The sequence below is a fragment of the Serratia sp. NFX21 genome (genome assembly GCF_048517035.1).
Taxonomy (GTDB): Bacteria; Pseudomonadota; Gammaproteobacteria; order Enterobacterales; family Enterobacteriaceae; genus Serratia; species Serratia quinivorans.
This window is the reverse complement of sequence record NZ_CP183196.1, coordinates 4,234,424-4,291,026: the sequence shown is the minus strand read 5'-3', so window position 1 is coordinate 4,291,026 and position 56,603 is coordinate 4,234,424. Positions and strand designations below refer to the sequence as shown.

The window sequence follows — 56,603 nt, the reverse complement described above, 5'->3', positions numbered from 1 at the left end:
GGCGTTGGTGCACGTAACGACTTGACCATCCAGGCGGACAATCAGGTCAACCTTGGCCAGGCCGAATTGTCTGCCGGTAGAGAGCTATCGATAACGGCTATTAACAATATCGACGCTTGGCAAAGCCGGCTTCAGGGTACGCAGGTTAATTTAATCAGCCGCTCAGGAGATATCAAAAGCCATTCAGCAATAACCACTCGCTATTTTCATCCCGATGGCAACGTGGCATTTGCCAACATCACTGCCAATGACCTGATGGTGAACGCAGGAAAAAACATCTTACTGAATGACACCGAACTGCATGTTGGCTGGAACATCACTGGTATGGCAGGTAAAAGTTTCACGATCTTCAATAATGATCGTTTATTACCTCCGTCTGCTCTACTCAACAGTACGGAACGTGTCTCCGGTCAGCAGCATTTTAATCGGGCGTTTGCCGCATCTGGCAAGGCAGAGGTGAGAGAAAACATCACGATTATCGCCGGTGAAAATATTGACCTACCGGGAACCTATCTGAAAGCAACATTGGATATGGTGCTGAACGCAGGAAAAAGCGTTCTTCTCGGGCTAAGAACGGTTAATCCAAACTATAGCCATTATTTTAGTTCATCCCGAACGCCCGAATTGCGAGCTAGCGTCAACGGTATGCGCAGTCTGCAGATTTCTGCGGGGCAGGATGTCGCCGCACCGGGGGCTTATCTTTATTCGGACGGTAATGTCACCGCCTATGCCGGCCGCAATCTCTGGCTGGGTTCGCAGGGATATTCGTATCTTGATGCTACCAACGATAATAACAGGGACGATCGCCACCTAACCACTTTTGTGGGTGCAGGGAAAAACTTGACGTTGGCGTCGAATGGGGAGCTGTCGGCCAGTGGAGCCGCATTGTTGTCTGGTGCGGATATGGCATTGAGCACAGGCGGCAACATGCGTTTTGACGCGGTGCAAAATTACACCTATCGGGACGGTGGCAACGAGTATACGGAAAGCCTGGCTCAACAAGGCAGTGAACTCAGCGCGGGCGGTCTGATGACCGTTATTTCCAACGGCAGTATCTTGTTCCAGGCCACTAAATTGACGGCTAAAGGGGCGTTGGATGTGGCCGCTAAAGGCGGGTATCTCTATGCCCAGGCGATGGAGGAATCCAGCCACTACGAAAAGAAAGAGGTTAAGCGCAAGTGGTGGGGTAAAAAAACCGAGGTTAAGCAAACCCGTCACGACGTTGTCAATAAGGTCACCGAGTTTTCTGCCGGCGGTGATATCAACCTATTGAGCCGTGACGACAGCACCTATGAAGCCAGTAAAATTGCGGCTGGGCAAAATGCCCGATTGACCAGCACGCAGGGCAAAGTCAATTTCCGTGCAGTGAAAAATACCAGCTTTGAACAAACGGTTACGTCTTCTAAAGGATTTTATATTACTCAGTCCAACCGGGGATATGAGGAAAACAAGTGGGTATTGCCGAGCATTTATACTGGCGGCGGACTCACGGTTGATGCCGCCAAAGGCGTCAGCGCCGACGTGAAGGCAAAAAATGGCCAGGTGCTGCAAAGTGCAATTAACGCGATGGGCAACACAGCGGGTACTACATGGCTGAAAGATCTGAACAAGCGTGGTGATGTACAGTGGAACATGGTCAAGGATGCCTATGACAGTTGGGACTATAAAAGCCAGAGTCTGAACCCGGCAGTAGCGGCAGTGATTGCGATTGCTGCGGCGGCGGTAACTGCGGGCAGTTCATTGGCAGCAATGGCTGCCGCAAATGTTGGTGGTGGTATTGCCGGTGGTGCGGTGACTGCGGGTATGTCCTCGCTGGCATCCCAGGCGGCGGTCGCGATTGTCGAAAATAAAGGCAATATGTCAAAAGCGTTGCGCGCATTGGGGAATAGCGACACGGTAAAAGCGACGGCGACCTCCATGGCGATTGGTGGGGCGTTGAGCGGTTTCGATTCGGCAATGGGGTGGGATAAGGCGGCCAACGGAACGCCAAATAATCCGAACGATGTCAAACTGCCACAACTGAGTAATCAGGACTGGAGCAAGGTGGCGCAACGGGTGGCGGGGCAGTCGGTCATCAGTTCGAGCCTCAACACCACCATCAACGGCGGCAGCTTTAAAGACAATCTGACTAACGCCTTGTTGGCCAATATCGGTAGTCAGATTAATGCCGAAGGGGCGAAGCTGATTGGTGATAACGGGGAGGTATTGGGTGTCGTCGGTAAATCTGTCAGCCATGCAGTGGTTGCCGGCGTAGCGGCTGAAATCGGACGTGGTGACGGCAAGGGCGCGGCGGCCGGGGCGCTGGCGGCGGAGCTGGCTGGCGTTATTATGCAAAGCACGTTGTTCGAACCGGCCAACCTCAATGAAAAAGAACGTCAGCTGCTGCGTCTGCAGGAGGCGATGAATGGCAACGAGGTTAAAGAGCAAACGGCACGTGTTATCGGTGCGCTGACCGGTGCTTTGACTACCCATACGCCAGAAGGGGCTTACAGCGCTGCGGACAGTGCGCAATCTGTCTACCGTTACAACATGACGGAACATATGTTGCTGCAGTATGCGCTGGATAATCAGAAAGATATTTTGGCCGCTGATAAAGGCGATGTTGCTGCGGCAAAACGTGTTGTGGCTCGCCGAGAAGCTGCCGCAATAGTGGCGACCGTTGGTGGCGGCGGTCTGGTACTTACTGCGGGGGGGATGACGCTGGTGGGAGCTGCGCCAGAATTAGTTCTGGCGGCACGATTGGCGATTGCCGGTTGCAAAACCAACCCCGCGCTTTGCCTGAACCAGGCCGGAATTTTTGCCGCAGACATTGTGGCACCGGAGGCCATAATTGGAACGGGAGCCGTCACTACCGGCAGCACGCTGATCTTGGGGAAAACCGAGGATAGCGTGAAGAAGCTAACGCAGCAGTTGGTGAAGACTTCTGATGAGTTGTATAAAACAAAAACCTTCAATGCTCAACCGGTCGCAGATTTCATCAAGGGCGAAACGGCTGAGGGTGCCAATCTGTCGACCAAAACGGCGAATTACCTGCGGGATATTCAGAAAACCAACACAGATCAGTTGGTCAAGCTTTTCGATAAAACGGAGGTAGATGGCAAGGTAAATGTTTTTGGAAAATCAATACAGCAAGTTTTAGGTGATGGTGGGAGTAACAAAAAAGGAACAACAAAAGTTTTTGCGTCCGAGACGCTAACAGATAAGGAAATCTATGATTATGCTCAGTCACTTACTGGAGGTCTTCCCCTTAAAGAGGTAAGAAACTCGAAAGGGGTTGTTTACTTTGCTAAGTTTGATGGGAAAATAGTCAATTTAAGAAACTACTCTTCAAGTTCGCAAGAGTCGAAAGCTCGATGGACCATTGATATTATAGGAAATAAGAATATAAATACAATGTCTAAACTTTCTGATAATAAGTTTGAAATAAAATTTAGATAGGTGATTTCTATGCTGACAGAAGAACAATATAAAAATAGAAAAGAGACTCTTGAAGGCGCATCAATGGTGACTATATGGGAGAATATTCATCCAGATAGCATCTCTGGGGAAATAACTCTTTCTTTTAACGAAGAAAAAGAGTTGTTTTTATGGTTTATTGAACGTCTTATGCATGATGGGAAAGTAAAACTTGGCAGTGACGGCCTGTTTTTAACTGGAAGTATAAAAGAGCAAATAGATAGATTTCGTGTTAATTTCCCCAATACCCCTGAAGATATGGAGCATGGGGCTTTCAATGGTTATTGGTTCTTATCTGATGCTTGTTCTGCGGGTATTGTCTGGATCCATGATGATGGATATCAAGACTGGACCTGATTTTCTTTCGTCATATTAACGACAAGTAAGGGCCGATAAGTTCCTCATAAAAAACCCGCTTTCGCGGGTTTTTTGCTTACTTCACCAGAGGCTTATCGCTGGCAGCGGTTTTGAATTTTGCCATGTACTGCGGCTGGAAGATGCACATGCGCAGCACGGTGCGGTATTCGCCGTTAACGAAGAATTCGTCAATCAGCTCACCTTCTACCTCGAAGCCCAGCTTGCTGTAAATGTGGATCGCCTTCGGGTTCTCTTTGTCGACGATCAGGTACAGCTTGTACAGGTTCAGTACCGAGAAACCGTAATCCATCGCCAGCTTGGCGGCGATAGTGGCGTAACCTTTACCCTGATGAGTCGGATCAATAATGATCTGGAATTCCGCGCGGCGGTGGATGTGGTCGATCTCCACCAGTTCCACCAGCCCGACTTTGGCGCCCTGGTGTTCGATAATAAAGCGGCGTTCGCTCTGGTCGTGGATGTGCTTGTCGTACAGGTCGGAAAGCTCAACAAAGGCTTCGTAGGGTTCTTCGAACCAATAGCGCATCACGCTGGCGTTGTTGTCCATCTGGTGGACGAACGTCAAATCATCCCGTTCCAGTGGGCGTAGCTTGACGTTGGTAGGGCTGGACATGGGGATTCCTTATGTCGTGGAGGGTACCAATGATAATACTGCACAATACATTATGGTCAGGATGAAGGCCTGAGTCGCGTATTTTTTCGTAAACAAAGCCGTTATACTGCCTGAAATATAGACAACTCAGAGAGGACGTATTCCATGGCGATAAAACCTCCACTTTCTACCTTGCCGGTGCTGGGTTCGGCCGAACAAACAGAGAGCTACGATCGGTGGTATCGGGCCAAGGTTGAATCAGCCATTAACAGTGAGCAGCCAAGAATTCCGCACGAACAGGTGATGACTGAACTGCAAGCTCGTTTAGCAGCAAAGAAAAAATTGCGCAAAATGGGATGATCAATGCGGATAGAATGGAGCAGTGAAGCTCAGGAAGAGCTATGGAGCATTATTGATTATATTGATGACAGAAATCCGCGGGCTGCGCGAAAATTGCAGCACGAAATCGAAGCGGTAGTCCTTTCTCTGCCGTTAAACCCCTTAATGCATCGTTTGGGTAGGGTAGATAATACGCGTGAAATTGTCGTCCATCCCAACTACCTGATTGTTTATAGAATCATCGGGCATATAGAAGTTCTTAGTGTTATTCACGCCAAGCGGGAATATCCGTGAATAAAAAACCCCGGCTGAAAGCCAGGGTTTGAAGAAACTCAAGATGCATTTTAGTCCGCCGCATGCCCTTGTTCGGGCAGGCGCTTGCCATCGAGCCAGGCCGCGTTATCGCGCATCGCCAACCGACCTTCGACAAACCAGTTCACCACCAGCGGATAAATCAGGTGTTCCTGTGTTTGCACTCGTTCGACTACCTCATCCTCCTCGTCACCGGGGAAGATCGGCACCTTGGCTTGCAAAATGACCGGGCCGCCGTCGAGCTGTTCGGTCACGAAGTGCACCGAGGTGCCGTGTTCGCTGTCACCGTTGTCGATGGCTTGCCGGTGGGTGTGCAACCCAGGGTATTTTGGTAGCAGGGAAGGGTGAATGTTCAGCATGCGTCCAGCGAAGTGCTGCACGAACTGCGGGCTGAGAATGCGCATATAACCCGCCAGCACCACCAAATCCGGTTGATACTGGTCAATGGCTTCTGCCAGCGCGACGTCAAACGCCGCACGGTCGGCATAGGCCTTGGCATCCAGCGCATGGGCGGCAATGTCTGCCGCTTGCGCACGTTGCAGGCCATAAGCCTGCGCCCGGTTGCTGAATACCGCCACAATTTCGGCGGCAATCCGGCCCTGCTGGCAGGCATCAATCAGCGCCTGGAGATTACTCCCCTGGCCGGAGACCAACACCACGATCTTTTTCATCAGTTGATGACCACTTGTTGTTCGTCAGAAGAAGCGGTCAGTTTACCGATCTTCCACGCTTTTTCACCGGCTGCGGTCAACAATGCGATGGCGGATTCAACCGATTCTTCCGGCAGAGCGATCACCATGCCCACGCCACAGTTAAAGGTGCGGTACATTTCGTGACGGCTGACGTTACCGGTTTGCTGCAGCCAGTTGAAGACGGCCGGCCACTGCCAGCTGGATTCGTCGATCACCGCCTGCATGCCTTCCGGCAGTACGCGTGGGATGTTTTCCCAGAAGCCGCCGCCGGTCAGGTGAGCGATAGCATGCACGTCGATTTTCTCGATCAGCTCCAGTACGGATTTCACATAAATTTTGGTTGGTGCCAGCAGATGGTCAGCCAGTGGTTGGCCTTCCAGAACTGTAGTGGTTGGGTCGGTGTTGCTGACTTCCAGAATTTTGCGCACCAGCGAGTAACCGTTGGAGTGCGGGCCGGAAGCGCCGAGGGCGATCAGGGCATCGCCGGACTGCACCTTGCTGCCGTCGATGATTTCGGATTTCTCGACCACGCCGACGCAAAAGCCGGCCACGTCGTAATCTTCGCCATGATACATGCCTGGCATTTCGGCGGTTTCACCGCCCACCAGCGCACAACCGGACTGCTTACAGCCCTCGGCGATACCGGTGATCACGCTGGCCGCGGTGTCCACGTCCAGCTTGCCGGTCGCGAAGTAATCCAGGAAGAACAGCGGCTCAGCGCCCTGTACCACCAAATCGTTCACACACATTGCAACCAGATCGATGCCGATGGTGTCGTGTCGTTTCAGGTCCATCGCCAGACGCAGCTTGGTGCCTACGCCGTCGGTACCGGAAACCAGTATCGGCTCGCGGTATTTCTGCGGCAACGCACACAGGGCGCCAAAACCGCCCAGACCACCCATGACTTCAGGGCGGCGGGTCTGTTTAACTACACCTTTGATGCGGTCTACCAATGCATTGCCAGCATCGATATCGACACCTGCGTCTTTATAGCTGAGAGAGGTTTTGTCGGTCACTGCGCGATCCCCACGACGGTTTGCGGTTTGAAAACTGTGCATCCGGCATTGATTCCGGACTAAGGCGCGGCAATTCTAACAGCGCAGGCAAACGTTTGCGAGTGGCTTGTGAACCAGCTCCGATTTTTCGTCATCTATACTGTTATTCAATCTTTTGTTGATCCCGATCGGGCTATTGTGGGTGGCGCAGTCGGCAAAAGGAGGTATAATCCGGCGATTTTTTTGGCCGTCAACCACCTTAATAGGAGAAAAATGATGAAGATCGTTGAGGTGAAACACCCGCTGGTGAAACACAAGCTTGGTCTGATGCGTGAAAATGACATCAGCACCAAACGCTTCCGTGAGCTGGCTTCGGAAGTGGGTAGTTTGCTGACCTATGAAGCGACCGCCGATCTGGAAACGGAGAAAGTGACCATCGATGGCTGGTGTGGTCCGGTTGAAATTGACCAGATTAAAGGGAAAAAAATTACCGTCGTACCTATCCTGCGTGCCGGTCTGGGCATGATGGAAGGGGTATTGGAAAACGTTCCTAGCGCGCGCATCAGCGTGGTTGGCGTTTACCGTGACGAAGAAACCCTGGAGCCGGTACCTTATTTCCAAAAGCTGGTTTCCAACATCGAAGAGCGTCTGGCGCTGGTGGTTGACCCGATGCTGGCGACCGGTGGCTCGATGATCGCCACTATCGATCTGCTGAAGAAAGCCGGCTGCAACAGCATCAAGGTGCTGGTACTGGTCGCGGCACCGGAAGGTATCGCTGCGCTGGAGAAAGCGCACCCGGACGTCGAACTCTACACTGCTTCTATCGATCAATGCCTGAATGACAAGGGCTACATCGTGCCGGGCCTGGGTGATGCGGGCGATAAGATATTTGGTACCAAATAAAAATTGAAGCCGACGATGAGTCGGCTTTTTTTTGACCGGAAAATAATTAGAGGAAAAACCCCATGACACGTCGCGTCATCGGCGTCAGTGAACGCCCGCCGCTACTGCAGACCATTCCGCTCAGCTTCCAGCATCTGTTCGCCATGTTTGGTGCAACCGTGCTGGTGCCAATCCTGTTCAAGATCAACCCGGCGACGGTGTTGCTGTTTAACGGCATCGGCACGCTGCTGTATCTGTTTATCTGCAAGGGCAAGATCCCTGCCTATCTCGGTTCCAGCTTTGCCTTTATCTCCCCGGTACTGTTGCTGCTGCCATTGGGTTATGAAGTGGCGTTGGGCGGATTTATCATGTGTGGGGTGCTGTTTTGCCTGGTGGGGCTGCTGGTCAAAAAAGCCGGTACCGGCTGGCTGGACGTGATATTCCCGCCGGCGGCGATGGGGGCGATTGTCGCGGTTATAGGTCTGGAATTGGCGGGCGTGGCGGCCAATATGGCGGGCCTGCTGCCAGCCGACGGCGTCAGCGCGGACACCACGACCGTAACCATTTCGCTGGTGACGCTGGGCGTGACGATCCTCGGCTCAGTGCTGTTCCGCGGTTTTCTGGCAATTATCCCGATATTGATTGGTGTGCTGGTGGGTTATGCGCTGTCGTTCTTTATGGGCGTGGTGGATTTAACCCCGATCCGTGAAGCGCACTGGTTTGCACTGCCGACTTTCTACACGCCACGTTTTGAATGGTTTGCCATCTTTACCATCCTGCCCGCGGCGCTGGTGGTGATCGCCGAGCACGTCGGCCATCTGGTGGTGACAGCCAATATCGTGAAAAAAGATTTGCTGCGTGACCCTGGTTTGCACCGTTCCATGTTTGCCAACGGTATCTCGACGGTGATCTCCGGCTTCTTCGGCTCAACGCCAAATACTACCTACGGTGAGAATATCGGCGTGATGGCCATTACCAAGGTTTACAGCACCTGGGTGATTGGTGGTGCGGCGGTTCTGGCGATCCTGCTTTCCTGCGTTGGCAAGTTGGCGGCGGCCATTCAGGCGGTGCCGGTGCCGGTAATGGGCGGTGTATCTCTGCTGCTGTACGGGGTGATCGGCGCGTCCGGTATTCGCGTGCTGATTGAATCCAAGGTGGATTACAACAAGGCACAGAACCTGATCCTGACTTCGGTGATCCTGATTATCGGCGTCAGCGGGGCCAAGGTGCATATCGGAGCCGCCGAGCTGAAAGGTATGGCGTTGGCGACCATTGTTGGCATCGGTCTCAGCCTGCTGTTTAAGGTGATCAGCCTGTACCGCAAGGAAGAGGTTGTGCTCGAAGAGCCGGATGAAACCACCGAACAGAAAAAATGAATAAAAAACGGGCAGCCCATGAGCTGCCCGTTTTATTAATGTGCCAGGAATTAGCTGCGGATTTTACGGTAAACAAACAGCACCACGATGGCACCAATCACTGCCACCACGAAGCTGCCGAAGTTGAAACCGTCCACTCTGCCGTAGCCAAAGAAGGTGCTGATATAGCCCCCAACCACGGCGCCGACAATACCCAACACTATGGTCAGGATAAAACCACCACCGTCTTTGCCCGGCATGATCCACTTGGCTAAAATACCGGCGATCAGGCCGAAGATGATCCAGGAAATAATTCCCATTGACTGCTCCTTTCTTTGATATCAACTAATTATTGTTGTGTCGCCGGCTGAGTACTGTTTGCTCCTGCAGCATCGGCATCACTTTTTAATTCTTCTGCTTTATTCTCAGCGCTATTTTTAATCGCTTCGGTTTTCGCTTTCGCCTGTTCGGTCAGGCTGTTGGCACCATTAATGGCGTCGTTCTTAATGGCTTTGGCCTGATCGACCAACTGCTGGCTTTGTTTGCTGGCGTCGTCTTTGATGGCATCAGCCTTGGCTTTGGCATCATTGGTGATGGCATCCGCCTGCTTGCTGGCATCGTCTTTAATCGCCGAGGCCCTGTCTTTAAGCTGGTCCGCCTGAGTGGTAGCCTCTTTCTTGATGTCCTTGGCCACGGCAGCGGCTTTATCGGTCAGATCGTCCGCTTTTTTCTGGGCGGCGTCTTTCATTTGCTCTGCGCTGTCTTTGGCTTTTTCAAGATTGGCGTCGACCTTGGATGAGTCATCACAACCGGCAAGCACTAGCCCAATGAGTGAAGCCAAAAGCACTTTATTCCATACTTTCATCGTCTATATCCTTGTAGAAACCTTGTTTATGGTAACTGCGTTTCGCCTTTCTATACTAGGATAAGTCTTGGATAAAATACAAATTTTACCCATGCTGCCCTTGGGGAGCTTGGCTTTCTCAGGCGCCTTTGTTCACTATTACGGCATAAAATCCTGCCGGTTCAACAGAGCCCGCTTTCTGTGGTAGACTTACCGCGTTTTCCTGCCAGTTTTGGTTGAGGTGCTTTTCTGAATACGCCGGCACAGCTTTCACTGCCACTTTATCTTCCCGATGATGAAACTTTTGCCAGTTTTTATCCGGGGGAGAACCCATCCCTATTGAGCGCGATCCAGTCTGCCGTTCGTCAGGAACATGGCAGCTATATCTATTTCTGGTCACGCGAGGGTGGTGGGCGCAGCCACCTGTTGCATGCGTCCTGCGCGGAGCTTTCGCTGCGTGGCGAGGCCGTAGGCTATGTGCCACTGGATAAGCGAGCTTATTTCGTGCCTGAAGTATTGGATGGCATGGAGCAGCTGGCCCTGGTGTGTATCGATAATATCGAATGCATTGCCGGTGACGAAGAGTGGGAAATGGCCATCTTCAATCTCTACAACCGCATTCTGGAAACCGGCCGTACGCGACTGTTTATTACCGGCGATCGCCCGCCACGCCAATTGAATCTCCATTTGCCCGATCTGGCTTCACGCCTGGACTGGGGGCAAATCTACAAGTTACAACCACTGTCGGATGAAGAGAAACTGCTGGCGCTGCAACTACGCGGCAAACTGCGCGGCTTTGAATTGCCGGAAGACGTGGGCCGTTTCCTGTTGAAACGCCTGGATCGCGAAATGCGCACGCTGTTTATGACGCTGGATCAACTCGATCATGCCTCCATCACCGCCCAGCGCAAGCTGACCATCCCGTTTGTGAAAGAGATCCTGGGGTTATAACAGCTTCACTTCGAAAATTTTGGGCACCATAATCAGTGCCCACTATCACGTTTACAGAATCTCCAGCACCTGCTCCGGCGGCCGGCCGATACGCGCCTTGTTGCCGTTAACCACAATAGGGCGTTCGATCAGCTTCGGATTCGCCACCATGGCCGCTAACAACTGGGCTTCGCTCAGGCTTTCATCCGCCAGTTTCAATTCCTTGTACAGATCTTCTTTTTTGCGCATCAGCTCGCGTGCCGAGGTGAAACCCAGTTCCTTCAACAGTTTTTTCAACTGATCCACCGAGGGTGGCGTCTCCAGGTACAGCACCACTTCAGGGGTTACGCCATGCTGTTCCAGCAGCGCCAGGGTTTCGCGGCTCTTGGAGCAGCGCGGGTTGTGGTAAATAGTGACGTTTTTCAATTAACTCATCCTTTTCAAAATCAGCTGCGCTGGTACTGGCGGAAACGCTCCTGCAATTGGCGCAACTGGTCGATGCGCGCATCATAGCGCGCCTGTTTCAGACTGCCGAGTTTTTGCAATGAACTGGCATTGCTGAGCAGGCCTATGGCCTGATCGAGACGGCCGGTTAGCGCCAGGCTTTCAGCGCGGGCGGAAAGTTCTTCATCGCGCAACCCCTGCGCGGCGCTGGCCTGGGCCAGCAGATCCCAGGCATTGGGATCGTCAGGGTGGGCGAAGGTATAACGGTTAAGAATTTTGGATGCCTGAGCCGGCTGGTTGCCTTCAACATAGGCGTTAGCCAGGTTGAGCTGCAGCACCGGATTGTTGCTTTGGGCCGCATTGGCGGCCTGCAGACGAGCGATAGCCTGCGGCGCACGTTTCTGACCGAGGTCGATGTCGGTCATCAGGTCGAGCAGCCAGACGTTTTTTGGATCTTGCGTCAGAAGTGGCTGAATGATGTTACGGGCGTCGTCATATTTCTTCGCCTCATAGAACAAAATGGCGCGGCCATACTTGGCGGCGGCCTGCTCACGGATATTGCCTTTGCTGTAGGTATCGAGCAGTTCTTCGCGCAGCCCGTAACCTTCGGAGCTGTACATCCCCAGAGAACGCACTTTGGCCATCAGGTAATCCTGGGTGGACTGCACCAGATGCTTGGGCATCTGGTTGGCGCGGTTGCGTGCGTCAGACAGGCGGCTGTCAGGCAATGGGTGGGTCAGCAGCATTTCCGGTGGTTTAGACGCGTAGCGCGACTGGTCAGACAGTTTTTGCAAGAAGTCAGGCATGGCTTCCGGATCAAATCCGGCACGTTGCAATACCTGAATGCCGATGCGGTCGGCTTCCTGTTCGTTCGACTGGGTAAAACTGATCATGCCCTGTTGGGTACCGGCCAGGGTACCGCTGAGCGCCGCCATGCCCATGGTAGGGTTGGCCATCGCCAGCAGGATTGAACCGAGGGCACCGACCCAGGTCAGCGGGGCATTGCGTTGCTGGTCTTCCATCGCCCGCGCCAGGTGGCGTTGGGTCACGTGCGAGATTTCATGCGCCAGCACCGAAGCCAGCTGGCTTTCGTTGTCGGTTTCGCGGAACAGGGCGGAGTGCAGCACTACGTTGCCGCCGAAGAAGGCGAAGGCGTTGATTTCGTCGTTACGCACCAGATAGAAATGGAATGGCGTACGCACCGAATAGGCGCTTGCCACCAGCCGGTTGCCCAACTGGTTAATATATTGAGTCAGCAACGGGTCATTGATCAGCGGTGCGCTGGCACGAAGCTGACGCACGTAAAAATCCCCCATGGCCATTTCCTGGCCAATGCTTAGGGTACCGCCCGCAGAGGTGCCCATATCCGGCAGTTGATCCTGGGTTTCCGCCAGCACCGGCGCCGTGGCGTTGAGCGTGCCAAGCAACAGTACTGCAATCGCTGTTTTGGTCAACCGGGTGGTCATAGTCAGGCGTTTCCCTTAAATAGTCATTTCTAAGACGTCAGCATCACCTAAGAGTTCTTGTTCCCTGCCGGACTCGCCAAAACAATCAGTGCGAAAGCGTGTTAGCTCACAAAAATGCACGCGTTGTGGCGGCCGGTTGGCAGTTAACATCATAGTCAGCCGGATGCGACAATGAAACTTCTGTTCGGCAATATTCGACCAGAAATGCTTTATTTTTCATTTCTCAATATTGCCATTCGGGTCATTAGATTAAACGAAGACAAAGTTTGTCCGTGTTTTAATTGACAGGATAAACGTGGACTAATATAGTCTGTGTTATTGAATTCATAGGTGCACCTCAAATCCAATATGGCTTACATCACTACCAGCGTTGAATATGGCATTCACTGCCTGCTTTGGTTAGTCGGCGATAATCAGCGCGCGCTCAGCAGCCGTGAACTTGCCGAACTGCAGGGGATCTCACCGAGTTTTCTGGCCAAAATTTTCCCCAAGTTGGAGAAAGCGGGGATCGTCGCCGCGAGCGAAGGCGTACGCGGCGGCTATCGGCTGGCCCGTCCGGCCGATGAAATCACTTTCCTGGAGATCATCGATGCGATTGAAGGGCACAAGCCGTTGTTCGATTGCCAGGAAGTACGCGGCCGTTGCGCGGTGTTTGACGACAACCCACCCGACTGGGCGCTGTCCGGCAAGTGTGCGATCCATGCAGTGATGCTGCAGGCCGAAAAGGCCATGCGCGATGCACTGGCGGTACAAACTCTGGGGGCCGTCGCCACCCGCTTCGGGCGCAAGGCGCCAGAGGGTTTCTTTGGTGAGGTCAACATCTGGATGGATGAACGAATGAGCGAACGTACCACCCGCAGCGGCAAATCGGCCCGCACCAAGCCTAAATAACGTCTCAGCAGTTTCTCTGATTCTTTTTCCCGCCTGTGTACCACAGGCGGTAGCCCTTCTGCACCCTTTTAACAGGCAGCGGAACGGCGCCACTCGCCTGGAAAATAGTACGGGCATCTGATTAAACCTGTAGGAAGGAGTTATTCCATGACGCAAAAAATAGTGATCGCCGGTTCTGGTTTTGCTGGTTTTTGGGCTGCAGTTTCCGCCATGCGAGCGATAGTGCAGGCCGGTAAGGAAGAGGAGATCGAAGTCACGATGGTTTCGCCGACGCCGAATGTCACCATTCGTCCACGCTTGTATGAAGCGGTGCTGGAGAACATGAGCCCGGATATCTCGGCACAGCTCGCCGCTATTGGCGTTCGCCATTTGGCCGGTTTGGTTGAGCAGATAGACAGCGAAAACCAGACGCTGGTGGTGGAAAACGCAGAGGGGAAAAAGCTCCAGCTGGATTATGACCGTTTGGTTCTGGCGACCGGTAGCCAGCTTTCTGTTCCACCGGTTGCCGGTTTCGCCGAGCATGGGTTCAATGTGGATACGCTGCAAAGCGCACAACGACTGGATGCGCATTTGAAGGCATTGGCGGCACAACCGGAAACCCCGGCGCGTAACACCGTGGTGGTGGTGGGCGGTGGGCTAACCGGGTTGGAAAGCGCCGCCGAAATGCCAATGCGCCTGCGTGCCATTCTGGGCAGCGAAGCGAACATCCGCGTGGTGATTGTTGATACTGCGGCGGAAGTGGGGGCGGGTATGGGGGCCGAACCTGGCGTGGTGATCCGACAAGCATTGGAAGAATGCGGCGTTGAGCCACGGGCCGGGATGCGCGTGACGGCGATCGATGCTGACAGCGTCACGCTGTCGAGCGGTGAGCGTATTGCAGCCAACACGGTGATATTGGCCGCCGGTGTACGGGCACATCCTTTGGTCGCTCAAATTCCGGGTGAGCGCGACGGCTCTGGCCGCATTGTCGGCGATGCCTTCTTGCATGCGCCGGCGGCGGCTGGCGTTTTCGTTACCGGAGATACGGTCAAGGCAGCGACCGACGCGTTGGGCAACCATAATCTGATGACCTGCCAGCATGCGATGAGCCTGGGACGCGTCGCCGGGCACAATGCCGCAGCGGAACTGGTGGGATTGCCGCTGCACCCTTATAGCCAACCCAAGTATGTGACTTGCCTCGATCTCGGTGCCTGGGGTGCGCTTTACACCGAAGGCTGGGATCGTCAGGTGCTATTCACACGTGCAGAGGGCAAAAAGATCAAACAGGAAATCAACACCCAGTGGATTTACCCACCGGCAGCGGATCGCGATGCTTTGTTTGCCGTCGCCAATCCAGATTTTGTGATTGTGCCTTAAGGCTTGAGTCACTACTCACGGGAGCGGAAACGCTCCCGCCGTTATTTTCCCATCGGCAAGAAAGAGCGCTCCGGCACCACGGTTTTCATCACCAGCGTGGAGCTGAGGCGCTGAACGCCGGGCAGGGCAGAGAGCTTCTCGTCATACAGCTGCTGGAAAGCGGGCAGATCGCGGGAGATCACATGCAGCAGGTAGTCTGGGTCACCGAACAGCCTTTGCGCCTGAACCACCTGAGGAATATCGGTCATCGCATCCTCAAAGGCGGCTACGGCATGGCGATCGCCTTCTCTCATGGTGACGAAAACCAATGCGGAAAAGTTAAACCCCAGGCTGGTGGGTTCAAGCTGGGCGCGATAGCCCCTGATCACCCCTGATTCTTCCAGAGCCTTCACCCGACGATGGCAGGGCGAAACGCTAAGCCCGACACGTTCGGCCAGTTCGGTGACAGAAAGTCGCCCATCCGTTTGTAGTTCGGCAAGAATTTTGCGTTCTATCTTATCCATTTAGAAAAATTTCCCAAAATTTGTAGTTTTCAGGCAAGTCATTGGCAGCACATTTTAACGCCCTAAAGATATTCTTTCCAATAATTAAGCGGCCGGGGCCGATCGCACTTAACGCGGTTTGCAGGCCCTATGATGAGGAAAGTCAGGTGAAAATACGCATAACAGAACAATCTCGGCAGTGGGGCGATCTGTCATGACGCTGGCCATTTTTGCCGCCTTCTGGGCAGTTTCGATTCTGTTTGTCATCACGCCGGGCATGGATTGGGCATACGTGATATCGGCGGGTATACGCGGCAGGGTGGTAGTACCGGCAGTCGCCGGATTACTGTTTGGGCATCTGCTGGCGATTGTGGTAGTGGCGGCCGGTGTCGGCGTGTTGGTTGCCGGTAACCCGCTGATCCTGACGGGGCTTACCGTCGTGGGTGCAACCTACCTGCTGTGGATAGGTATCAATCTGTTGCTGAATCCTCCGGTCCCCAGTTCCGCCGAGAAACAGAGCTCAGATTCATGGATGCGCTGGGCAGGCAAAGGAATTTGCATCAGTGGCATGAATCCAAAGGTCTTTTTGTTATTTCTGGCCCTGTTGCCGCAATTCACCGATCCACATGCCCTGTGGTCGATTCCGATGCAGATCCTGGCACTCGGCCTGCTGCATCTGGTCAGTTGTGGGCTGGTTTATCTGCTGGTGGGTTATGGTTCGCAGTCAGTATTACAGACGCGCCCGCAGGCGGCCCGGGTTGTCAGCCGCATCTCCGGTATCGCGATGACCCTCATCGCCGTTGTCTTGTTAGCCGAGCAGGCGCTTAAATGAGGGCGAATATTTAGAATGATTCGACAGTGATAGCTGGATGGCAAATGGCCGGCATGGTACAACGATACGCTTGAACCCCGGTTAATACCGGGGGAGTAATAAGTTAAAAAATATCCCACCACAGGAACCGCAATGCCTGCCAGTCAAACCTCTAGGAGCACTCTCTGATGCTGGAGATGTTATTACAGTGGTACCGTCGTCGTTTTACCGATCCGCAGGCCATCGCGCTGTTGGTGATCCTGGTTGTCGGCTTCCTCATCCTCTATTTTCTGCATGGCATTCTGACCCCACTGTTGGTGGCGATAGTGCTGGCGTACCTGCTGGAGTGGCCGACCGCACGGCTGCAACGTATCGGTTGTTCGCGTAACTGGGCGGCGAGCATGGTGATGATTATGTTTGCCGGCATCGCAATGCTGCTGGTGTTTGTGGTGGCGCCGACCGCGTGGCAGCAGGGCATTAACCTGATGACCGATCTGCCGGGGATGCTCAATCAGTTCTATAACTTTGCTGCGACGCTGCCGAAGCGTTATCCGGCGCTGGTGGATGCCGGCATCATCGATATGATGGCGGAAAACCTGCGTGGACGTCTGTCGGGCATGGGTGAGTCGGTAGTGAAATTCTCACTGGCTTCTCTGGTCGGGCTGCTGACCCTGGCGATTTACCTGATCCTGGTGCCGATGATGATGTTCTTCCTGCTGAAGGACAAAGAGCAGATGCTCAACGCGGTACGCCGTGTGTTGCCGCGTAATCGCGGGCTGGCCGGACAGGTATGGATCGAGATGAATCAGCAGATCACCAACTATATTCGCGGCAAGGTGCTGGAGATGGTGATTGTCGGCGTCGCGACCTATCTGGTGTTCGTGGTGCTGGATATGCGCTATTCGCTGCTGCTGGCGGTGTTGGTCGGTTTCTCGGTGCTGATCCCCTATATCGGTGCGGTGCTGGTGACCATTCCGGTGGTGGTAGTGGCGATGTTCCAATGGGGTGTCGGTGCCGACTTCTGGACGCTGATCGTCGCCTATCTGGTGGTGCAGGGGCTGGATGGGAATTTGCTGGTGCCGATTCTGTTCTCTGAGGCGGTTAATCTGCATCCGCTGGTGATCATTTTGTCGGTGATTATTTTCGGCGGATTGTGGGGGTTCTGGGGCGTGTTCTTCGCTATCCCGTTGGCGACCCTGGTGAAGGCGGTGATCCACGCCTGGCCGGACGAACTGCGGGTGGAAACGGAAGCGGAATAAGCGGGAAAACCGAAGCGCAGCAGGATCAGGTTGCTGCGCTTCGGTTCAATTATTGCTGCAGATAGCTCAGAACGATGTCGTGATGATTGGTGGTCTTGAAATCATCAAACACTTTTTCAACCTTGCCTTTGCCGTCGAGCAGGAAGCTGATGCGGTGAATACCATCATAGGTTTTGCCCATAAAGGTTTTCTCACCCCAAACGCCGAACTGCTGCGCTACCTGATGATCCTCATCAGATAACAACGTGAAGTTTAACAACTCTTTCTCGGCAAAACGCGACAGCTTCTCTGGTTTATCCGTGCTGATGCCCAGAACTTCGACACCTGCTTTTTTCAGTTCATCCATGTTATCCCGCAAACCACAGGCCTGTACGGTACAGCCCGGCGTCATCGCCTTGGGATAAAAATAAACCAGTACTCGTTGTCCCTGGAAGTCGGCCAGATTAATTTCCTCACCGTCCTGGTCAGGCAAACTAAAGTTTGGCGCTGTGTCACCGGCTTTCAATGGGGTCATCACTACTCTCCATCTTTCTCATCATGCTGTGGATAGTTCACAACGCTAATACTGCCTTGTGCTTTCAATTCTGTACATAGGCGATGAAAGGCTTGCTCAATATTTGATGCATCGGCGTTGCCAGGGCTGTGTGCGGTGATCTGGATATGAAGCTGGGGCGGCAGGTCGCTTTCTGCCGGTTGGGTGCGCGACACCAGCTCGGCAATGTTCATCTGGCTGGAGTGGAACAGATCGGTAAAACGCTCAATGATGTGCGGGGAGTCCTTGACCTCAACCTGCACCCACACCGTAGCCGGCATCGGCGGCCTCTCGTGCGAGTTGGTGCGCTTCATCACAATCAGCAGTTCCAGCTCCGCCCCTTTTTGCGGCAGGGTAGATTCAATCAGGGTTATGGCGTTCCAGCTACCGGAAAGCAGCATGATGAACGTGAACTCCTCACCCAGCATGGCCAGACGGCTATCTTCGATATTGCATCCGCAACTGCTGACGTGGCGGGTGATGGCATTGACGATCCCGGGGCGGTCGGTACCGAGCGCGGTAATCACGAGATAGTGTTCATCTGGCTTAGGCAAAATGGGGCTTCCTGTCGTGCACAATGGGGTTACCATGGTAAACATAAAAAAAACCGCCTGCCAAGCGCTTACAACACCGTTGTTTGCTTGCTTTTGGATAGGCAGCAAAAGTACCATGAGTGACTTGTTTGTGGAGGGGACGGCCAATGTTTACGGGAAGTATAGTTGCACTGGTTACGCCGATGGACGACACAGGTGCTGTCGATCGCGCGAGCCTAAAAAAATTGATTGATTATCATGTAGCCAGTGGAACTGCGGCCATCGTTTCCGTAGGGACTACCGGCGAGTCTGCAACGCTTGCCCATGACGAGCACGTTGACGTGGTATTGCAGACGCTGGAACTGGCCGCAGGCCGTATTCCGGTGATCGCCGGTACCGGCGCCAACGCCACCGCCGAAGCCATTTCGCTGACCCAGCGCTTCGAAAATAGCGGCGTAGTGGGTTGCCTGACGGTCACGCCTTACTACAATAAACCGACTCAGGAAGGGCTGTATCAGCACTTCAAGGCCATTGCCGAAAGCACCGCACTGCCACAAATCCTCTATAACGTGCCTTCTCGCACCGGGTGTGACATGCTGCCGCCGACGATTGCGCGCCTGGCAAAAATCAAGAATATTGTTGCTGTTAAAGAGGCAACAGGGAACTTAAGTCGTGTAAGTCAGATCCAAGTGCTGGTTGATGATGAAGATTTCATTTTGCTGAGCGGCGATGACGCCAGCGGTCTGGATTTCATGCAACTGGGTGGCAAGGGCGTGATTTCCGTGACGGCCAACGTGGCCGCACGTGAAATGGCGCAACTTTGCGCGCTGGCAGCACAGGGCAACTTTGCTGAGGCACGCCGCTTAAATCAACGCTTGATGCCGTTGCATCAGGATTTGTTTGTAGAAGCAAACCCAATTCCGGTGAAATGGGCCTGTAAGGCATTGGGATTGATGGCAACCGATACGATGCGTCTGCCTATGACGCCGTTGACCGACGCTGCCCGTCCGGTAGTGGAACGCGCGTTGAAAAGCGCCGGTTTGCTGTAACTCTAAGGGAAATTTGATGGTTTATTCATTGCAAAAGTCGACGGTAGCAAAAGTCGTGGGTATTTCGCTGGTTATGATGCTGGTCGGTTGTACCACCGACCAACGCTACAAACGCCAGGTTAGCGGCGATGAGTCTTACCTCGACGCGTCGGTGCTCAAGCCACTGAACGCACCCGCAGGTATGATCCTGCCGGTGCAAAGCGGTAATTATGATGTTCCGGCCACCACGCTGAAAGGCGGCGTCGGCAAGCAACTGGATATTCGTCCGCCGGTACAGCCACTGGCATTGCTGAGCGGTTCACGCGCGCAATATGCCGGCGACAGCGGTACGTTGCTGCTTGAAAACAGCCCGCAGAACCAGAACCTGTGGTCACGCGTTACCAGCATGCTGCAAGCGAAAAACATTGCGATCGCCTCACGTCAGGACGCTACTCAGACCCTGACTACCGACTGGGTGAAGTGGAACCGTCTGGATGAAGACAACCAGTACGAAGGCCGCTACCAGATCAGCGTACAGCAGCAGGGTTACCAGCAGGCGCTGGTAGTGAAAACCGTCGGCCTGCAGCAGCAGGGTAAAACCGATCAGGTGACCGACCCGTCTGAAGTGCAGCGCTACAACGGCATGATGATGAACACCATCGTCGAAGGCCTGGACAAGCAGGACAACCTGGCGAGCAACCAGTCGGCTAACCGTTTCGGCGCGCTGGACGTGCAGAGCGGCGCGGATGATACCGGCCTGCCAATGTTGGTCGTGCGTGGTCCGTACACCGTAGTGTGGGATCGCCTGCCGGCGGCGTTGGAAAAACTGGGGATGAAAGTGGGTGACCGCAGCCGTCCGCAGGGTACCGTCGCCGTGACCTACAAATCCCTGAGCAGCAGCGACTGGGATGCGTTGGGCGTCAAGGATCCTGAACTGAAAGAAGGCGATTACAAACTGCAGGTCGGTGACTTGAACAACCGTTCCAGCCTGCAATTTATCGATCCTAAAGGGAAGCCATTAACCCAGTCGCAAAACGACGGCTTGGTTGCGGCCTTCCAGTCAGCATTCAGTAAAACCAGCGTCAAATAACGGAAAAGGGGCTACGGCCCCTTTTTTCTTTGTTCAATACGGTATCGTTTGCGTCACGGATTTGGCACAATAGACCCCATCATCCTTGCAGCGTTTTTAAATAATTCTTTTATTGGAGTAAGTCAGATGCAAAAGCTAGCTGAGCTGTATCGCGGAAAGGCAAAAACCGTCTACACCACTGAAAATCCTGATCTGCTGGTGTTGGAATTCCGCAACGATACGTCAGCACTGGATGGTCAGCGCATTGAGCAATTTGATCGCAAGGGTATGGTGAACAACAAGTTCAACCATTTCATCATGAGCAAACTGGAAGAAGCCGGCATCCCGACGCAAATGGAACGCCTGCTGTCAGACAACGAAGTTCTGGTGAAGAAGTTGGACATGGTGCCGGTAGAGTGCGTGATCCGCAACCGTGCTGCCGGTTCACTGGTGAAGCGTTTGGGCATTGAAGAAGGCCTGGTACTGAACCCACCGCTGTTTGACCTGTTCCTGAAAAACGATGAAATGCACGATCCCATGGTCAACGAATCCTACTGCGAAACCTTTGGTTGGGTGAACAAACAGCACCTGGCACGCATGCGTGAGCTGAGCTACCAGGCGAACGACGTGTTGAGCAAGCTGTTTGACGACGCAGGCCTGATCCTGGTCGACTTCAAGCTGGAGTTCGGCTTGTTCAACGGCGAAGTGGTACTGGGCGATGAATTCTCGCCGGATGGTAGCCGCCTGTGGGACAAAAACACCCTGGACAAGATGGACAAGGACCGCTTCCGTCAGAGCCTGGGTGGCCTGATCGAAGCCTACGAAGAAGTGGCTCGCCGCATCGGCGTCAAACTCGACTAAGCCCTTTTCCGCTATACGGGGCCGTTTGGCCCCGTCATTTCCCTGACTTTCCCCGCCGTCTGTTCCTTCTGTCTGCATTTCCAGAAAAATTCTACATTTCCTTTGCCGCTGAGCATTTATAATGATCTACGTAACATGACAAAAACCTAATCTGGAGTTTACTTATGCGTTGGCAAGGGCGTCGGGAAAGTGACAATGTTGAGGATCGTCGCGGGCAGTCTTCAGGTCTGGGTGGCGGCGGTGGCGGTTTCCGCGTGCCTCGCGGCAAGGGCGGTATCGCCATTCTGGTTGTGGTGTTGGTGGCCGGTTATTACGGCATCGATCTTTCACCGCTGTTGAACGGCGGGGACGTTAGCCCGCAAACACAGCAACAGAGCGCCAGCATCAGTCCAAAAGACGATGAGCTGGCCAAATTTACCTCGGTGGTGCTGGCCTCTACCGAAGATAACTGGAAAGAAGTTTTCCAGCGCATGGGTAAAACCTATCAGCCACCCAAATTGGTGATGTATCGCGGCGTAACGCGTACCAGCTGCGGCACCGGTCAGGCGGCGATGGGGCCTTTCTACTGCCCGGGCGACAAAACGGTGTATATCGACCTGTCGTTCTATCAGGATATGAAAACCAAACTGGGTGCCGGCGGTGACTTCGCCCAGGCCTATGTGGTGGCGCACGAGGTGGGCCACCATGTGCAGAACCTGTTGGGCATTGAGCCTAAAGTGCGTCAAATGCAGCAGGGTGCCAGCCAGGCAGAAGTGAATCGTCTGTCGGTGAAAATGGAACTGCAGGCGGACTGCTTTGCCGGCGTGTGGGGCAAATATGCCGAGAAGCAGCAAATGTTGGAAGAGGGCGACCTGCAGGCGGCATTGAACGCTGCGCAGGCGATCGGCGACGATCGCTTGCAGCAACAAGGGCAGGGACGCGTGGTGCCGGACAGCTTCACCCACGGGACCTCACAGCAGCGCTACACCTGGTTTAAACAGGGCTTCGACAGCGGTGACCCTAACACCTGCAATACCTTCGCATCCCGTTAACATGCATGCCGGAGCCTGACTCCGGCATTATGTTGTTGACAAAGTGGGGAAAAAGCGTGGTTTTTCCCCACTTTGTGGCTATCAGCCGAAAATCAATAAATTGATTTTCCTGGGTTTTTAGTTTGTGAATACTGACATTCCAACTTTCCGTTGGGGGTGTCAGCGGTCTGGGCACTTTTTTAGCTCTGGGTCTGGATACTGATGTTACAGGCAATGCAACAACTTATGCAGCAGCAGGGCATCAGACGCCTGCTGGTGCTCAGTGGCGAGCCGCAATGGTGTCGCCAGCAAGCGCACCGGCTGGCGACAACCCTGCCGGGTGACTGGCCGTGGGTGGGGGAAAACCCGCCCAGCGGCATGCAGTCGCTGGCCAGTGGTGCGGTACGGACATTGCTGGGGCAAGAACGATTACATGCCGTGTATGACGCGACCGATGGTTTGGATGTTGAAGCGCTGGCCGCGCTGGCCGGTACGCTGCGAGCCGGCAGTTGGTTGTTGCTGTTAACCCCACCCTGGCAGTCCTGGCACCAACAGCCGGATAGCGACAGCCTGCGCTGGAGCGATTGCCCACAGCCGATCACTACCCCAAACTTCATTCACCATCTGCAGCAACACTTGGCGGCGGACAGCGAAGTCACGCTCTGGCGACAGGATGAGCCGCTGACGTTGGCACCTTTGCCGGTCCGCCCGCAGTGGCTGGCACCGAATGGCCAACCGACTTTCGAGCAGCAAGCGTTGTTGACGCAATTACTCGGCGCCGAGCCAGGCGTTTGGGTGCTGACCGCCGCCCGTGGGCGCGGCAAGTCAACGCTGGCGGGGATGCTGGTGGCCAACACGCCGCTGACCTGCTGGCTCACCGGGCCCAGCCGAGCGGCTACCGAGGTTGCTGGTGAATGGGCGCAGGGCCGTGCGCAATTCTGGGCACCGGACGCGCTGTTGGCCCATTGTCGCGAACATGATGTCAGCGACGTGGGCTGGCTGTTGGTGGACGAGGCGGCGGCGATCCCCGGCCCGTTATTACAGCAGTGGGTTAACCATTTCCCCCGCATTCTGCTGACGACCACGGTACAGGGCTATGAAGGCACTGGCCGGGGTTTCTTGCTCAAGTTTTGCGCCGGGCTGCCTGAGTTTCAGCCGCTGGAGTTGCAGCAGCCCATGCGTTGGGCGCCGGGTGATGCGCTGGAGCGTGTCATCGATAACGCGCTGCTGTTCAACGAACTCCCGCCGTGGCCGGCGACGGATAAGCTCGTCAGTATCACTGGGGCCGAACAAAGGGCGCTGTGTGCCGATCCTCAACGATTAATGCGTTTTTACGCCCTGTTGAGCAGCGCCCATTACCGGACTTCACCGCTCGATTTACGGCGGTTGATGGATGCACCGGGTATGCATTTTGGCCTGGCGCAGGTTGAGGATGAGGTCGTCGGCGCGTTGTGGCTGGTAGAAGAAGGCGGGCTGAGTGCCGAACTGGCGCACGAAGTCTGGGCCGGCAGGCGGCGACCGCGTGGCAATCTGGTGGCCCAATCGCTGGCGGCGCACGGTGGCCAGTGGTGGGCACCGACGTTGCGTTCAAGACGCATTACCCGCATTGCGGTATTACCCGCTATGCGTCAGCAGGGCATCGCCCGCAGGCTGATCGAGCAGCAGCGTCAGCAGGCACAAGGGTTGGATTATCTTTCGGTCAGCTTTGGTTACACCGAGCCGCTGTGGCGCTTTTGGCAGTCCTGTGGCTTTGAGCTGGCGCGCATTGGCAGCAAGATCGAGGCCAGCAGCGGTTGCTACAGCGTCATGGCCATTCTGCCCTTGAGCGAGCAGGGTGAAGCGCTGCGTCATGCGGCACACAAGCATCTGGCGCGGGATTGGCGCTGGTTGCAGCCGCGCATCGATCTGCAACTGGAAGTCACCGGTGACGACGGCGACACCCGGCTGGGCGAGGACGACTGGCGTGAACTGGCCGGATTCGCCTTCGCCCATCGGCCGCTGGAGGCCAGTCTGGGGGCGTTACAGCGTTTATTGTTAGCCAGCGCTTTGCCGCTGCCCGCACTGCGGCTGCATCTGCAACAGCAAACGACATCGGCAGGTTGCGTGGAGCTACTTGGTTTCAGCGGCCAGAAAGCCTTGCTGCGTCGCTGGCGACAAGAGACGGGAATGGCGCTTGAACAGCTCGATGCGCAGCATTGCCTGCGCTGGCACGACTGGTCGCAGTCATTGCAATAAATTGAAGATGTTGCTCAATAAAACCCGATTTTCCTGAATTCTCAGCGGCGTATAGTAGCTGGCAGGAACCGGGGCATCTGGCGCCGGGCAGAATTTGATCAACACGAGGAGTCACCGATGAAACATGAGCATTTTGTTGTACAGAGCCCGGCAACCCCGGCTGCGCAGCTGATCCTGCTGTTTCACGGTGTTGGCGATACTCCGGTGGCGATGGGTGAGATTGGCAGCTATTTCGCCAAAGACTTCCCGCAGGCGCAGGTAGTCAGCATTGGTGGCCCTGTTGCCTTCGGTAACGGTGGCGGCCGCCAGTGGTTTTCGGTGCAGGGTGTGACCGAGGAAAACCGTGCCGAGCGCATTGCTGAAGTGATGCCGAAGTTTATCGAAACCGTGCGTTACTGGCAGCAACAAAGCGGCGTGAATGACGCCGGTACCGCGCTGGTCGGTTTTTCTCAGGGCTCAATCATGGCGCTGGAAGCCTTGAAGGTGGAACCCCGGCTGGCCGGTCGCATCGTGGCTTTCAGCGGGCGTTTTGCCGGTTTGCCTGATAAAGCGTTCGGTGACAGCGTGGTGCATTTGATCCACGGCGAACAGGATGCGGTAATTAGGGTGCAACATGCCAGGGCGGCGGCTGAGCGGCTGCAGGCTATCGGCGTCGATTTCACGCTGGACGTGGAAGAAGACGTGGGGCACGCCATCAATCAGGGCATGATGAATGATGCCCTGGAACGGTTGCATTACTACGTCCCGCAACGCTACTGGGACGAAGCGATGTTCGGCAAGCGCGGCGATTTGGTGGCCTTTAAATAAACTTCAGGGCGCTTATACCCGTCGCCTTTCAAGTTGCAGCGTTGTTACCTGCACTCGCTCACCCCAGTTACTTACTCGAGTAAGCGCCTGGGGATGAGCGAGCTGGGCGCCTAACTGCAACTTGAAATTCATAGGGTATAATGCGCCCTGATATCATTTTTTCTTCGGCCAGTCGTCGTCGTCATCCCACTCGGCGTTATTATCACGGTGCGGAGGCAACTCCGGCTTATCGGCCAGATAGCGTTTGACGTCAACGCGGCGTAGCTCTTTGATCCCACTGATAATCATCCCGACTAAAATCAGCAGGATAATCCACCAATAATCTGCTAACCATTCCATATTCACTCCTTTCCTTCAGGGCGTATAAAACGCGAAAATAGCGATGGCAAATGCTCTTCAAGCCATTGGGCACCGGCGACGTCCTTATTTTTCCAGGCCGCCAGCAGCAGCTCCGGCGTCAGCAGATGCTCGGCTTCAAGCGCCAGCGGACGGTAGCTTAGATGCCAGGGCTCTACCGCCACGCCGTCACCCTCTTCGGTGAACGGCCGGTAAAAGCCAAATTCGGCCATATGTTTCGTCATCCACTGATTGAGTGGATAAAAATAGCCGCCTTGTTGGTATTCCCAGGGCTCCAGCTGCAGTTTTTGCCCGGCAGGCAAGAGTGAAGGATCGTAGACATCCAGATCGCTGCCCCAGTGATGGCGACTGGCGCCCGGCAAGGCCGACCAGCGCAGGATCGCTTCGCAAAGTTCGCCGGTGGACAGCAGCGTGATGTCGATTGGCTGACTGTCCTTATCTAATACTGGGCGCTCGCCGCAGAATTTTCCATTCCAGATCGCCTGTTGCCGGCCAAAATCACGAAATGTGCTGGCGGGCTGCAGATCAAAACCGGCCTCCAGCGCCGCCTGTTGCATGGCGAGGAATGCAGCTACCGCGGCGGGCTGCAGCCGGTGGTTACCGCTCAGCGGTGCCAGATGCTCGGTTGAGCAGCCGGTCAACATTTCCGGTGTGATCATGCGACCAATTGCTCCATGATGCGCTGGTACATACGGCTCAGTAGTTGCAAATCGGCCGCGTGTACGCATTCGTTGACCTTATGGATAGTCGCGTTGACTGGCCCCAGCTCAACCACCTGCGCGCCCATCTGGGCGATAAAGCGGCCGTCTGAGGTGCCCCCGGTGGTCAGCAACTGCGGCGTCAGCTCAGAGTAGTGTTCGACGGCGTTAACCACCGCATCCACCAGCGCGCCACGTGCAGTCAGAAACGGCTGGCCCGACAGGCGCCATTCGATGCTGTAGTTCAACTGGTGGCGCTCAAGCAGTTCCTCTACGCGCTGTTTGATCGTCGCGTCGGTCGATTCGGTACTAAAGCGGAAGTTGAACTGAACGAACATCTCGCCCGGGATCACGTTGTTGCTGCCGGTACCGGCCTGCACGTTAGCAATCTGCATGCTGGTCGGCGGGAAGAATTCATTGCCGCGATCCCACTCGATCGCCACCAGCTCATTGAGGGCAGGCATGGCGCGGTGCACCGGGTTATCCGCCAGATGTGGGTAGGCAACGTGGCCCTGAATGCCGTGAATGTGCAGGTTGGCGGTGATTGAGCCGCGACGCCCGTTCTTCACCACGTCGCCGACGCGTTCGGTACTGGACGGCTCACCGACCAGGCAATAATCCAGGCGCTCATTGCGCGCCATCAGCGCTTCCACCACTTTCACCGTGCCGTGGGTCGCGCTGGCTTCTTCATCGGAGGTGATCAGGAATGCCAAACGGCCCTGATGATGCGGGTTGGCCGCGACGAAACGTTCGGCCGCCACGACCATTGCCGCCAGCGAGCCTTTCATGTCTGCCGCACCACGGCCATACAGCATGCCGTCGCGGATGGTCGGCTCAAACGGCGGGTTGTCCCAGCGTTTTTCGTCGCCGGTTGGCACGACGTCGGTGTGGCCGGCAAACGCCAGGGTTTGGCCTTCGCCACGCCAGGCCCAGAAATTCAGGGTATCACCGAAAGGCATTGGCTCAACGGTAAAACCAATGGCTTCCAGACGTTCAATCATCAGTGCCTGACAGCCTTCATCGTGCGGGCTGAACGACGGGCGCTTGATCAGCTGTTGAGCCAGTTCGATAACCGGGCAAGTCATGCTGCCACCTCGGAAATAAATTGCTGGTAGCCTTCGGCGCTGAAGCCGAGCAGGGCGTGCCCGTTGCCGTCGTCCAGCAGTGGGCGTTTGATGATCGCCGGCTGTGCCAGCATCAACGCGATGGCGGCATCGGCATTGTTGCAGGCGCTGCGCTGTGCTTCATCCAGCTTGCGCCAGGTGGTACCGCGGGTATTGAGCAGCGGTTCCCAACCGAGACGTTCGACAAAGCCGCGCAGTTGCTGTTCGTCCAGCCCGTCGGCGCGGTAGTCGTGAAATTGATAAGCCACACCCTGTTCTTCCAGCCAGCGGCGTGCTTTTTTGATGGTGTCACAATTTTTGATGCCGTACATGGTCAACGTCATGGAGTAAGAACCTTCTCTGCAACCTGACACCGGCGCATGGGGCCGGTGGTAAACCGCCGGTGGCGGTGAAATAAATGCCAGCGACCAGCATGCCGAAAAATGGCGGGGAGTTCCACCGTACAATGGTCTGAAAGACCGGGGAAAGCTGAAAAAATCCCGATCGCGTTTATTACGGTGCTTTTTTGCTAATCTCAATGTGCTACTCAGTTACCCTACATAGAAGAAGACCATGGAAAATTACCGAATTGAAGTTACCGAAAGCGGCATTGACGAAATAGAAGCGCTGATTGCAGAAGGGCTGAATCAATATAACGATGAAGTTACCGGCACCAACGATCGTCGCCCGTTGGCGGTGGTGGTGAGAGACCCGAACAGCGGCGAGGTGCTGGGCGGCATTAGCGGGCGTTCATCGTTGGGCATGCTGTTTGTCGATCTGTTTCATCTGCCAAAATCGCTACGTGGCTCAGGATTGGGCAGTGAGTTGCTGCGTCGTTTCGAATTGGAAGGGCGGCGCAGGGGCTGCGTTTCCGCGGTGTTGTACACCATCAGCTTTCAGGCACCAAAGTTTTATGAGTTGAACGGCTGGACGCGCTTTGGTGAGGTGCCCTGTCTGCCGGCAGGCACCAGCCGAGTCTTTATGATGAAGACGCTGTAGATGACTGGCCGGAAATTATTCTCCGGCCTTAAGTAATTTATAACTCAGGCTTTTTTTCACCATCGGCCATTCGTGGTCGATGATGGAAAAAACTACCGTATCTCGATAGCTGCCATCCGCATTTTTCTGGTGATTCCTCAGTACGCCGTCCTGCTTGGCCCCCAGGCGCGCGATAGCTGCTCTGGAAACGTGATTATGCCAATGGGTGCGAAACTCAACGGCAATCACCGCGAGAGATTCAAACAGATAACCGAGTAGCAACAGTTTGCATTCGGTGTTGACGGCGGTTTTCTGATGGCTTTTGGCATACCAGGTATAGCCAATTTCAACACGACGATTTTGCCCGTCAGCATGACAAACCCGGGTGGTTCCGATGATTTTTTGCGTGGCGTTGTGGACAACAGCGAACGGCAATGCCCGCCCGGCAAGCTGTTCACTTAAAGCCAGGTCGATATAGTCTTCCACGCTGTCTTCAGTGGGCACCGAAGTAAACCAAAGTTCCCAGAGGCTCCCGTCTGTAGCCGCTTCAATCAGCTGTGGCGCATGTTTTTTACGTAGCGGAATAAGGCTGATACTTTCGCTTTTCAGTTCGGTTTCTACCAGCCAGGATGAGTCAGACATATTTTGCAGGTTCCCTTGTTGGATTCACTTTTCGCCCTGAGCCTGGGACCAATGTTTCATTTCTTCGCTGATAAAATAATTGACCAGGTCGCGATACATTTTTTCTATCACCTCCGGACTTAAACCTTGCTCATCGGCCCAGACTCGTCTTTGCAACAGCATGGCCTCAAAGCGCTCTTTGGCGCGCACCGTATCGGGGCTGGTCTTGAATTTGGCTGCCGCCTGTACGTAGGCGAAGCGCCGGGCGATCAGCTTAATGATGTTTTCATCCATCATGTCTATTTCAGCGCGAATATCATTCATGTCCGCACAGTCCTGCGGAGACAGCCGATTTTTAATGTGCAATGGGGAATTCCTTTAAGGTTTTTTCAGCGGACATAACCATTGTGCTGCAGTCGCTCTAAAGCTGCGCTATCGGCATAGACCATGCCGGTGGTCAGCTCACGGAAGTGATACTTTTTGTAGAACTCCAGCTTGTCGGGTACCGAGTAGATAAACACTTTGCCGAGCGGGGCCAGATCCTGCATCACCCGATCCATCAATTGTCGTCCCAATCCCCGGCCCTGAAAATCCGGATGCAGGGCTACGTCGGCCAGATAGGCAACCGAAGTCATGTCGCTAATGGCATGGGCGGTGGCGATCAACTGGCCATCCAGGTAGCCCCAGTAGCAAAATTGGCTGTGCTGATAAACGCGCTGCAATACCTGCGGATCGCGCTGGCCCAATCCGGCGGTTTCCAGTAGCCCGGCCAACTGCAGCCAGTCGACGCCGTAGCGGTTCGGGTCAGTCACTATTTCCATATCAGCCTCACTTAGCCAATCCGATCCAGATCGGCGGCGTATTGACGGATCGCACGCTGGTAACTGCTGATGTCGCTATGCGAGGAAGTTTCCGCCAGCAGTAACAGCAGATCCGCTACCGCCTGTTTGGTTTCACCCAGGTTATACAGCGTCATGGCGCGGAACAGCGTGAGTTCTTTGGCCTGCGGGAACTCGCTCAACCCGTCGTCGAAGGCGGCCAGCGACTGCTGGTACAAGCCTAGCGCCCGGTAGGTACTGCCCAGGCCAAGCCAGGCTTCCTGCCGCTGCGTCGCCGGCAAATTGCGCGCCAGTGCCGCGAGGTAGCAGGGAATGGCCTGCTGCTCAAACCCCTGAACGTCGTACAGGCAAGCCAATTGGTAGTGCAGTCCGGCGGCTTCCGGTTGTTGCAGTAACTGTTGTTGCGCCAGTTCGGTCGCTTCCTGATAGCGGCCCAACTCTTTCAATTGTTCGATGGTCAGCGTAGGAGACATCATATGGCCTTGGGTGAGTAAGGTTTTTGTATCTTTTGCACGCTACTACGGAAGAATTCATCGCACAAGGGATAAGGCATTACAGAGGGAAGGTTGGCCCCGCGATCCGGGGCCAGTTTTACTGCGGATGATCAGAACTCGTGTTTGAGCGTAAGCATGAAGTTACGCGGTTCGCCATAGTTACGGGTACTGTAGAAATTAACCTGCGAGTAGTATTTCTGGTCGAAAACGTTGTTCAGGTTAAGTTGCACCGAGGTTTGCGGCGTTAGCCTGTAGCGTGCCATTGCATCGACCAGGACATAAGATCCTTGCTCGGCTTTGCGCTGCACCATTTCACCGTTATCGGCCCCGCTAACGTTGGCGTAAACCTTGCTCTGCCAGCGTGCGCCGCCGCCCAGCGTCAGGTCGCGCAAGGCACCCGTCAGTTGGTAGGTGGTGAACAGGTTGATGCGCGTGCGCGGCTGCTCGGTGTTGAGATCAACCTTATCCTTGTCCTTCAACGAGAAGTGCGTGATGCCAAACTGCGCGTTCCAGCCCTGGGCCAGCTCACCGTTCAGTTCGAACTCGATGCCCTTGCTGGTGGCACCCTGGCTCTCATGATAGGTCTGCTGCAGCCAGTCCAGATTGGCGGTGTCTTCGTCCAGCACGCCCAGGTTGTCCTGCGTGATGCGGAATGCCGACAGCGACAGGTTGAGCCGGTCATTGAGCAACGCGGCTTTGATACCCACCTCTTTGTTCACCCCTTCGATCGGTGCCAGATAGTGGCCGCTGCTGTCGAGCAGGTTCTGATCCTTGAAGATGTCGGTGTAGCTGGCATAGGCAGAGACCTGATCGGTCAACTTATAAACCGTGCCGACGAACGGCGTGACTTTGTTTGCGGTGGTAGTCGTGGTGTTTTTAAAGCTGTTGAAGCGGGCACCGAGCACCAGATCCAGACGGTCGGTTAGCGAAAAGTCAGCGCTGCTGTAGAAGCCGATTTGCCGCGTGCGGTAATCCATCTGTGGCATTTTGTCCGACCACTCGGGTTCACCCAGGCCACCGTTCCAGTCCAGTAAGCTGCCGCTAAACAGTTGTGAGGCGCTGGCACTACGATAGGTGCTGTAACTGTGCTGCCAGGCGGAAGAACTGCCCACCACAAATTTGTGGTTGCGGCCCAGCAGGCTGAAATCACCGTTCAGTTTCAGGTCGACCGCATGCTGATCGCGGTAACCCTCATAACGCCCGGCATAAGGGCTTGAAGGTTTCACCGCCCAGGTATCGGGATCGATCAGCCCACCAAGACTCATCGCCATTTTGGCATCGAAAGCCTGACGGCTATGGGTGTAGTTAGCCACGCCTTTCCAGTCGTTATCGAACTGGTGCTCCAGCGTCGCGAACTGGGTGCTGAGCGTGGTATCCCAGCTCGACCAGTCAGAGGCGCCACTGTAGTGGCGATCCCAATTGATCTCGCTGCCGTCGCTGAACCAACCGGTCGGCAGGGCACCGCCCCAGGTGGAGGCTTTAGGCCGGTTTTGCTGATAATCCGCCCCCAGCCGCAGCAACGTATCGCTGCTCAGATCGGCTTCCAGCGTGCCATAGATAGTGCCTTTACGTTCCTGATGCCTGTCCATAAACGAGTGACTGCGTTCGCCGGCGGCCGCGACGCGTACCCGGACGGTGCCTTCGTCGTTGAGCGGTGTGCCGACATCGACCGTGGTGCGGTAGTGATCCCAGGAACCGGCGGAGAGTTCGACGCGGGCAAAAGGCGAAAGGCTGGAGGCTTTCTTTCTGACCAGGTTGATGGCCGCCCCCGGATTACCGACGCCGTTCAGCAAACCGGCGGCACCCCGGACGATTTCGACATGATCGAGGGTGATCGAGTCAATTTCTGACTCACCGCCGGAATAGCCGGAATCAAAGAAGGTGGGCACGCCGTCGTATTGATAATTATCGACGCTAAAACCGCGGTAATTGAACGAGGAGCGTTCGCTATCGTAGTTACTCTCGCTGACGCCGGTGGACCAGCGCAGAATATCCTTCAGCGAATAAGCGTTGATATCGTCAATTTGCTGGCGGGTGATGACCGAAACCGACTGCGGCGTATCCTTGATGCTCAGCGGCAAGCCGGTCGCGGTGGTCATCTGGCTGGTGGTGTAGGAGCCGGTGTTCTCGGTGCTGCCGTCATCGCTGAACGGCGAAGCGACCACCTCCAGGGTTTCTTCTTTCTGTGGGCGGGGAGCCTGCTCGGCCCCCGTAGCCTGCGCCACCATCACCGGCAGGCACAGCAGTGCGCCACCGGAGAGGCGAATCATAAAACTCGTCATTACCTGCCTCATAGTTCGCCGAGATTAATCTTGAGCAGATAATCCTGCTTTTTCTCCATCTCTTCCTTGGACTGCTTGATGCTGGCAAAGAGGGTATTGCCGTCCGCAGAAAGGGCCAGGCTGTTAGGCAGTGCGGTGGTGAGGATGCTGTTTTTGACCTGGTAGCTATTGCTGTCCACGATGCTGATGCGTTTGGCCTCGCGGTGCGAGATGTAGATTTCGCTGCGTGCCGGGTTGAACAGCACGGCCAGAGAGTTGATCACCTCAATCTGGTGCAGGATTTTGCCGCTGTTGATATCGACAACCAGCACCTTCGGCAGGTCAGGATCGGTGAGGAAGACACGGCCGGTTTTGCTGTCCAGGCTGATATTCAAGAAGAAGTGTTTTTTAGTGGGTTCCACCACCAGACGCTTGAGGATTTTGTGGCTGGTGGCGTCCAGGGTAATCAGTTCACCGCCGCCGTTAACGCAGTAGATATGGCCACGTTCGGTGTCCAGAGCAAGACCGGTAGGGTATTCCCCAACGTCGCTGATGGTGGCAATTTTTTCCCGTTTGGCGGTATCGATCACCCACAGTACGCCTTTCTTCGAAGTACCAGAGACATACAAACGCTGATTTTTCTTATCGAGCACCATTTCACGCGTCGGGACGAATTGGTCTTCTTTCATGCTTTCACTGAGCTGGACGGTAGCGAGTTCTTTACCGCTCTGGGTATCGATCATCGTTACTGAACCATCCACGGTGTTGCCGATGTACAAGACATGGCGTTCTTCATCCAGCGCGGTGGCGAAGGCGCGGCGTTGGGTAACGATCTTCCCCTCGGTGGCCAGCGTGGCCGGATTGATGCGGTAGACAATGCCGCTGTTTTTATCTTTGGCGAATGAAGGGGTAGAAGCGGCAAACAGGCTGTTGTTTTGGCCATCAAATGCCAGCTCATACAGGCCGTATCCCACCGGTTTGGTTTGGAAATGGCTTTCTGGCAGCTCAGCCGCCAGCGTTGAGCAAGACAGCAGCAGCATGGCGGAAGTCAGGGTGCTGAAAGAGAAACCTTTGCCTGGGGTGAACAGGGATAATTTCATATACATTCCTTTACATCAGTTTACGATTCAAGGATGCTAATGATATTGATAATTAATATCAATATCATTTAATTAATCATATGGTGATAGTTGTGTTTGTATTTGAAATATAAGTAATTTATTCGTTAATCCTTATAAATTAGGCTTGTTAAGCGATCTTGTTTCTCGTTTGTTTAATGAGTGTAATGATTTTCATTTCGTTTTAATGCGGGAAAATATCCGCTATATTCGCCGCCAACTGTTAAGAACTGTAAATAAAAATACTATCAACAGGGGTTATCCGGTGATGTGCGCAGTGGGCAGGTATTGGCCACTCACTTCTTGTTACGCCGCCGTTTTTGGATGCTTTGCGGGCTACAACACCAATCGGAAACAGGTTTTATTAGGAATAGTTATGATTGATCAACACTTCATGGGAAAACGCAGCCAAATAGCCAGAGCGATGGCGCTGGTATTGATTATTGCCCCTCAGGCTTATGCGCAGGAAGGGGAGGCAGAGCAGAAAAATAACGCCTCGCAGGAAGACCAACTGGTGGTCACCGCTTCCGGATTCAAGCAGAACAAGAAATATGCCCCGGCCAGCATTTCGGTTATCGATCAAAAGACGCTCGAGAAGCAGAACAGCCACGATGTGGCCGAAGCGGTTCAGGATATTTCTGGCGTGTCGGTCAGCAATGGTGCCGGCACTGAGGTTTCCGGCGACGTTATGATCCGCGGTATGGACTCGAGTTACACCTCGTTCATGGTCAACAGCATCAAGCAGAATACCGGCGAATCCCGTCCCTATGGCCAGAATGTCGGCACTGAAGCCGGCTTTTTACCGCCGGTGGCGGCCATCGATCGTATTGAGGTGATCCGTGGCCCGATGTCATCGCTGTACGGCTCGGACTCCATCGGCGGCGTGGTCAACGTCATTACCAAAAAGCCGTTTGGCGTACGAGAATGGATGGGCTCGATCGCTGCAAACAGTTTCCTGCAACAACATCAGGAGTTCGGTAATACCCAACAGACCAACCTGTTCCTGATGGGCCCACTGGTACCCGATGTTCTGGGACTCAGCCTGTCGGCAGATTATCTCGATCGACGCGAGGACGAAAAACCCAACTCGTTCAGCAAGAACAACAAAAAGTCGATCGACATGACGCTCGGCTTTGCCGCCAATGAGACCAATTTGTTCGATCTGAACCTGGTTAAAGGGGAGAAAAAACGTAGCCGGACGGAAAAAGGTGGCGGTACGCCCTGGGGTTGGGATTTTGATCGTGACGCCCTGAGCCTGACCCACTCGGGTTGGTATGCGGAAGATAGCGTGGCCACCACCAGCTATTTCCAGTACGAAAAAGGTGAGTCGACCTTCCACACCAGCACGCTGGCGCCACAGCATATTCAGAGCGAGAATTATGTGCTGAACAGCCAGGCCAAGCTAAGCCTGGGTGAGCACAACCTGACCCTTGGCGCCAACTACAGCCGTGAAACGCTGAATGACGATTTCTATGCTGACAGCAAGCGGGCGCCAGGGATTGAGCCTGTCACCAAAATCTCGCGCGACGGCTGGGCGCTGTTCGCCGAAGGACAATGGAATATTGATGATTTTTCACTGACTACCTCGGCGCGTATGGATCGCGACAACTACTTTGGCACCCACATTAGCCCGAAACTCTATGGCAACTGGATCCTCGATTCAGCCTGGGCGCTGAAGGGCGGTGTTTCTTCCGGCTATAAAAAACCGTCGCTGCGGGAAAACTCCGATCAATTCATTACGCCGCGTGGCAGTAACCCGCCTTATCCCTATCTGTCGGTGGGCAACAGCGAGTTGAAACCGGAAACCAGCCTGAACACCGAACTGGGGCTGTACTGGAACAACAATCGCGATCTTTCTTTTGACGCAACGGTGTTTTATACCGACTTCAAGGACAAGATCGCGGAGGTGAATATCTGTGAAGCGAGCGCGAACCACCCCTGCGTGGTTAACGGGTATAGCGCAGAATCCATCGATAAGTATTTCAATATTGGCAAGGCCAACGTCTACGGTCTTGAGCTTAACGCAGACTGGCAGGCCACGGATCTTCTGAGTTTTAGCGCCAACTACACCTTCAACAAAAGCGAACAGAAAAACGGCGTTAATAAGGGTTATGCCCTGAATGACTTCCCGAAACACATGGCCAACTTATCCGCCAAGTGGGCAGCGACATCGGCGCTGGACGTCTGGTCCAAAGTCAATTATCGCAGCCGCAATGAGGAGACCGGCGACCATACCCGCTATGGCGCTTATGCTTTGCTCGATAGCGGGGTAATTTACCACTTCGACAAACACACTCAGGTGATGGCGGGCGTGTACAACATTTTCGATAGTGCGCCAAAACGCACCACCAGTTGGGGAGAATATCCGCAGTTGGAAGGCCGCCGTTATAACCTCGGCTTACGTGTCGATTTCTAACTTTTGCCGAGTAAATTACCCGGCCGCTTGCCAACTGCGGCCGGGTTAGATCTTTTCTGCCGCTGATTCGATGAGTTAATACCGGAAGGGAATAGTCGGGAATATCCATTGATCAGATAAATACGAAAATGTGCACTATCCCCGGTTTTCGTGGGTGGCATCGTTCCCGAAACTCTTCACTTGCTCAAAAAACAGGCGTAGAATTCGCTTCGTCTATTAATTGAGGTTGTAAATTATTATGGTTGATCGTGAGTTGGGAAACTGGAAAGACTTCATCGAAGAGATGTTAGGCAACTGACACTGCGTTGAGGTTGATAACAAGGTTGGTTTATTTGTTCGTGATTAAAGCACCCTGGGAACGAGACACTCGTTCGAGATAAAGCAGCATCGGTTTCCCGACGCTGCTTTTTTTGCCTGCTATTGCGCGACGTCTTGCGCTTTGGCGGTGGCTGCCGGCTTGCCTGGGAAGCGGCGGCGAACCAGCACAAAGAACAGCGGTACGAAGTAAATTGCCAGCATGGTGGCGGAAATCATACCGCCCATTACCCCGGTACCCACCGCATGCTGGCTGCCTGAGCCGGCCCCACTGCTGATGGTCATCGGCAGTACGCCGAAGATAAAGGCCAGCGAGGTCATCAGGATCGGCCGCAGGCGCATGCGTGAGGCTTCCAATGTGGCTGACATCAAATCCTGACCTTTCTGATTTAGCTCGTTGGCGAATTCGACGATCAAAATGGCGTTTTTCGCCGACAGCCCGATGATGGTCAGCATCCCCACCTGGAAGTAAACGTCATTCTCCAGTCCGCGCAGCCAGGTAGCGGCAACGGCACCAATCAGGCCCAGTGGCACCACCAGCATCACCGAGAACGGGATCGACCAGCTCTCATACAGCGCCGCCAGACACAGGAACACCACCAACAGCGAAATGGCATACAACGCCGGTGCCTGCGAGCCGGACAGGCGTTCCTGGTAGGACATGGCGGTCCATTCCAGACCGAAGCCGGTCGGTAACTGGCTGACAATCTTTTCCATTTCGGCCATTGCGGTACCACTGCTGACACCCTCTGCCGCTTCGCCCACAATTTCCAGCGCTGAGCTGCCGTTATAGCGTTCCAGACGTGGGGAGCCATATTCCCAGTGGGAGGTGGCAAAGGCGCTGAACGGCACCATGCCACCCGCGCTGTTGCGCACGAACCATTTATCGATGTCGCCAGGCAGCATGCGGAACGGTGCGGCGGCCTGCACATAGACTTTTTTCACCCGACCGCGGTCGACGAAGTCGTTAACGTAGGTGGAGCCCCAGGCGGTCGACAGCGTGTTGTTAATGTCATCAATTGAAACACCCAGCGCCTGGGCTTTGCGTTGGTCAATATCAATTTGCAGCTGCGGGCTGTCATCCAGGCCATTGTGGCGCACGCGGGACAGCAACGGGTTAGCGGCGGCCAGTTGCAGCAGTTGATTGCGTGCTGCCATCAGTTTGTCGTGACCCAGGCCGGCGTGGTCTTCGAGTTCCATATCGAAGCCGGAAGAATTGCCCAGACCGGTAATCGCCGGTGGACTGCTGGCAATCACCCGCGCCTCGATAATCTGGTTAAATTCCTTGGTGGCGCGATCGATGATATCGAATGAGCTGTTGGCACCGGAGGTACGCAAATCCCAGTCTTTCAAGCGAATAAACATGCGTGCCACGTTCTGCCCGTTCCCGCCGGGGCCGGCGCCAATGGTGGAGAACACTGACAGCACGTCCTGTTTTTCTTTGGTCAGGAAATAGTGTTCAACTTTTTCCACCACTTTGGTGGTCTGCTGCAGGGTTGAACCCGGCGGCAATTGCACCTGGACGGTGAATACGCCACGGTCTTCCTGCGGCAGGAAGGAGGTCGGCAACTTGATAAACAGTAACGCCATACCGCCGAGCAGTAACAGGTAAATCACTATATAACGCACACTGGAGTGCAGCACCCGCGCCACGCCGCGCTCGTAGCGGTCGGCGTTGCGGTTGAACATGCGGTTGAACCAGCCGAAGAAGCCGCGCTTGCCGTGATGGTGGCCTTTGGCAATGGGTTTGAGCAGGGTGGCGCACAGGGCAGGGGTGAGGATCATCGCCACCAGCACCGACAGTACCATGGCAGAAACAATGGTGATCGAGAACTGGCGGTAAATGGCGCCGGTGGTACCGCCGAAGAACGCCATTGGGATAAACACCGCCGACAACACCATGGCGATGCCGACCAGCGCACTCTGGATCTGCCCCATGGATTTGCGAGTGGCATCCCTGGGCGACAGGCCTTCTTCGCTCATCACGCGTTCGACGTTTTCCACCACCACGATGGCGTCATCCACCAATAGCCCGATGGCCAGCACCATGGCGAACATGGTCAGGGTGTTGATACTGAATCCGCAGGCCGAAAGAATGGCAAAGGTGCCCATCAACACTACCGGCACGGCGATGGTCGGGATCAGCGTGGCGCGGAAGTTCTGCAGGAACAGGTACATCACCAGGAACACCAGCACAATGGCTTCCAGCAGGGTTTTTACCACGTCTTTGATTGAGGCCTTCACGAACGGGGTGGTTTCATAGGCGACCTTCGCCTCCAGCCCATGCGGGAAATACTGCGACAGCTCGGCGATTTTATCCTTCACCAACTGATCGGTTTGCAACTCATTGGCACCGGAGGCCAGCTTGATGTTCATGCCGGCGGCCTGCATGCCGTTATAGCGGCTGAGATAGTCATAGTTTTCGCCACCCAGTTCGATGGTGGCAACATCGCCAAGCGTGACTAATGAACCGTCCTGGTTGACTCGCAGGGTAATTTTTTGGAATTGTTCAGGCGTTTGTAACTGAGACTGCGCATTGATGGTGGCGTTAAGCGCCTGTTTATCGACGGAGGGTGTACCGCCGAGCTGACCGACGGCGACCTGGGCGTTCTGCGATTGGATCGCGCTGACGACGTCCTGGGTGGTGAGCTGGTAACTGTTAAGTTTGTTGGGATCGAGCCAGATGCGCATGGCGTATTGCGAACCGTAAACGTCCATACTGCCCACGCCGTTGATGCGGCTGAGCGGATCCTGCAGATTGGAAACGATGTAATCGGCAATGTCCTGCTTGTCCATGCTGCCGTCGGTGGAAACGAAGGCCACCATCATCAGCGTGGTATCACCGGATTTCGATACCGTTACGCCCTGGGTCTGCACGGCCTGCGGCAGTCGTTTAATCGCCGCCTGCAGTTGGTTTTGTACCTGCTGCATCGCCTCGTTGGGGTCGGTACCGGCTTCAAAGGTCAGCGTTACCGTGGCTCGCCCGGTGTTGGTGCTCTGCGACGACATATACATCATGTTGTCCAGGCCCGTCATGTTCTGTTCGATAATCTGGGTGACGGTGTTTTCCAGCGTCTGTGCCGAAGCACCTGGGTAGGTGGCGCTAATGCGAACGTTCGGCGGCGCCAGATTCGGGTATTGTTCCACCGGTAAGGAAAAAATCGCCAAGGCGCCGGTCAGGCAAAGAATAATTGCCAGGACCCAGGCGAAAATCGGGCGATCAATAAAAAAATTGGCCATGCAGCGCGAACCTCGTTATGACTTGTTCTATCTTTAAGACGCATCGGAATTGCGTTTTCTCAGTGGCTGGGAAGGATTCCGGCACTTATGCACTTTACGCGTGAAGGGGGGGGAAAGCGTGGAGAAAAAAAGGAGATAATGTAAATAACGGTAGAAGAAACCCCTAATTACACCGTCATTACCGTTAACGGCGCGATTAAGACAATTTAATGACAATCAATGGCCTGAGTATTCGGGATTGTCAAAAAATAATCAGGACTCACTTTAATGCAGGAGCAAGGCATGGAAATTAACCCGGTATTTGCCCGTCGTCTTTATCTGTGCTGGCTGATCAGCCATAGCGAGCGGCCAAACGTCCCGCGTCTGATGGAGCTGACCGGCTGGCCGCGCCGGACCCTGCAAGACGTGTTGAAAGCCTTGCCCGGTCTGGGGGTAGAGCTGCAGTTTGTTCAGCAGGGCGTACGTAATAACGACGGTTTCTATCAGTTGGAAAACTGGGGACCGATCAACAAGGGCTGGGTTCACCAGCATCATCAGGCGCTGCTTGCCGCCATCGAATAAAGCCTCCCCGGCATGCCGGGGAGAGATTATTGACTCTTGTGCTCCAGGTACATCACCGTTGCCGCCACGCGTGAACGTACATCCAGTTTGCGCAGCATATTGCGAATATGTACTTTCACCGTCTCTTCAGAAATGTGCAACTGGGCTGCTACCTGCTTATTGGAAAGGCCACGCGCCACTTCCTGCAGCACGTCCAGCTCGCGTTCGGTCAGTTCGGCAAAGGGGTCGTGTTGTTCACTACGGGATGACAGATAGTCCGCCACCGCGTCGCTGATCACGTTCTTTCCTTCCGCCGCCGCACGAATGTGTTCCAGCAACTGTTCCGGTTCGCTGTCTTTCAGCAGGTAGCCGTCGGCACCGGCGTCGATCAACGCGTACACGTCGCTGCGTGAGTCTGACACCGTCAGCACGATAATACGGGCATCCACACCTTCATTACGCAGCGCTTTCAGCGTGTCCAGGCCGGACAAACCCTTCATATTCAGATCGAGCAGGATCACGTCCGGCGTGTGTTGCAGCGCGAGCGTAATGGCTTCGTTGCCGTTACTGGCTTCGGCCAGTACGGTAAACAGCGGATCCAGCCCCAGCAGTTGTTTAATGCCGCGGCGCATCAGCGGGTGGTCGTCGACGATCATCACTCGGTAATTCTTCATCACCATGAAATATGCTCCCTGTAGCGAGTAAAGCCACTCAAACGCGCCGTGCAGCACGCTTCACAGTGGGACAGACTCTTATAAAATAGTGGCGATTGGCGCCACGAACATCCTGAAATAGACCGTTAGACTCAGCTAAACCGTAACGAAGAGTGAACAGTCCTGATTTTATGGCGGGAATGTCAGGCGGACTTCCGTGCCGTCCGGCTCACCCCGCTGGATGCGCAGCGTTCCTCCCAGTCGCGCAGCGCGCTCGCTCATGATGGTCAGACCATAATGACCTTCAGGTTCATTCAGGCTGGCGATGCCGCAACCGTCGTCAGCGATGCTGATGCTGTTATCACCCTCGGCCGTCATTTCGCAGCGAATGACGATTTCCTGTGCTTGGGCATGTTTGATGGCGTTAAGCACCGCTTCACGCACAATCTGTAGCGCATGCACCTGCTGCTGGGCATTGAGCGCCTGGGAAGAAAGCCGACAGTGTAACTGAATCCGTGCGTCAGTAAGAACCTTTAATGGCGCCAGCAACTGGTGCAGCGCGGTGTTCAAATCGGCCTCCTGAATGTTCAGGCGGAAGGTGGTCAGCAGTTCGCGCAGTTGGCGATAGGCGTCGGCCAGCGCCTGGTCAAAATCGCTAATAATCTCTTGGGCTTCAGGGGCGCTGTCCGCCAGCGTGCGCCTGAGCAGGGTTAACTGAATACGCAAAAACGACAGCGCCTGTGCCAGAGAATCGTGCAGCTCGCGGGCGATGGTGGCACGTTCTTCCATCAGCAAGAATTGCATATGCTGTTTCTGCGCGCGGTTAAAATAAACCCCACGACTCAGCATATTGGCCACGCTCTGCATCAGGTGCGGATGTGGTGGCTGTTCCTTATGCTGCCAACTCAGTTCACCCAGCGGTTTGTCGCCCTGGATAATGGTCAGCGATTGCCAGGCCAGCGTCGGCGAAGGGCGGCCGCTGCGCAATTGCCATTCGCTGAGGCTGTCCGCCACGTTTAGCCGGATGCAGTGCAAATCTTCACTTTGGCGCACGATGTGCAGGATCTTCTCAAATGCCTGCTGGTCTATCTGCCGCACGTTAAGTGCTTGCGAGCAGTTGTACAGCACCTCCAACGTCTTGTTCGCCTGTTGCAGACGTTGGGTTTTCTCCTGCACTTTCTGCTCCAGCGACTCATACAACTTGGCCAGGTCGCCCGACATGGCGGTAAAGGCCTGCGACAAAACGCCCAGCTCATTCGGCAGGGCGGTATCCAGCGGTGGGTGGTTAAAGTCCCGCTGTTGCACGCGCTGGCTGGCATCCACCAGGTGCTTTAACGGTGCCACCACCTGACGGCGCATAAAACGGATGCAAAACAGCACCAGGCCGATGATGGCGATAAAACCCAGCACGCTGATGGCCGCCACAATAGTCAGTTTCAGCTCGGAATAACGCTGTAGCGCCAACACGAAATGGTCAATCTGGTTAACGTAGCCGGCGATATTGGCCTGATAGTCGGCCGACTGGCCGGCCTGGATCTGCTGCGCCAAGGGTTGCCAGGCATGCTGCAAAGACAGGTACCTTTCCCGCACTTCCGCAGGCACGTAAAAACGATCCAACTTCTGCAACGCCGGGGCCTGCAGGGATTGCCGATATTGTAATAGATGCTGTTCCAGCTCCGGAGCCGGGCCAGTGAGATCGTAGGCCAGCCGGTAGCTCTGCATGCGCAGCGAACCGGCAATGTTGACCGCTTCGGCGTCACGCAGGCTGTCAGCCACGGTGGTTAGCGCCAGCCCGGTAGAGAGCACGGACAAAATCACAATGCAAAACAGCGCCTTGGCCAGGCTGCTGGTCACTGAACGTTTAACAAGCAATCATGCATCCTTTTCTCGCGGGCGATGAGCATCACCGGGTTTCATTCGAAAGCAAAATTATAAGTTTTGCAACTAAAATGCGTAGCGTTTTGCATGAAATTGGCTGCCATCGTCACAAAAGGTGGCCGCTGTATAATCAACTAGATAGCGAGTAAGTGGAAATCGCAGGGCTAAAATTCCGCCCCCCATCGGTAATTGATTGATCTGGCGCAAACTACTCCTGCATTTACCCCTTTAGGGGGATTATATACCCCCCGAACTGATATTATCTTACCCCCGTATTTATCAAGGTTTATGCCTGCCGTTTTTAATGTCTTTAACGACAACTGGAAACTCCTTGGTAACGACTACAATAACAATACAAAAACAGGTTCTATACCCTATACCCTATAGCTTTCAAGCTGCAGCTAGGCGGCCAGCTCGCTCATCCCCAGGCGCTTACTTTAGTAAGTAACTGGGGTGAGCGAGTGCAGGTAACAACGCTGCAGCTTGAAAGATGACGGGTATATTTACGCGCGATGGCGTGTTTGCAATGTCGAGGATAACAGCATGACCGTATTGTCACGGCGTAACCTGCTCGGTGGACAATGGCGTCAGCCAGCCGCAGCGATCCGCCCCCCGTGGTCGCTGCGAGAATCCCTTTTTATTACCGGTTGCACTCGCTGCCAGGCCTGCGTTCGCGCCTGCGAAACCGGGGTGCTGATTAGCGGCAGCGGCGGTTTTCCCGAAATTGATTTTCAACGAGCAGAATGTACCTTCTGCGGACGCTGCGTGCAGGCCTGCGAAGAACCGCTATTTCGCCCGTTGGCAGAAACACCCTGGCAACAACATGCGGTATTCGGTAGTGGTTGTCTGGCGCAGCGGGGCGTGGAATGCCGCAGTTGTCAGGATAGCTGTGAGACCCAGGCGATCCGCTTTCGGCCCCGTCTGGGCGAAATGGCTCAACCCGTGCTGGAAGTCACGGCCTGCACTGGCTGTGGCGCCTGTGTCGCCGGTTGTCCGGCCGGTGCCGTTACCCTAACCCAGAGCGAAAATAATGATGAATAACGAATGGCACGTCAGCGGGCTGGTGGTGCAGGCACGGCCGGAAAAAATTCCAAGGCTGGTCGCTGACTTGCTGGCGATCGCAGACACGGAAATTCCGGCCCAGGACCAGCAGCACGGCAAGCTGGTGGTGGTGATGCAGGCAGCTTGTTCCCATCAGCTGCTGGAAAAAATTGAGTCGGTACGCAATTTGGATGGCGTGCTGGCGGTATCGCTGGTTTATCACCAGCAGGACACTCAAGGTGAGGTAACGCCATGAAACTCAGTCGTCGAGACTTCATGAAAGCAAACGCCGCGGTCGCCGCTGCGGCAGCCGCCGGGCTGACTATTCCTACGGTGGTGCAGGCGGCGGCAGGCAGCGCCGACTCTATAAAATGGGACAAAGCGCCCTGTCGTTTCTGCGGCACCGGTTGTGGCGTGCTGGTCGGTACCCAGAACGGCCGCATTGTGGCCTCACAGGGCGATCCGGAAGCGGCGGTCAACCGTGGGTTGAGCTGCATCAAAGGCTATTTCCTGCCAAAGATCATGTACGGCAAAGATCGTCTGACTCAACCACTGCTGCGCATGAAAGACGGCCAGTACCACAAGGAAGGCGAGTTCACGCCGGTCAGTTGGCAGCAGGCTTTCGACATCATGGCCGAAAAGTTCAAGCAGGCCCTGAAAGAGAAAGGCCCAGAGGCCGTTGGCATGTTCGGTTCCGGTCAGTGGACGGTGTGGGAAGGCTATGCCGCCGCCAAACTGCTCAAAGCCGGGCTACGCTCCAATAACCTGGATCCGAATGCCCGTCACTGTATGGCGTCAGCGGTAGTGGGCTTTATGCGCACCTTCGGCATGGACGAGCCGATGGGCTGCTATGACGATATCGAGCAGGCCGATGCCTTTGTGCTGTGGGGCTCCAACATGGCGGAGATGCACCCGATCCTGTGGTCGCGCATCACTGACCGCCGCCTGAGCAATGAGAAGGTCAACGTATCGGTCCTGTCGACTTTTGAGCATCGCAGCTTCGAACTGGCGGACAACGGCATGGTGTTCACGCCGCAGACCGATCTGGCGATCATGAACTACATCGCCAATTACATCATTCAAAATAACGCGGTAGATCAGGACTTCCTTAATCGGCACGTCAACTTCCGCCGTGGCGCGACGGATATCGGTTACGGCCTGCGCCCAACCGACCCATTGGAAAAAGCGGCGAAAAACCCCGGTAGCGACGCTTCGGACCCGATGAGCTTCGAAGAATACAAAGCCTTTGTCGCGGACTACACGCTGGAAAAAACGGCCAAAATGAGCGGCGTGCCGGAAGACCAACTGGAAGCGCTGGCAAAACTGTATGCCGATCCGAACATCAAGGTGGTGTCGTACTGGACCATGGGCTTTAACCAGCATACGCGCGGCGTATGGGCCAACAACCTGTGCTACAACCTGCATCTGTTGACCGGCAAAATCTCCAAACCGGGCTGTGGGCCATTCTCACTGACCGGCCAGCCTTCCGCCTGCGGCACCGCCCGTGAAGTGGGCACCTTTGCCCACCGTCTGCCGGCCGACATGGTGGTCACCAACGAAAAACATCGGCAGACCGCCGAGCAGAAGTGGCAACTGCCGGCCGGTACCATTCCAGCCAAAGTCGGGTTGCATGCGGTAGCGCAGGATCGCGCGCTGAAAGACGGCACGCTGAACGCTTACTGGGTGATGTGCAACAACAACATGCAGGCCGGGCCGAATATCAATGAAGACCGGATGCCGGGCTGGCGCGATGCGCGCAATTTTGTGGTGGTGTCGGATCCTTACCCGACCGTCAGCGCCCTGGCAGCCGACCTGATCCTGCCGACCGCCATGTGGGTGGAGAAAGAGGGGGCCTACGGTAATGCGGAGCGCCGTACTCAGTTCTGGCGCCAGCAGGTGAAAGCGCCGGGCGAGGCCAAATCCGATCTGTGGCAACTGGTGGAGTTCTCCAAACGCTTTACGGTGGAAGAAGTGTGGCCGGCCGAACTGCTGGCGCAGAAACCGGAATATCGCGGCAAAACGCTGTACGACGTGCTGTTCGCCAACGGTGAGGTCAATAAATACCCGCTGACGGAGATCCCGGCGGATCAGCTTAACGATGAAGCTCGCGACTTCGGCTTCTATCTGCAAAAAGGGCTGTTTGAAGAATATGCCGGTTTTGGTCGCGGTCATGGGCACGATCTGGCGCCGTTCGATAGCTATCATCAGGCTCGCGGTCTGCGCTGGCCGGTGGTGGAGGGCAAAGAGACGCTGTGGCGCTACCGCGAAGGGACTGACCCCTACGTTAAAGCCGGAGAAGAAGTGCGTTTCTACGGCAAGCCGGACGGCAAGGCGGTGATCTTCGCGCTGCCATTCGAACCGGCGGCGGAAAGTCCGGATAAAGAATATGACCTTTGGTTATCCACCGGTCGGGTGCTGGAACATTGGCATACCGGTTCGATGACGCGCCGGGTACCCGAGCTGCACCGTGCCTTCCCGCAGGCGGTGGTGTTTATCCATCCGCTGGACGCCAAAAGCCGCAACCTGCGCCGTGGCGAGAAGGTCAGGGTGCTGTCGCGCCGTGGCGAATTGATCAGCACGGTCGAAACTCGCGGCCGCAACCGTCCGCCAAGAGGGCTGGTGTATATGCCGTTCTTTGATGCGGCGCAGCTGGTCAATAACCTGACGCTGGACGCCACCGATCCGCTTTCCAAAGAGGTCGATTTCAAGAAATGCGCGGTGAAGTTGGAGAAGGTGTGAGGCTGACGAATTGCGCGATGAACACCTTATTTAATGACCCGGGAGCCAAATAAAAATGAAAAGCCCTGTTGTGAAAAAGACGTTTGCCCTGTGGGTGACCCTGTTGTCGCTGGCCTTTGCCGGCCTGGCGTTTGCTGCCAGTGATGTCGATCTCAGTAAGTCTCCGGAAGTGTCCTCGACTGCCAGCGGGCCGATCTCGATGCCAAAGCAGCAGGAACGGATGGCGCTGAACTACGTCAATCAGCCGCCGATGATCCCGCATAGCGTGGATGGCTATCAGATCAGCAAGAACACCAACCGCTGCCTGCAGTGCCACGGCGTGGAACATTACCGCACCACCGGTGCGCCGCGTATCAGCCCGACGCATTTTATGGACCGGGACGGCAAGGTGCTGAGCGAAGTCGCGCCACGTCGCTATTTCTGTCTGCAGTGCCACGTACCGCAAACCGATGCGGCGCCGATTGTCGGCAATGATTTCCAGCCCATGCCGGGCTTTGGGCATTAAGCGGGGGAGCTATGAGCGAAGACAAACACACCACCACTGAGAAAAAGCCCGGCCGCCTGTTGCGGATCTGGCGCTGGTGGCGCAGGCCAAGCCGCCTGGCGCTGGGTACGCTGCTGTTGCTCGGCTTTGGCGCCGGCATCATCTTCTGGGGCGGTTTTAATACCGGCATGGAAGCAGCGAATACCGAACAGTTCTGTATCGGCTGTCATGAAATGCGCGAAAACGTCTATGAGGAATACATGGGCACGGTGCATTACAACAACCGCAGTGGCGTGCGTGCCACCTGTCCGGATTGCCACGTGCCGCATGAGTGGGGGCCGAAAATGCTGCGTAAGATTAAGGCCAGCAAGGAGTTGTACGCCAAAGCGTTCGGGCTGATCGATACGCCACAGAAGTTTGACCAGCATCGGTTAGCGATGGCGAGCAATGAATGGGCACGAATGAAGGCCAATGACTCGCAAGAGTGCCGCAACTGCCATAATTTTGAATATATGGACTTTACCGCGCAAAAAACCGTGGCGGCGAAGATGCACGACAAGGCGATAACCGAAGGCAAAACCTGTATCGATTGCCACAAGGGGATCGCCCATAAGCTGCCGGATATGCGCGACGTACCCAACGGCTTCTAAATACTTTTGAGGGTAAAAACCCCGTGGTTCTGTATGAGCTACGGGGTTTTTTGTTGCAAATCCGTTGTCACTTCGAAGCTTAATCGCGGTATCATTTTTGCGTTTCAGCTAACGGAAAAGAAGAAGGGTTCATGTCGGCGAAAATTGAGAATGTGAAAAAAGAGCTGTTGTCGGATAACTGGTATGTACTGCACAAATATACTTTTGATCTCAAGCGCAAGGATGGCGGTTCCGTTCAGCAGATGCGCGAAGTCTACGATCGTGGTAACGGTGCGACCATTTTGCTGTATAACCGCGCCAAGGGCACGGTGGTACTGACCAATCAATTCCGCATGCCGACCTATGTTAACGGCAATGAGAGTGGCATGCTGCTGGAGGCCTGTGCGGGCCTGCTGGATGCGGATTCACCGGAACAGTGCGCGCGACGTGAAGCGGTGGAAGAAACCGGTTTTCAGGTCGGTGAGGTGAAGAAGGTTTTCGAAGCCTATATGTCGCCGGGTGGCGTGACTGAAATTATTCATTTCTTTATCGCCGAATACCATGACGACGAGCGTCATGCGGCTGGCGGCGGTATCGAAGACGAAGATATTGAAGTGGTGGAACTGCCCTTCACCGAGGCGGTGGCGATGATCGCCGACGGGCGCATGAAAGACGGCAAGACCATTATGCTGCTGCAGTACCTGCAAATTCATCGGATTATGGACTGAGACAGACTATTCATCTCGCCGGCGAACGGCGAGATGAATCCAACGTGCGTTAGTTAGGCTTGTGGGCGTTAGCCTGGATTGTCGAGGGTTTTTGTACCATCGTCGGCATGTACAATGAGTAACAGAGCCGGTTATTGTTTAATTGCTTGCTTCTCCTCAGCTCGCCTGGCGTGGTTTTTAACTGTTTTTTGAATGTCCGAGTAAAAACCTGTTGAGAGTCAAAGCCATAATCCAGTGCGATATCCATGATTTTTCTGTCGGTAAATCTCAGTGCGATCGCCGCCTCAGTGACGCGACGCATTCTGATATATTGGGCAAGCGTTAGCCCTGCATGCAACTTGAAAAGCCGTTGAATGTGGAATCTGCTGTAGCCGGATTTTTTTGCAATGGTCTTTATATTCAGCTCGGCTCCCAAATTGCCCTCTATCCATTTAAGCATCTCATTAATAAAAATCTTCATATTAATTGCCATGGAAAACTCCTTTTATCGCATAGACTTTTGGGGCGTTCATGTTTTGTCGTTTGGGTGAATGACCTCTGATTTATAAAAAGAATGCTGGCGGTGTATGGGGGGAGAGACCCTGACGTCATACATGGCGATAGGGAAAGATACCGTCGAATAGGAGATCAATTTCATTAGGGGTTAACAGCGATGAAATATCGGTGCCGTTGACATACCAATAGGACAGCGAGTGGAAACTGTTCTCTTTGAACATGGCGTCTAACGTGCTGGTGGCGATAGTGATCGGGACATAAACCAGATTATTCTTTATCATGGCGTGCAGTTTATGTTGTCCTAAAATCAAACCCAGTTTGAATGCATAGTGAATGATGGCATCTGAATTGGTGGAGAGCAGGCGTTGCAGGTTAATCACCATAATGTCATGTGAGATAACCTTCACGATAACGGCGATTTCGGTCTCTTCATCCCAGATTAAAATGTCCCCATCCGCCAGCCTGCTGTTGGGTGGCATAAATATGGCCAGTTTCAGCCCATCATGGGTAGAGTGTTGATGACATTCTTTTTCCAACTGTGCCGAATCCAGGATGAGGTAGTCTGGAGAGGTTCCACGGATCTTGTCTTGCCACTCTTTGTTCTTATTTATGTTTCCAAGTATTTCACTGATAATAATCATGGCGCTTCCTTTATGTTGAGTGTAACTATCCATGTGTAATTGTTCTTGGTGATTCCAAATGCGGAAGGATACATTTTCTTTTTGTTTTTTTATTTTGATATTTCTGGGTTTTAAAATAGGAATGAAAATTACACGCTATATTCGTATCGTTCAATCTATTAATTTCTTTCTTTTGATCGATTAAATCTATCGGTGTCATCGATCAAAAAGTAAGTTTCGATAGCCATTGGCTATTGTATTTTGATTCTTTTATTTGTAGCGATATGATTATATTAAATATTTTGTTTTTTCTATTTAAATGTGTCCGACTTGAACGAAGGATCACAGTCTCATTGGTTATATGAGGTATTTATTAATGTGCCGTTTTGCAATAAAAATAATGGCATTAAAAATCAATAAACGGCACCGCAACTGATTTCTTAATAAACTATCGCGGGAGTTATTTTATTTTAATTATATCTTTATGATTGCTGTGACGTCAGTTTTAATAAAACAAAGGTATAAGATACCTGATTATGATTAACTCAATTGGGGGTAAGGGCGAATATGAGATATAAAAAGAGCTTCAGCCAGAACGAAAAAGCCCGGCAATGTGCCGGGCTGATGGCTTCATCCTCTCCAGGGGGAGAGGGAACTATTTCAGCAGTGCCAGCGCCTTGGCCACCACGTTGTCCACGGTGAAGCCAAACTCTTTGAACAGCTGCTCTGCCGGGGCAGACTCGCCGAAGCTGGTCATGCCCACGATGGCGCCGTTCAGGCCCACATACTTGTACCAGTAGTCCGCGATACCCGCTTCTACCGCCACGCGTGCGCTAACCGCCGCCGGCAGCACGGATTCACGGTAGGCCGCATCCTGCTTGTCGAACGCATCGGTAGACGGCATGGAGACCACGCGCACCTTGCGGCCCGCCGCAGTCAGCTGGTCTGCCGCTTCCACGGTGATACCCACTTCCGAACCGGTGGCAATCAGAATGACGTCCGGCGTCCCGGCGCAGTCCTTCAGGACATAACCACCACGGTAAACGTTGGCCAGTTGCTCTGCGGTACGCGGCTGCTGGGTCAGGTTCTGACGTGAGAAAATCAGCGTGGTCGGGCCGTCGTTGCGCTCGATGCCGTACTGCCAGGCTACCGCCGACTCCACCTGGTCACACGGACGCCAGGTGCTCATGTTCGGGGTCACGCGCAGGCTGGCCATCTGCTCAACCGGCTGGTGCGTCGGGCCGTCTTCGCCCAGACCGATGGAGTCATGGGTGTAGACGAACACGTTGCGGATTTTCATCAGCGCCGCCATACGCACCGCATTACGGGCGTATTCCACGAACATCAGGAAGGTCGCCGAGTACGGCAGGAAGCCGCCGTGCAGCGCGATGCCGTTGGTGATGGCGGTCATGCCGAACTCGCGCACGCCGTAGTGGATGTAGTTACCCGCCAGGTCTTCGTTGAGTGGTTTGGAGCCGGACCACATGGTCAGGTTGCTTGGTGCCAGGTCAGCGGAGCCGCCGAGGAATTCCGGCAGCACCTTGCCGAAGGTTTCCAGCGCGTTCTGCGAGGCCTTGCGGCTGGCGATATTGGCCGGGTTGGCCTGCAGTTTTTCCACGAAGGCTTTGGCTTCGGCTTTCCAGTTGGCCGGCAGTTCACCGTTCACACGGCGTTTGAACTCGGCAGCCAGTTCAGGGAAGGCTTTCGCGTAGGCGGCGAACTTGTCGTTCCAGGCCGCTTCTTTGGCCTTGCCGGCTTCTTTGGCATCCCACTGGGCATAGATGTCCTGCGGGATTTCGAAGGCGGCGTATTTCCAGCCCAGCGCTTCGCGGGTGGCGGCCACTTCGGCGGCGCCCAGTGCAGCACCGTGCACGTCGTGGGTGCCGGCCTTGTTCGGGGAACCGAAACCAATCACGGTTTTGCACATCAGCAGCGACGGCTTGTCGGTGACCTTGCGGGCTTCTTCAATGGCGGCCTTGATGGCGTCCGGGTTGTGGCCGTCAACGTGACGCACCACGTGCCAGCCGTAGGCTTCAAAGCGCTCGGCGGTGTTGTCGGTGAACCAGCCTTCGACGTGACCGTCGATGGAGATGCCGTTGTCATCGTAGAACGCGGTCAGTTTGCCGAGCTTGAGGGTACCGGCCAGCGAACAGACTTCGTGGGAGATGCCTTCCATCATGCAGCCGTCGCCCATAAAGGCGTAGGTGTGGTGGTCGACGATGTCATGACCCGGGCGGTTGAACTGCGCGCCCAGGGTGCGTTCGGCAATGGCGAAACCGACGGCGTTGGCGATGCCCTGACCCAGTGGGCCGGTGGTGGTTTCCACGCCCGGGGTGTAGCCGTATTCCGGGTGGCCCGGGGTTTTGGAGTGCAGCTGGCGGAAGTTTTCCAGCTCGCTCATCGGCAGGTCGTAGCCGGTGAGGTGCAACAGGCTGTAAATCAGCATGGAGCCATGGCCGTTGGAGAGGACGAAGCGGTCACGGTCAGCCCAGTGCGGGTTGGTCGGGTTGTGGTTCAGGTAGTCACGCCACAGGACTTCGGCGATGTCCGCCATGCCCATAGGTGCACCCGGGTGGCCGGAATTTGCTTTTTGTACGGCGTCCATGCTGAGTGCGCGGATGGCGTTGGCAAGCTCTTTACGAGAGGACATGTTTTACTCCAGTGTGATTACAGTTCAGCGGCCAGCATATCTTCCAGCTTTTGCTGGTCAACGGCGAACAGGCGGATACCTTCGGCCAGTTTTTCAACCGCCATGGCGTCCTGATTGTGCTGCCAACGGAAGTCAGCTTCGGCCAGTGGGGCAGGCTGATGGAAACCTTCGGTGGATGGCGTCAATTTACGCTCGACCGGTTGCTCGCTGTGCTTGAGTTGTTCCAGCAGGTTTGGTGCGATGGTCAGGCGATCGCAGCCGGCCAGGGCCAGAATTTGCTCTACCTTGCGGAAGCTGGCGCCCATGATCACCGTCTGATAACGGTGCTGTTTGTAGTATTCATAAATGTTGCGCACTGATTTTACGCCAGGATCCTGCTCTGCGTCGTAGTCAGCCGCAGGCTGTTTAGCCTGATACCAGTCATAGATACGGCCAACGAAAGGTGAAATCAGGAACACGCCGGCTTCGGCGCAGGCGCGGGCCTGGGCGAAAGAGAACAGCAGCGTCAGATTGGTATTGATGCCTTCTTTTTCCAGCTCCTCGGCGGCTTTGATGCCTTCCCAGGTAGAAGCCAGTTTGATCAGAATACGTGACTTATCGATGCCCTGTTGCTGATACAGCGCCATCAGTTTACGTGCCTTGGCCACACACATACCGCGGTCGAAGGACAGGCGGGCATCCACTTCGGTGGAAATGCGGCCCGGTACGCTTTTCAGGATTTCGACGCCGATATTGACCGCCAGTTTGTCGCAGGCATTAATCAATTGGGTTTCTTTGCTGCCACCTTGCTGGCGGGCATAGCTCAGGGCTTCGAGGATCAGTGGCTTATACTGAGGCAGTGCAGCGGCCTTCAGGATCAGTGAAGGGTTGGTGGTGGCGTCTTGCGGTTCGAACTGGCGGATCGATTCGATATCGCCGCTGTCGGCTACCACCGTGGTTAGCTGCTTGAGTGCATCCAGTTGATTCATTTATAAGCTCCTTGACCAAACGTCAATGTAGGGAAATGAGAACGTTTTCCATCGTAGGCTGCACACACTGCATCAGAAGCCCGCCGATTAAAATGCGCTTTTTCTGATTGTTGCAATGGATAAGAACTATGGATCCCCGAAAACCAGGCTTATAGCGGAGACAGACAATAAAAAAGGGTTCAGCACCCGGCTGAACCCTGCGGTATTCCCCCTCCTTATTATTTAGTCAAATTAACGTCAATTGCCTGATAGAAGGCATTGGCCGTATCTGCCACATCCCACACGGCGAGGATCACGTGCGAACCACTACGGTCTGCCGGTATGTTGCAGTGGTGGGTGACCTGCGCAGCAGGGATCGCGCCGCCGTCGTTCTGTTGACAGAACGGCGTCAGGTCAAACGATGCACGGGTCAGCGGCTGGGAGGCATCCCAGTTTGGTTTGGTAATGAAATAACGCCAGCTGGTGGTGCTATGGCGAGCAGTGAGCGTCCAGGTGAAGGAGTTGGCACCGGTGTGCAGGTTGATCTTGTTCCAGCGGGTCGGCGTTTGCTGATCCAGCTCGAAGAAGGTGGATTTGTCGGCGCTGGCGATATGCCCATCTGCCGGACCGGCCTGTGGGAAGCCTTTCAACCCTTCAACACTCTGCGGTTCGTATTGCACGCTGCCGCACTGGGTATTGAGTTGTAGCTTGCACTGGTAGGAACGACTGGCCGGGGTTTCGACATAGCCGTGGGCGGCAGCCTGTTGTGATACGCCAAACAGTGCGGCGCTCAACAGGCCAAGGGACATAAGGGTACGAGAAGTATTGTTCATAAGTCACTCCTGACTGAAGTTGTATTGTAAGTCGGGTTTATTTCACCGGTGAAATGAGAGGTTATTAACGAAATTAAAAACATCATTCTTGGCGGCTTGTTTTATTTTTACTCTTAGTCTCGGCTGTCAGGATGGAATGTTTTATAGGCTATTAACTAAAATTATTATGATGATTGCCTTTCGTTTCTTGGTTGAATTTATTTAAATACTGCTGTCTAAAAAAACGGCGTCATGATGAATTTTATTTAAAGGTTCGATGAATAGTCTTTCAGATGACGCTCTCCGATATGGAGTATATTGCTTGTGGTTTGACTTACTCTTGTGTGACTTGAACGACTTTTACGCGCCAACCACTTGGGAATTTAGTGTCAATTTTTTCTTATTTTATTTCAAAGAGGAATTTGTATGACTAGATTATCCCTGGATGCGATTAAAATAATCAGCACCATAAAAAGTACCGGCTCTTTCTCAATGGCGGCGGAGGCACTGCATAAAACGCCGTCGGCGATATCCTATAGGGTTTCCAATATTGAAAGTAAACTCTGCGTGAAACTTTTTCATCGTAATGGCCCGATGATTACCCTGACAGATGAAGGGGAATTCCTGTTGCAAGAGGGCAGCTGGATTTTAAATGCGGTGCAGGATCTTGAGAGTAGGGTAAGAAACATCCCGAAATTCGATAATAATATCCGCATCGTCGTCGATAATTTCTTTCCACTGGAAACTATCACCCAGGATATCCGTGACTATATCCAGCACAGTCCAAATGCCAACATTTCCGTACAGCGTGAAGCACTGAATGGTACCTGGGACGCCCTGAAGAACAACCGGGCGGATTTGATTATCGCCATCGGCCAGATCCCGGACAGCGTGCAGGCCAAAACGCTGATGCTCGGCAAACTGAATTTTGTGCTCTGTGTTTCACCTTCGCATCCCTTTGCGGCGCAGAAAAAGCCGGTGGATAAAAACCAGCGGCTGAACGATATCGTGGTGGTGATTGCCGACAGCAGCCACGAACTGCCCAAGCGTAACCACGGCACCATGCCGTTACAGCGTCAACTGGTGGTGTGCGACGTCGAAAGTAAGCTGTCGCTGTTGAAGCGCGGCATTGGTCACGGCTTCCTGCCACCGGCGCTGATAGAAAAAGAGTTGGCGAGCGGTGAGCTGGTGACGGTGCCGGTCGATATGCAAAAGGGGGACGAAATGATTTGGCTGGCCTGGCACCCGGCCAGCAAGGGCGCCGGATTTAGCTGGTGGCATGAGCGACTGACGCGTAAAAGCGACGTCTTTAGCCTGATGGGACGCGAAGTGATACGTGACGGGGGTTACCCTTGGTGTAACAACTGAGGGAATTGACCACGAAGGGATGCGAAAATTAAACGTTTAATGCAATAAAAACCCCGTTGCCATCGGCCCCGGGGTTTTTTAATGCGGCAACCTGCCGTTATGCCACGCGGCCCACTTTCAGCCAGGCGCTGTCCGAACCGGGTACGGAAGTGATGAAGCCCCACTTGGTCTGCCAGACATAGCCAAGATAAGACACCAGCGCCCCCTGGTTATAGGTGGTACCGGCAACGTAAGCCGGGGCGCTCATGATCGGTAAATTACCCGGACCAACGCCGGTATAACGCAGGCCGGTGCCCATATCCAGTTGACTGTCATCGTAGTCCGTCGCGTTGAAATAGCGGTCCAGCGACGCCAGCAGGTCACCGTTACGGTTATCCTGGCCCAGATGCCAGAACATCACGCCGCCCAGTTGCTGCTGCTTGATGTATTTCGCCTTGTACTTGAAACTTTCGACGTCGTCGTAGGTAACAAACAGGCCATTGGCCGCGTGATACAGGTACGGCGTTTTGGTCTTGTCGTTCCACAGGCGCTGATAGCCGTAGTTGCCCAATAGCATTTGTTCCAGTTGGCGGTAGGAGGCGATGCGCGGATCCTTATCGCGCACACACTCTTCACAGCCCACCAACCAATAGTCGGTGCCCGGGAACGGATCTTCCCCCGGGGTGCTGTGGCTGCTGTACTGGCCGCCGTTGCTGCTGCTGACGCCCTTGAACGCGCGACCGTAGAACGGCACACCCATGACGATTTTGTTGCTTGGCACGCCTTCCAGCATCAGATGCTGTTGTACCGCCGCATCTACCGTCAGGCTGAACGGGCTGGGGAAGGCGCGGGTCAGTTCTTCCCAGCTCCAGCCCAGGTTGGCTTCACGCAGCGCGTTATAGAAGGTTGGCCCGGCGCTGTCGCCGAACAGTCCCGCCTGGTGGTTGGTGATTTTCTCCCACGGGCCGGCCAGATCGTAGGTCATCAGGTTGATGTAATCGAGTGAGGCGACGATCTGCGGCAGCTTGCTGTAGTAACGCGACA

At 54.6% G+C, this 56,603-nt stretch carries 57 protein-coding genes (2 of these 57 running past the window's edge); 28 read left to right on the top strand and 29 right to left on the bottom strand.

Annotated features, from left to right (window positions below):
• Together ACNT1W_RS20105 and ACNT1W_RS20100 are read left to right on the top strand one after the other, a co-directional pair.
• Positions 1-3,438: the 3' portion of a DUF637 domain-containing protein gene (locus tag ACNT1W_RS20105; protein WP_419246056.1), read on the top strand. 1,899 nt of this gene lie to the left of the window's left edge; only the last 3,438 of its 5,337 coding nucleotides appear in the window; the start codon falls outside the window, past its left edge; its stop codon occupies positions 3,436-3,438.
• Between the two features lie 9 nt (positions 3,439-3,447).
• Positions 3,448-3,813, top strand: coding sequence for a DUF596 domain-containing protein (locus ACNT1W_RS20100; RefSeq protein WP_112362989.1), 366 nt, complete (start codon positions 3,448-3,450; stop codon positions 3,811-3,813).
• 76 nt (positions 3,814-3,889) lie between these two features.
• On the opposite strand, the gene speG is transcribed toward ACNT1W_RS20100, so the two are convergent.
• Positions 3,890-4,444 (bottom strand): spermidine N1-acetyltransferase, encoded by a 555-nt coding sequence (speG, locus tag ACNT1W_RS20095; RefSeq protein ID WP_012146239.1) that lies wholly within the window; start codon positions 4,442-4,444, stop codon positions 3,890-3,892.
• A 144-nt stretch (positions 4,445-4,588) separates the two neighbouring features.
• Here speG and ACNT1W_RS20090 point away from each other — a divergent pair, with 144 nt between their 5' ends.
• Together ACNT1W_RS20090 and ACNT1W_RS20085 are read left to right on the top strand one after the other, a co-directional pair.
• Entirely contained in the window at positions 4,589-4,783 is a 195-nt protein-coding gene (locus tag ACNT1W_RS20090) for a hypothetical protein (RefSeq protein WP_012146238.1), read from the top strand.
• Positions 4,784-4,786: 3 nt separating this feature from the next.
• On the top strand, positions 4,787-5,056 hold the full coding sequence (locus ACNT1W_RS20085) for a type II toxin-antitoxin system RelE/ParE family toxin (RefSeq protein WP_112362990.1): 270 nt from the start codon (positions 4,787-4,789) through the stop codon (positions 5,054-5,056).
• A gap of 50 nt (positions 5,057-5,106) precedes the next feature.
• Here the strand turns inward: ACNT1W_RS20085 and purN are convergent, their stop codons facing one another.
• Entirely contained in the window at positions 5,107-5,745 is a 639-nt protein-coding gene (purN, locus tag ACNT1W_RS20080; protein WP_012146236.1) for a phosphoribosylglycinamide formyltransferase, read from the bottom strand.
• Positions 5,745-6,782, bottom strand: coding sequence for a phosphoribosylformylglycinamidine cyclo-ligase (gene purM, locus ACNT1W_RS20075; RefSeq protein ID WP_115184932.1), 1,038 nt, complete (start codon positions 6,780-6,782; stop codon positions 5,745-5,747). Before purM ends, purN begins: the two co-directional genes overlap by 1 nt.
• Before the next feature lie 255 nt (positions 6,783-7,037).
• Between purM and upp the strand changes: the two genes are divergently transcribed.
• Positions 7,038-7,664, top strand: coding sequence for a uracil phosphoribosyltransferase (upp, locus tag ACNT1W_RS20070; RefSeq protein ID WP_017893631.1), 627 nt, complete (start codon positions 7,038-7,040; stop codon positions 7,662-7,664).
• Between the two features lie 62 nt (positions 7,665-7,726).
• Positions 7,727-9,019: a uracil permease gene (uraA, locus tag ACNT1W_RS20065; RefSeq protein WP_112362991.1), complete on the top strand. Its 1,293-nt coding sequence runs from the start codon at positions 7,727-7,729 to the stop codon at positions 9,017-9,019.
• A gap of 50 nt (positions 9,020-9,069) precedes the next feature.
• Here the strand turns inward: uraA and ACNT1W_RS20060 are convergent, their stop codons facing one another.
• Together ACNT1W_RS20060 and ACNT1W_RS20055 are read right to left on the bottom strand one after the other, a co-directional pair.
• Positions 9,070-9,318 carry a GlsB/YeaQ/YmgE family stress response membrane protein gene (locus tag ACNT1W_RS20060; protein WP_006316897.1) on the bottom strand — a complete coding sequence of 83 codons (249 nt, stop codon included), beginning with the start codon at positions 9,316-9,318 and terminating at the stop codon, positions 9,070-9,072.
• 29 nt (positions 9,319-9,347) lie between these two features.
• On the bottom strand, positions 9,348-9,863 hold the full coding sequence (locus ACNT1W_RS20055) for an E3 ubiquitin--protein ligase (protein ID WP_419246055.1): 516 nt from the start codon (positions 9,861-9,863) through the stop codon (positions 9,348-9,350).
• A 228-nt stretch (positions 9,864-10,091) separates the two neighbouring features.
• Here ACNT1W_RS20055 and hda point away from each other — a divergent pair, with 228 nt between their 5' ends.
• The gene (gene hda, locus ACNT1W_RS20050) at positions 10,092-10,793 is read left to right on the top strand and encodes a DnaA inactivator Hda (protein WP_026142482.1); all 702 of its coding nucleotides are present in this window, start codon (positions 10,092-10,094) and stop codon (positions 10,791-10,793) included.
• Between the two features lie 51 nt (positions 10,794-10,844).
• On the opposite strand, the gene arsC is transcribed toward hda, so the two are convergent.
• Positions 10,845-11,198, bottom strand: coding sequence for an arsenate reductase (glutaredoxin) (arsC, locus tag ACNT1W_RS20045; RefSeq protein ID WP_012146230.1), 354 nt, complete (start codon positions 11,196-11,198; stop codon positions 10,845-10,847).
• 20 nt (positions 11,199-11,218) lie between these two features.
• A complete protein-coding gene (locus ACNT1W_RS20040) occupies positions 11,219-12,682 on the bottom strand; it encodes a tetratricopeptide repeat protein (protein WP_012146229.1) in 1,464 nt (487 codons plus the stop codon).
• A 348-nt stretch (positions 12,683-13,030) separates the two neighbouring features.
• Between ACNT1W_RS20040 and ACNT1W_RS20035 the strand changes: the two genes are divergently transcribed.
• Both ACNT1W_RS20035 and ACNT1W_RS20030 read left to right on the top strand, forming a co-directional pair.
• Positions 13,031-13,573, top strand: a complete 543-nt coding sequence (locus ACNT1W_RS20035) for an RrF2 family transcriptional regulator (protein ID WP_115184054.1) — start codon at positions 13,031-13,033, stop codon at positions 13,571-13,573.
• Between the two features lie 147 nt (positions 13,574-13,720).
• On the top strand, positions 13,721-14,929 hold the full coding sequence (locus ACNT1W_RS20030; RefSeq protein ID WP_368459666.1) for an NAD(P)/FAD-dependent oxidoreductase: 1,209 nt from the start codon (positions 13,721-13,723) through the stop codon (positions 14,927-14,929).
• Positions 14,930-14,970: 41 nt separating this feature from the next.
• On the opposite strand, the gene ACNT1W_RS20025 is transcribed toward ACNT1W_RS20030, so the two are convergent.
• A complete protein-coding gene (locus ACNT1W_RS20025; protein ID WP_419246054.1) occupies positions 14,971-15,432 on the bottom strand; it encodes an Lrp/AsnC family transcriptional regulator in 462 nt (153 codons plus the stop codon).
• 193 nt (positions 15,433-15,625) lie between these two features.
• Here ACNT1W_RS20025 and ACNT1W_RS20020 point away from each other — a divergent pair, with 193 nt between their 5' ends.
• Together ACNT1W_RS20020 and ACNT1W_RS20015 are read left to right on the top strand one after the other, a co-directional pair.
• Positions 15,626-16,243 carry a LysE family translocator gene (locus tag ACNT1W_RS20020; protein ID WP_012146225.1) on the top strand — a complete coding sequence of 206 codons (618 nt, stop codon included), beginning with the start codon at positions 15,626-15,628 and terminating at the stop codon, positions 16,241-16,243.
• A 167-nt stretch (positions 16,244-16,410) separates the two neighbouring features.
• Positions 16,411-17,481 carry an AI-2E family transporter gene (locus ACNT1W_RS20015; protein ID WP_017893624.1) on the top strand — a complete coding sequence of 357 codons (1,071 nt, stop codon included), beginning with the start codon at positions 16,411-16,413 and terminating at the stop codon, positions 17,479-17,481.
• 49 nt (positions 17,482-17,530) lie between these two features.
• Here ACNT1W_RS20015 and bcp read toward each other — a convergent pair whose 3' ends face one another.
• Positions 17,531-17,995 carry a thioredoxin-dependent thiol peroxidase gene (bcp, locus tag ACNT1W_RS20010; RefSeq protein WP_012146223.1) on the bottom strand — a complete coding sequence of 155 codons (465 nt, stop codon included), beginning with the start codon at positions 17,993-17,995 and terminating at the stop codon, positions 17,531-17,533.
• A gap of 2 nt (positions 17,996-17,997) precedes the next feature.
• Positions 17,998-18,603: a glycine cleavage system transcriptional repressor gene (locus ACNT1W_RS20005; protein ID WP_197724626.1), complete on the bottom strand. Its 606-nt coding sequence runs from the start codon at positions 18,601-18,603 to the stop codon at positions 17,998-18,000.
• 110 nt (positions 18,604-18,713) lie between these two features.
• On the opposite strand from ACNT1W_RS20005, the gene dapA reads away from it, so the two are divergent.
• The 6 genes from dapA (at position 18,714) to ypfH (ending at position 25,556) form a co-directional block, all read left to right on the top strand.
• Positions 18,714-19,595: a 4-hydroxy-tetrahydrodipicolinate synthase gene (dapA, locus tag ACNT1W_RS20000; protein WP_012146221.1), complete on the top strand. Its 882-nt coding sequence runs from the start codon at positions 18,714-18,716 to the stop codon at positions 19,593-19,595.
• 16 nt (positions 19,596-19,611) lie between these two features.
• Entirely contained in the window at positions 19,612-20,664 is a 1,053-nt protein-coding gene (gene bamC, locus ACNT1W_RS19995) for an outer membrane protein assembly factor BamC (RefSeq protein WP_012146220.1), read from the top strand.
• Positions 20,665-20,790: 126 nt separating this feature from the next.
• Positions 20,791-21,504, top strand: coding sequence for a phosphoribosylaminoimidazolesuccinocarboxamide synthase (purC, locus tag ACNT1W_RS19990; protein ID WP_012146219.1), 714 nt, complete (start codon positions 20,791-20,793; stop codon positions 21,502-21,504).
• A 164-nt stretch (positions 21,505-21,668) separates the two neighbouring features.
• A complete protein-coding gene (locus tag ACNT1W_RS19985; RefSeq protein ID WP_012146218.1) occupies positions 21,669-22,535 on the top strand; it encodes a neutral zinc metallopeptidase in 867 nt (288 codons plus the stop codon).
• Positions 22,536-22,736: 201 nt separating this feature from the next.
• The gene (locus ACNT1W_RS19980) at positions 22,737-24,749 is read left to right on the top strand and encodes a tRNA(Met) cytidine acetyltransferase TmcA (RefSeq protein ID WP_419246053.1); all 2,013 of its coding nucleotides are present in this window, start codon (positions 22,737-22,739) and stop codon (positions 24,747-24,749) included.
• Between the two features lie 117 nt (positions 24,750-24,866).
• A complete protein-coding gene (gene ypfH, locus ACNT1W_RS19975; protein ID WP_218217458.1) occupies positions 24,867-25,556 on the top strand; it encodes an esterase in 690 nt (229 codons plus the stop codon).
• A 153-nt stretch (positions 25,557-25,709) separates the two neighbouring features.
• Here ypfH and ACNT1W_RS19970 read toward each other — a convergent pair whose 3' ends face one another.
• From ACNT1W_RS19970 to ACNT1W_RS19955, 4 genes are read right to left on the bottom strand one after another with little or no spacing between them, the layout of a single operon-like run.
• Entirely contained in the window at positions 25,710-25,895 is a 186-nt protein-coding gene (locus ACNT1W_RS19970; protein ID WP_012146215.1) for a YpfN family protein, read from the bottom strand.
• Positions 25,896-25,897: 2 nt separating this feature from the next.
• Complete coding sequence (locus tag ACNT1W_RS19965; protein ID WP_012146214.1) at positions 25,898-26,572, bottom strand: M15 family metallopeptidase; 675 nt, start codon at positions 26,570-26,572, stop codon at positions 25,898-25,900.
• The gene (dapE, locus tag ACNT1W_RS19960; RefSeq protein WP_419246052.1) at positions 26,569-27,696 is read right to left on the bottom strand and encodes a succinyl-diaminopimelate desuccinylase; all 1,128 of its coding nucleotides are present in this window, start codon (positions 27,694-27,696) and stop codon (positions 26,569-26,571) included. Before dapE ends, ACNT1W_RS19965 begins: the two co-directional genes overlap by 4 nt.
• Positions 27,693-28,058 carry an ArsC family reductase gene (locus tag ACNT1W_RS19955; RefSeq protein WP_012146212.1) on the bottom strand — a complete coding sequence of 122 codons (366 nt, stop codon included), beginning with the start codon at positions 28,056-28,058 and terminating at the stop codon, positions 27,693-27,695. The genes dapE and ACNT1W_RS19955 overlap by 4 nt, the downstream gene beginning before the upstream one ends.
• 229 nt (positions 28,059-28,287) lie before the next feature.
• Here ACNT1W_RS19955 and ACNT1W_RS19950 point away from each other — a divergent pair, with 229 nt between their 5' ends.
• Complete coding sequence (locus ACNT1W_RS19950) at positions 28,288-28,713, top strand: GNAT family N-acetyltransferase (RefSeq protein WP_012146211.1); 426 nt, start codon at positions 28,288-28,290, stop codon at positions 28,711-28,713.
• A gap of 15 nt (positions 28,714-28,728) precedes the next feature.
• On the opposite strand, the gene ACNT1W_RS19945 is transcribed toward ACNT1W_RS19950, so the two are convergent.
• From ACNT1W_RS19945 to ACNT1W_RS19920, 6 genes are all read right to left on the bottom strand, one after another.
• Positions 28,729-29,334, bottom strand: coding sequence for a GNAT family N-acetyltransferase (locus ACNT1W_RS19945; protein WP_419246051.1), 606 nt, complete (start codon positions 29,332-29,334; stop codon positions 28,729-28,731).
• 24 nt (positions 29,335-29,358) lie between these two features.
• Positions 29,359-29,679, bottom strand: a complete 321-nt coding sequence (locus tag ACNT1W_RS19940) for an isochorismate lyase (RefSeq protein ID WP_115184062.1) — start codon at positions 29,677-29,679, stop codon at positions 29,359-29,361.
• Between the two features lie 23 nt (positions 29,680-29,702).
• The gene (locus ACNT1W_RS19935; protein ID WP_129936921.1) at positions 29,703-30,134 is read right to left on the bottom strand and encodes a GNAT family N-acetyltransferase; all 432 of its coding nucleotides are present in this window, start codon (positions 30,132-30,134) and stop codon (positions 29,703-29,705) included.
• Positions 30,135-30,145: 11 nt separating this feature from the next.
• Positions 30,146-30,625 carry a tetratricopeptide repeat protein gene (locus tag ACNT1W_RS19930; RefSeq protein WP_017893615.1) on the bottom strand — a complete coding sequence of 160 codons (480 nt, stop codon included), beginning with the start codon at positions 30,623-30,625 and terminating at the stop codon, positions 30,146-30,148.
• Positions 30,626-30,756: 131 nt separating this feature from the next.
• A complete protein-coding gene (locus ACNT1W_RS19925; RefSeq protein ID WP_259191019.1) occupies positions 30,757-32,928 on the bottom strand; it encodes a TonB-dependent siderophore receptor in 2,172 nt (723 codons plus the stop codon).
• 8 nt (positions 32,929-32,936) lie between these two features.
• The gene (locus ACNT1W_RS19920; protein ID WP_115184065.1) at positions 32,937-34,007 is read right to left on the bottom strand and encodes a YncE family protein; all 1,071 of its coding nucleotides are present in this window, start codon (positions 34,005-34,007) and stop codon (positions 32,937-32,939) included.
• A gap of 394 nt (positions 34,008-34,401) precedes the next feature.
• Here ACNT1W_RS19920 and ACNT1W_RS19915 point away from each other — a divergent pair, with 394 nt between their 5' ends.
• Both ACNT1W_RS19915 and ypfM read left to right on the top strand, forming a co-directional pair.
• Positions 34,402-36,441 (top strand): TonB-dependent receptor domain-containing protein, encoded by a 2,040-nt coding sequence (locus tag ACNT1W_RS19915; protein ID WP_049767923.1) that lies wholly within the window; start codon positions 34,402-34,404, stop codon positions 36,439-36,441.
• 238 nt (positions 36,442-36,679) lie between these two features.
• Positions 36,680-36,739: a protein YpfM gene (gene ypfM, locus ACNT1W_RS19910; protein WP_112349006.1), complete on the top strand. Its 60-nt coding sequence runs from the start codon at positions 36,680-36,682 to the stop codon at positions 36,737-36,739.
• Between the two features lie 119 nt (positions 36,740-36,858).
• Here ypfM and acrD read toward each other — a convergent pair whose 3' ends face one another.
• On the bottom strand, positions 36,859-39,996 hold the full coding sequence (acrD, locus tag ACNT1W_RS19905; protein WP_419246050.1) for a multidrug efflux RND transporter permease AcrD: 3,138 nt from the start codon (positions 39,994-39,996) through the stop codon (positions 36,859-36,861).
• Between the two features lie 282 nt (positions 39,997-40,278).
• Between acrD and ACNT1W_RS19900 the strand changes: the two genes are divergently transcribed.
• Positions 40,279-40,557 carry a winged helix-turn-helix domain-containing protein gene (locus ACNT1W_RS19900; protein ID WP_017893610.1) on the top strand — a complete coding sequence of 93 codons (279 nt, stop codon included), beginning with the start codon at positions 40,279-40,281 and terminating at the stop codon, positions 40,555-40,557.
• Between the two features lie 26 nt (positions 40,558-40,583).
• Here ACNT1W_RS19900 and narL read toward each other — a convergent pair whose 3' ends face one another.
• Together narL and narQ are read right to left on the bottom strand one after the other, a co-directional pair.
• Positions 40,584-41,216, bottom strand: a complete 633-nt coding sequence (gene narL, locus ACNT1W_RS19895) for a two-component system response regulator NarL (protein ID WP_017893609.1) — start codon at positions 41,214-41,216, stop codon at positions 40,584-40,586.
• 162 nt (positions 41,217-41,378) lie between these two features.
• Positions 41,379-43,061: a nitrate/nitrite two-component system sensor histidine kinase NarQ gene (gene narQ, locus ACNT1W_RS19890; protein WP_419246049.1), complete on the bottom strand. Its 1,683-nt coding sequence runs from the start codon at positions 43,059-43,061 to the stop codon at positions 41,379-41,381.
• A 549-nt stretch (positions 43,062-43,610) separates the two neighbouring features.
• On the opposite strand from narQ, the gene napF reads away from it, so the two are divergent.
• From napF to nudK, 6 genes are all read left to right on the top strand, one after another.
• Entirely contained in the window at positions 43,611-44,108 is a 498-nt protein-coding gene (gene napF / locus ACNT1W_RS19885; RefSeq protein ID WP_261131499.1) for a ferredoxin-type protein NapF, read from the top strand.
• On the top strand, positions 44,098-44,364 hold the full coding sequence (gene napD / locus ACNT1W_RS19880; RefSeq protein WP_012146199.1) for a chaperone NapD: 267 nt from the start codon (positions 44,098-44,100) through the stop codon (positions 44,362-44,364). The genes napF and napD overlap by 11 nt, the downstream gene beginning before the upstream one ends.
• A complete protein-coding gene (gene napA, locus ACNT1W_RS19875; protein ID WP_261097760.1) occupies positions 44,361-46,847 on the top strand; it encodes a nitrate reductase catalytic subunit NapA in 2,487 nt (828 codons plus the stop codon). Before napD ends, napA begins: the two co-directional genes overlap by 4 nt.
• A gap of 55 nt (positions 46,848-46,902) precedes the next feature.
• Positions 46,903-47,352 (top strand): nitrate reductase cytochrome c-type subunit, encoded by a 450-nt coding sequence (napB, locus tag ACNT1W_RS19870; RefSeq protein ID WP_012146197.1) that lies wholly within the window; start codon positions 46,903-46,905, stop codon positions 47,350-47,352.
• A gap of 11 nt (positions 47,353-47,363) precedes the next feature.
• On the top strand, positions 47,364-47,981 hold the full coding sequence (napC, locus tag ACNT1W_RS19865; protein ID WP_012146196.1) for a cytochrome c-type protein NapC: 618 nt from the start codon (positions 47,364-47,366) through the stop codon (positions 47,979-47,981).
• 131 nt (positions 47,982-48,112) lie between these two features.
• Positions 48,113-48,688: a GDP-mannose pyrophosphatase NudK gene (gene nudK, locus ACNT1W_RS19860; RefSeq protein ID WP_012146195.1), complete on the top strand. Its 576-nt coding sequence runs from the start codon at positions 48,113-48,115 to the stop codon at positions 48,686-48,688.
• A 49-nt stretch (positions 48,689-48,737) separates the two neighbouring features.
• Here the strand turns inward: nudK and ACNT1W_RS19855 are convergent, their stop codons facing one another.
• From ACNT1W_RS19855 to ACNT1W_RS19835, 5 genes are all read right to left on the bottom strand, one after another.
• On the bottom strand, positions 48,738-49,160 hold the full coding sequence (locus tag ACNT1W_RS19855) for a helix-turn-helix domain-containing protein (protein WP_218217467.1): 423 nt from the start codon (positions 49,158-49,160) through the stop codon (positions 48,738-48,740).
• A gap of 115 nt (positions 49,161-49,275) precedes the next feature.
• Positions 49,276-49,824, bottom strand: a complete 549-nt coding sequence (gene ureE / locus ACNT1W_RS19850) for an urease accessory protein UreE (RefSeq protein WP_165366710.1) — start codon at positions 49,822-49,824, stop codon at positions 49,276-49,278.
• 634 nt (positions 49,825-50,458) lie between these two features.
• Positions 50,459-52,453: a transketolase gene (gene tkt / locus ACNT1W_RS19845; protein WP_419246048.1), complete on the bottom strand. Its 1,995-nt coding sequence runs from the start codon at positions 52,451-52,453 to the stop codon at positions 50,459-50,461.
• A gap of 17 nt (positions 52,454-52,470) precedes the next feature.
• Positions 52,471-53,421: a transaldolase gene (gene tal / locus ACNT1W_RS19840; RefSeq protein ID WP_261097768.1), complete on the bottom strand. Its 951-nt coding sequence runs from the start codon at positions 53,419-53,421 to the stop codon at positions 52,471-52,473.
• A 218-nt stretch (positions 53,422-53,639) separates the two neighbouring features.
• Positions 53,640-54,233, bottom strand: a complete 594-nt coding sequence (locus ACNT1W_RS19835) for a lytic polysaccharide monooxygenase (protein ID WP_012146190.1) — start codon at positions 54,231-54,233, stop codon at positions 53,640-53,642.
• Positions 54,234-54,638: 405 nt separating this feature from the next.
• Between ACNT1W_RS19835 and ACNT1W_RS19830 the strand changes: the two genes are divergently transcribed.
• Positions 54,639-55,580 (top strand): LysR family transcriptional regulator, encoded by a 942-nt coding sequence (locus ACNT1W_RS19830; protein ID WP_012146189.1) that lies wholly within the window; start codon positions 54,639-54,641, stop codon positions 55,578-55,580.
• Positions 55,581-55,677: 97 nt separating this feature from the next.
• Here the strand turns inward: ACNT1W_RS19830 and ACNT1W_RS19825 are convergent, their stop codons facing one another.
• Positions 55,678-56,603, bottom strand: partial view of a glycosyl hydrolase family 18 protein gene (locus ACNT1W_RS19825; RefSeq protein ID WP_259191010.1) — the 3' portion only. It continues 574 nt past the right edge of the window; 926 of the gene's 1,500 nt are visible here — the last part of the coding sequence; its start codon lies beyond the right edge, outside the window; its stop codon occupies positions 55,678-55,680.

Coding starts and splice junctions, on each gene's coding strand:
- ACNT1W_RS20100 (WP_112362989.1), top strand. CDS start 3,448: ATGCTGACAGAAGAACAATATAAAAATAGAAAAGAGACTCTTGAAGGC.
- speG (WP_012146239.1), bottom strand. CDS start 4,444: ATGTCCAGCCCTACCAACGTCAAGCTACGCCCACTGGAACGGGATGAT.
- ACNT1W_RS20090 (WP_012146238.1), top strand. CDS start 4,589: ATGGCGATAAAACCTCCACTTTCTACCTTGCCGGTGCTGGGTTCGGCC.
- ACNT1W_RS20085 (WP_112362990.1), top strand. CDS start 4,787: ATGCGGATAGAATGGAGCAGTGAAGCTCAGGAAGAGCTATGGAGCATT.
- purN (WP_012146236.1), bottom strand. CDS start 5,745: ATGAAAAAGATCGTGGTGTTGGTCTCCGGCCAGGGGAGTAATCTCCAG.
- upp (WP_017893631.1), top strand. CDS start 7,038: ATGAAGATCGTTGAGGTGAAACACCCGCTGGTGAAACACAAGCTTGGT.
- uraA (WP_112362991.1), top strand. CDS start 7,727: ATGACACGTCGCGTCATCGGCGTCAGTGAACGCCCGCCGCTACTGCAG.
- ACNT1W_RS20060 (WP_006316897.1), bottom strand. CDS start 9,318: ATGGGAATTATTTCCTGGATCATCTTCGGCCTGATCGCCGGTATTTTA.
- ACNT1W_RS20055 (WP_419246055.1), bottom strand. CDS start 9,863: ATGAAAGTATGGAATAAAGTGCTTTTGGCTTCACTCATTGGGCTAGTG.
- ACNT1W_RS20040 (WP_012146229.1), bottom strand. CDS start 12,682: ATGACCACCCGGTTGACCAAAACAGCGATTGCAGTACTGTTGCTTGGC.
- ACNT1W_RS20035 (WP_115184054.1), top strand. CDS start 13,031: ATGGCTTACATCACTACCAGCGTTGAATATGGCATTCACTGCCTGCTT.
- ACNT1W_RS20030 (WP_368459666.1), top strand. CDS start 13,721: ATGACGCAAAAAATAGTGATCGCCGGTTCTGGTTTTGCTGGTTTTTGG.
- ACNT1W_RS20025 (WP_419246054.1), bottom strand. CDS start 15,432: ATGGATAAGATAGAACGCAAAATTCTTGCCGAACTACAAACGGATGGG.
- ACNT1W_RS20020 (WP_012146225.1), top strand. CDS start 15,626: ATGACGCTGGCCATTTTTGCCGCCTTCTGGGCAGTTTCGATTCTGTTT.
- ACNT1W_RS20015 (WP_017893624.1), top strand. CDS start 16,411: ATGCTGGAGATGTTATTACAGTGGTACCGTCGTCGTTTTACCGATCCG.
- bcp (WP_012146223.1), bottom strand. CDS start 17,995: ATGACCCCATTGAAAGCCGGTGACACAGCGCCAAACTTTAGTTTGCCT.
- ACNT1W_RS20005 (WP_197724626.1), bottom strand. CDS start 18,603: ATGGTAACCCCATTGTGCACGACAGGAAGCCCCATTTTGCCTAAGCCA.
- dapA (WP_012146221.1), top strand. CDS start 18,714: ATGTTTACGGGAAGTATAGTTGCACTGGTTACGCCGATGGACGACACA.
- bamC (WP_012146220.1), top strand. CDS start 19,612: ATGGTTTATTCATTGCAAAAGTCGACGGTAGCAAAAGTCGTGGGTATT.
- purC (WP_012146219.1), top strand. CDS start 20,791: ATGCAAAAGCTAGCTGAGCTGTATCGCGGAAAGGCAAAAACCGTCTAC.
- ACNT1W_RS19985 (WP_012146218.1), top strand. CDS start 21,669: ATGCGTTGGCAAGGGCGTCGGGAAAGTGACAATGTTGAGGATCGTCGC.
- ACNT1W_RS19980 (WP_419246053.1), top strand. CDS start 22,737: ATGTTACAGGCAATGCAACAACTTATGCAGCAGCAGGGCATCAGACGC.
- ypfH (WP_218217458.1), top strand. CDS start 24,867: ATGAAACATGAGCATTTTGTTGTACAGAGCCCGGCAACCCCGGCTGCG.
- ACNT1W_RS19970 (WP_012146215.1), bottom strand. CDS start 25,895: ATGGAATGGTTAGCAGATTATTGGTGGATTATCCTGCTGATTTTAGTC.
- ACNT1W_RS19965 (WP_012146214.1), bottom strand. CDS start 26,572: ATGATCACACCGGAAATGTTGACCGGCTGCTCAACCGAGCATCTGGCA.
- dapE (WP_419246052.1), bottom strand. CDS start 27,696: ATGACTTGCCCGGTTATCGAACTGGCTCAACAGCTGATCAAGCGCCCG.
- ACNT1W_RS19955 (WP_012146212.1), bottom strand. CDS start 28,058: ATGACGTTGACCATGTACGGCATCAAAAATTGTGACACCATCAAAAAA.
- ACNT1W_RS19950 (WP_012146211.1), top strand. CDS start 28,288: ATGGAAAATTACCGAATTGAAGTTACCGAAAGCGGCATTGACGAAATA.
- ACNT1W_RS19945 (WP_419246051.1), bottom strand. CDS start 29,334: ATGTCTGACTCATCCTGGCTGGTAGAAACCGAACTGAAAAGCGAAAGT.
- ACNT1W_RS19935 (WP_129936921.1), bottom strand. CDS start 30,134: ATGGAAATAGTGACTGACCCGAACCGCTACGGCGTCGACTGGCTGCAG.
- ACNT1W_RS19930 (WP_017893615.1), bottom strand. CDS start 30,625: ATGTCTCCTACGCTGACCATCGAACAATTGAAAGAGTTGGGCCGCTAT.
- ACNT1W_RS19925 (WP_259191019.1), bottom strand. CDS start 32,928: ATGACGAGTTTTATGATTCGCCTCTCCGGTGGCGCACTGCTGTGCCTG.
- ACNT1W_RS19920 (WP_115184065.1), bottom strand. CDS start 34,007: ATGAAATTATCCCTGTTCACCCCAGGCAAAGGTTTCTCTTTCAGCACC.
- ACNT1W_RS19915 (WP_049767923.1), top strand. CDS start 34,402: ATGATTGATCAACACTTCATGGGAAAACGCAGCCAAATAGCCAGAGCG.
- acrD (WP_419246050.1), bottom strand. CDS start 39,996: ATGGCCAATTTTTTTATTGATCGCCCGATTTTCGCCTGGGTCCTGGCA.
- ACNT1W_RS19900 (WP_017893610.1), top strand. CDS start 40,279: ATGGAAATTAACCCGGTATTTGCCCGTCGTCTTTATCTGTGCTGGCTG.
- narL (WP_017893609.1), bottom strand. CDS start 41,216: ATGGTGATGAAGAATTACCGAGTGATGATCGTCGACGACCACCCGCTG.
- napF (WP_261131499.1), top strand. CDS start 43,611: ATGACCGTATTGTCACGGCGTAACCTGCTCGGTGGACAATGGCGTCAG.
- napD (WP_012146199.1), top strand. CDS start 44,098: ATGATGAATAACGAATGGCACGTCAGCGGGCTGGTGGTGCAGGCACGG.
- napA (WP_261097760.1), top strand. CDS start 44,361: ATGAAACTCAGTCGTCGAGACTTCATGAAAGCAAACGCCGCGGTCGCC.
- napB (WP_012146197.1), top strand. CDS start 46,903: ATGAAAAGCCCTGTTGTGAAAAAGACGTTTGCCCTGTGGGTGACCCTG.
- napC (WP_012146196.1), top strand. CDS start 47,364: ATGAGCGAAGACAAACACACCACCACTGAGAAAAAGCCCGGCCGCCTG.
- nudK (WP_012146195.1), top strand. CDS start 48,113: ATGTCGGCGAAAATTGAGAATGTGAAAAAAGAGCTGTTGTCGGATAAC.
- ACNT1W_RS19855 (WP_218217467.1), bottom strand. CDS start 49,160: ATGGCAATTAATATGAAGATTTTTATTAATGAGATGCTTAAATGGATA.
- ureE (WP_165366710.1), bottom strand. CDS start 49,824: ATGATTATTATCAGTGAAATACTTGGAAACATAAATAAGAACAAAGAG.
- tkt (WP_419246048.1), bottom strand. CDS start 52,453: ATGTCCTCTCGTAAAGAGCTTGCCAACGCCATCCGCGCACTCAGCATG.
- tal (WP_261097768.1), bottom strand. CDS start 53,421: ATGAATCAACTGGATGCACTCAAGCAGCTAACCACGGTGGTAGCCGAC.
- ACNT1W_RS19835 (WP_012146190.1), bottom strand. CDS start 54,233: ATGAACAATACTTCTCGTACCCTTATGTCCCTTGGCCTGTTGAGCGCC.
- ACNT1W_RS19830 (WP_012146189.1), top strand. CDS start 54,639: ATGACTAGATTATCCCTGGATGCGATTAAAATAATCAGCACCATAAAA.